Origin of the sequence: Cognatishimia sp. F0-27 (assembly GCF_020667845.1) — a bacterium.
In the GTDB taxonomy this organism is placed as follows: Bacteria; Pseudomonadota; Alphaproteobacteria; order Rhodobacterales; family Rhodobacteraceae; genus JAFMPQ01.
On sequence record NZ_JAFMPQ010000020.1, the window covers coordinates 1 to 56,434 of the forward strand.

Genomic DNA, 56,434 nt, shown 5'->3' on the forward strand with positions numbered 1-56,434 from the left:
TCGCCTCGCCATGCTCACCGCGGCTCTGCGCCCCGTCGGGGCCGCCTCGCCATGCCCGCCGCCGCTCTGCGCCCCTTCCCGGGTCGCCTCGCCATACCCACCGCGGCTCTGCGCCCCTTCCCGGGTCGCCTCGCCATACCCACCGCGGCTCTGCGCCCCGTCCGAGATCGCCTCGCCATGCCCACCGCCGCTCTGCGCCCCTTCCCGGATCGCCTCGCCATGCCCACCGTCGCTCTGCGCCCCGTCCGGGGCCGCGCCCGTCTCGCGCCATTGGGGCGAGATGCAAGCGCCCTGTCGCAGGGTCACAATGCATGCGCATGGCATGTGCATGCATTGTGCATCGACTGTGCATTGCGGAATTCGACTGCTATCGCGGCTTGAAAGAGTCTCCCTGACGCGCGATGTATCGCAGAGCAGAAAGGACACGCCATGGCCCTGCCCGTCCGGGATCAGCTGAAATACTGGGGACTCACCCTCACCGCGATGGTGGTCGTCCTGTGGTTTCTGGGGGACGTCCTTTTGCCCTTTGTCCTCGGATCGGCCATCGCCTATTTTCTCGACCCGGTGGCGGACCGGCTCGAATCCATGGGCCTGTCGCGCGCAGCGGCGACCGGTGTGATCACCATCACCGCCATCGTGCTGTTCATCGTGCTTGCGCTTGCGGTTATCCCCAACTTGATCGAACAGACGCTTCAGCTTTTCGAGGCCTTTCCACAGATCTTCCGGGATCTGTACACAGCACTCACCGAACGCTTCCCGCAGATCATGGACGATTCCGGACCGATCCGTGAAACGCTTGTTTCCATTGGAGAAACCATCCGGGAGCGGGGCGGCGAGCTGCTCAACACCGCGCTGAGCTCGGCGGCCTCACTGCTCAATATCGCGCTGCTTTTCGTGATCGTGCCGGTGGTGGCGGTCTACATGCTTCTCGATTGGGACAACATGGTTGCCAAGATCGACAGCCTGCTGCCGCTCGATCACCGCCCGACAATCCGCAAGCTTGCCTCGGATATCGACGCGGTGCTTGCCGGGTTCGTGCGTGGGATGGGGTCGGTTTGTCTGGTGCTCGGAATCTACTATGCCGGCGCGCTGTGGCTCGTCGGGTTGCAATTTGGCCTTGTTGTCGGGGTCGTGGCCGGGTTTCTGACCTTTATTCCCTATGTCGGCGCCATCGTCGGCGGTGCGCTCGCGATCGGGCTGGCGCTGTTCCAGTTCTGGGGCGAGTGGATCTGGATCATTGCCGTATGGGCCATCTTCCAGTCCGGCCAACTCATCGAAGGCAACTTCCTCACCCCGCGCTGGGTCGGCTCTTCGGTCGGGCTCCACCCGGTATGGCTGCTGCTGGCCCTGTCGGTCTTCGGCTCGCTTTTCGGCTTCGTCGGCATGCTTGTGGCCGTGCCACTGGCGGCGGCGCTCGGCGTCGTCGCGCGCTTTGCCGCCGATCAATACAAGCAAAGCCTGCTCTATCGCGGGCTCACGGGGCGGGAGAGACCCGACACCGACACCGATTCCGGGAACGACGACACCCCATGACCACGCCCGAACAGTTGCCCCTTCCCTTGCCGGTTCGGACCGCGCGAGGGCGCGAGGATTATTTCGTGAGCGACTCCAATGCGCTGGCCGTGTCGCAGATCGATCATTGGCAGACATGGCAACCGCGCAAATTCGTGCTGACCGGGCCCCCGGCGTCGGGAAAAACACATCTTGCCAATGTCTGGGCCACGGCGAGTGGCGCAAGGATCATCGACGCGGACACGCTGATCGAAGCCGACATTCCATCGCTGGCGCACCACAACCTGTGCGTCGAGGCCCCGGATGCACAATGCGGCGATGACGAATTCGAACGCGCGCTGTTCCACCTGCACAACCTGATCCTCGCCAATGGCCACGCCCTGTTGCTGACCGCGCGCATGCCGGTCCGGGATTGGCCCATTGCCCTGCCAGACCTGAAGAGCCGGATGATGGGCACGCTGAGTGCCCGGCTCGAGGATCCCGATGACACGTTATTGAGTGCTCTTTTGCTCAAGCTTTTTGCAGATCGCCAGATCACACCGGCCCCGGATGTGATCCCATACCTCGCGACCCATATGCCGCGCAGCTACGCCGCCGCGCATGAAATCGTGACGCGTTTGGACACGGCCGCGATGGCGCGCGCCAGCGGTGTGACGCGCCCGCTGGCGAAATCGGTGCTTACAAAGCTTGCGGATACGGACGATCCGGCCCATCTTTAGAGCATGCAATCACAAAATCTTTTCAATTCCAGATCCATAAGTGCGCCATGAGCACCGCTGACTTCCTGCAATCCGACCTGCCCGCGGCGACGGAGCTTCCGGAGATCGACATGAGCGGGCCGGGACGGTTTTATAACCGCGAACTGAGCTGGCTCGGCTTCAACTGGCGCGTGCTTGAAGAAGCCGAAAACCCGCGCGTGCCGCTGCTTGAACGCATGCGGTTCCTGTCGATCTCGGCAACCAATCTCGACGAGTTCTATACCGTGCGTGTCGCGGGTCTCCGGGAACTCAAGCGCGAAGGCCACACGACCCCCGCCTCCGACGGGCTGACCCCGGCCGAACAACTCGTGCTGATCGACGAGAACGCGCGCGCCCTTCTGGCCCGGCAACAAGCCGTTCTGGGAGACCTGCGCATGTTGATGGAAGCGGAGGGCATCTCCATCGTCGGGCGCGACCAGCTCGACGCGGGCGACCGCAAGGCGCTTGCGCAGGATTTCCTCGACCAGGTCTTTCCGGTGCTCTCGCCACTGGCCATCGACCCGGCGCACCCGTTTCCCTTTATCCCCAATCTGGGCTACTGCCTTGCGCTGCAATTGGAACGCACCCGCGACAAACGCACCTTGCAGGCGCTGCTTCCGATTCCGGCACAGATCGACCGCTTCATGCGCCTGCCAGCCCCGGAAGGCGCGCATCGCTTTATCATGCTCGAAGATGTGCTGTTGTTGCATATCGAGAGCCTCTTTCCGGGCTACAAGGAAAAGGCGCATTTCGGTTTCCGGGTGCTGCGCGACAGCGACCTTGAAGTCGAGGAAGAGGCCGAAGATCTGGTGCGCGAATTCGAGGTTGCGCTGAAGCGACGGCGGCGCGGAGAGGTCGTCCGCCTGACCATCTCGCCCGGATCGCCCAAGGGCCTGCGTGAGATCGTGATGCGTGAATTGCATGTGCGCGAGGAAGAGGTCATCGAACTCGATGGGCTTCTGGGCATGGCCGACACCAAGGAGCTGGTCATTGACGACCGGCCCGACCTGCTCTGGCCCAGCTTCACGCCACGGGTGCCGGAACGGGTGCAGGATCACGAGGGTGACATGTTCGCGGCCATCGCGCAAAAGGACATGCTGCTCCACCACCCGTATGAGACCTTCGACATGGTGGTGCGGTTCCTGGCGCAAGCCGCGCGCGACCCGGATGTGGTGGCGATCAAGCAGACGCTCTACCGCACCTCGCGCAACTCACCCATCGTCGAAGCGCTGTGCGAAGCGGCGGAGGACGGCAAGACCGTGACCGCGCTTGTGGAACTCAAGGCGCGGTTTGACGAAGCGGCCAACATCCGCCAGTCGCGGCGGCTCGAACGGGCGGGCGCGCATGTGGTGTATGGGTTTCTCGATTGGAAAACCCACGCCAAGATCAGCCAGGTTGTGCGCCGTGAAGGCAACCGGCTGGTGACCTACACCCATTGGGGCACCGGAAACTATCATCCGATCACGGCCAAGATCTACACGGACCTGAGCTTTTTCACCTGCGATGCGGCCCTTGGGCGCGACGCGGCGAAGCTGTTCAATTACCTCTCGGGATATGCCCAACCCGCGTCGCTGGAAAACCTGCTGATCTCGCCGCATACGTTGAAAACCGGCATGATCGACCTGATCGACGCCGAAGCGGAACACGCGCGACAGGGCCGCCCGGCGCGGATCTGGCTCAAGTTGAACTCGTTGATCGAACCCGACATGATCGATGCCCTCTATGAGGCCAGTCGCGCAGGGGTGCGCATCGATTGCGTGGTGCGCGGGATCTGTGGTCTGAGACCGGGTGTGAAAGGCCTGAGCGACAATATCCGCGTGAAATCGGTCGTTGGGCGCTTTCTGGAGCATTCGCGCATTCTGTGCTTTGGCAACGGGTACGGCTTGCCACACAAGAAGGCGCGCGTGTTCATGTCTTCGGCGGACTGGATGGGGCGCAACCTCAACCGACGGGTCGAGACCGGCGTGGAGATCCTCAACGCCACGGTCAAGGCACAGATCGTGAGCCAAATCATGGCCGCGAACCTTGCCGACATGGCGCAAAGCTGGGTCATGGCCCCCGATGGCAGTTTCAAGCGGCAGCCGCTTGAGGAAGGCGCCTTTGCGTTCAATTGCCACCGGTTCTTCATGGAAAACCCCTCCCTCTCGGGGCGCGGGTCCGCCGGTGCGGGCGATGTGCCCAAGCTGACGCATGGCGACTGAGCGGCACCGACGCGACTGATCCTTTCGTAATGGGCCTGTCCTGGGTGCATCCGGGCAAGCGCGGTTTCGACCGGCTGGCGCGGTGTCTTGGCCGACCGTGCGCCCCCGCCGATATCGCAATACAGGATTCACAACTATAAATAGTTAATACTTGGTGACTTATCTCTTTTTGCGTGCAAGATTCTACTTACGAAAAAGCTTTATAAAAGGAACACAACCATGAAGCGTATTATCGCCGCTGCCGTCATTGCATCTGCCGGATGGATAGCCCCCGACCGGGCCGACGCCCAAGAGGCCATGATCGGTCAAATCACCTATTTTGGCTTCAACTGGTGCCCGCGGTCATGGGCGAAGGCCGACGGACAGCTTCTTGCCATTGCCCAGAACCAAGCGCTGTTTTCGCTCATTGGCACAATCTATGGCGGCGATGGACGCACCACCTTCGCACTGCCCGATTTGCGCGGCCGATCGGCCGTCAACTATGGTCAGGGACCGGGTTTGAGCAACCTGCCCATCGGCGGCAAGGCCGGGGCCGAAACAGTGACCCTCAATGCGCAGCAGATGCCTGCCCATAACCACGCCTTCTTTGCCGACGAAGAAGACGCCACGACGGACGATCCAAACGGCGGTGTGCTGGCCATCACTGGTGAGAACGTCTTTGGCACCGCCCTGACCGCTCCGGTCCAGATGAATGGCTCCGTGATTGGCAATGCCGGCAACAATGCAAGCGTGCCGATACGCGACCCCTATCTCGCCGTGACGGCCTGCATTGCGCTTCAGGGGATCTATCCATCGCGATCCTGATCGCGTAGCGCACCCAGCGCGCCAAATCACACCGGCGCAAGCGCGCCGCACAGGGGTTTGTGCGCTGTTCGCGCGGATTTGGCAGGATCCCACAAGACGGGGCGCGCGCGGATGGCATCGACCAGCCCGCGCGCGTCCTCTTCGGCGCCAGCGGGCGCTCTGCGCGCGCGAGAACGGCGGCAGGCGCTTTGCCCGGCTCGGTCCGGCCCCGTGATGGAAGGCCGGTGCAGCGGTGTGGGTCCGTCGGGACATGCGCAACCGACATGAAAGCGCCGCGACCCAGGACGGGCCCCTACAGAGACGCGGGGCACCCGTGCCGATCCAGAGCCCGGGCGCAGGATCCGCCGCTGGACATGCCTTGAGGCCACCGCGCTGCTGCGGTCCCGGATGGCGCTGCACTCCCTGTCGTGGCGCGCCTCTCAAGGCAAAGCCGAGGCCGCTCCGACCCGCGTGACGCGGCAACCGTGGCATCGCGGACCAGCAGCGCGGCTGGCAAGGTTTCGGTAAGGTGCCTTATTTTCGCCTTAACAACACCGCCAACAGACCCGAATTCGTAAAGCCCGCGTTAAGAGATCAACGCCATTCTGGGCTCACTGAAAGCAGTGGCGGGAGGACCTGCCACATATTTCATGAGAGACCGCACCAGAACGGGCACGGCCTCTCGAAGGGCGACAAAAACCGCCATGCATCGCCGGGCTGCACCCCATTGATGCGTTGGCAAGCTGCCCGCAACAGCAAAGGCTCTCGCAGATGTCGAGCATCCTCACCAACAACGGTGCCATGGTGGCGCTGAAAACTCTCAGAACCATTAACAACGATCTGGACTCTGTCCGTTCGGAGATCTCAACGGGCAAGAAAGTCGGCAGCGCATCCGACAACGCCGCCGTGTTCGCCATTTCGAAAGCCATGGAATCCGATGTGCGCGGCTTCAAGGCCGTGTCCGACAGCCTGTCGCTCGGACAGGCCACCGTTTCGGTGGCGCGCCAGGGTGCCGAAACCGTCACGGACCTGCTCACAGAGATCAAGGGCAAGATCGTATCCGCACAAGGCGAAGGCGGGGGCGAACCGGAGAAGATCCAGGCCGATATCGACGCCTTGGTGAGCCAGATCGGTGACATTGTCGATACCGCCTCCTTCAACGGCGCGAACCTGCTCAAGAACACCAGCACGGAAGAAGGCTCCGGCACCACGTCGGTGATGTCCTCCATCGACCGGTCCGACAGCGGGGTCACCACCTCCGAGATCGACATCCGCAAGCGCGATCTGACGACCGGTGCGAGCGCCATCGCGGCGACCGGCGGCACCTTTACCGCTTCGGAGGCCACCGGCACCGTGAACGCGACCGAAGCCGATATCGACCTGTCCGGCGTGGATGTGGAGGCAGGCAAGGCCTTCTCGCTGCAGATTTTCGGCACCGACGCAGACGATTCCGCCTTCACCCAGGCTGATTTGCGCAACACCGCTGCCGCCGCGGGCACCCAAGGCGAGGCTGCCGGGGGAGACATCACCTACGTGGCACGCGACGGCGACACCATGGCCGATGTGGCCAAGGCGCTCAGCAAGGAATTTGCCGCCTACGCGAACGAGAATGGCATCGACAGCGATACCCTGTCCATCAGCGCTGCGGGCGAAAGCCTTGTCGCCACGTCGAATGTGACCGACGGCACCGATACGATCGCGGTCACCGTGATGTCTGTCGGCGCGGATGCGGGCAACACGATCGGTGGCGGCCTTGAAGGGTTGGAGAGCCTCTCTGTCTTGACCGAAGATGATGCGGCTGCGGCTCTGTCCAATATCGAAGGTTTGATCAGTGCCTCGATCGACGCTGCGGCGTCCTTTGGCTCCGATCAGGGTCGGCTCGAGACCCAGAAGGACTTCATCGCCGGTCTGACCGACGCCCTGAAATCCGGCATCGGAACCCTGACCGATGCGGACATGACCGAGGCCTCCGCGCGTCTGCAGGCGCTCGAAGTGCAGCAGCAGCTCGCGACCCAGTCGCTCTCCATCGCGAACCGGGCGCCGCAGTCGCTTCTGTCCCTGTTCCGCTAAGCCGAGGACAGAATTCGATAAACTACTGAAATATATTGACTTTGGGGGCGGCATTCCACCGCCCCCTTTTTCGTGGCCGGCGCTTGACCGCCCCGGCACGCTGCGCCATCTTGCGGCTGCCAGCGGAGGGAGAGCCATGGCCAGCATTGAGACCCCGATCGAAGACTGGGAGCCCTTCGGCGCGCCGCTGTTTCAGGACGCCTCGGTGCGCAAACTGTCAAAGGTGGGGGTCGTGGATATCGGCTCCAACTCCGTGCGACTGGTGGTGTTTGACGGCGCCGCGCGCAGCCCCGCCTATTTCTACAACGAAAAGGTCATGTGCGGTCTTGGCGCCGGGATGCCCGAAACCGGGCGGCTGAACCCTGAAGGCAAGAAGCGGGCTTTCTCCGCCCTTGCGCGGTTCAAGGCGCTTGCCGACGGCATGCAGCTCTTTTCGATGTCGATCTTTGCCACCGCCGCCATGCGCGAGGCCGAGGACGGCCCGGAGTTTTGCGAGACGGTGCAGCGCGAAACCGGGCTCTCCGTGCATGTGATAGACGGCGAGGAAGAGGCGCGGCTCTCTGCACAAGGTGTGTTGCTTGGCTGGCCCGGCAGCTTTGGTCTTGTCTGCGATATCGGAGGCTCGTCGATGGAATTGGCCGAGATCCATGACGGAACCGTCGGTCGCCGGATCACCTCGCCGCTTGGACCCCTGAAATTCAAGGACATGAGCGGCGGAAAGAAAGCGCGCGAGAAGTATATCCGAAAGGAAATGCAGAAGCTTGCCGATCACATGGGTGTGCAGCGTGACCGGCTGTTCCTTGTGGGCGGGTCGTGGCGCGCCATTGCGCGGATCGACATGGAGCGGCGCAACTATCCGCTGCATGTCCTGCACGAATACCGCATGGATTCCGATGCCGTCGAAGCCACGGCGCGCTTTATCGAAGAGGCCGATCTAGAAGAGTTGAGAACGGCCTGCGGAATTTCACCCTCGCGCATGGCGCTGGTGCCCTACGCGACCGAGGTTCTGACGCGCCTGGTGCGCAGTTTCGAGCCGCTGGACATTGCGATTTCGAGTTATGGCATTCGCGAGGGCATGCTCTATGAGCAGATGCCCGACGACCTGCGCGCGCGCGATCCGCTGATCGAGGCCTGCCGGTTTGCCGAGAGCAAGGACGCCCGCCTGCCCGGCTTTGGCAAGCGGCTCTATCGCTTTGTCGAGCCCTTGTTTCCCGACCTTCCCATGGCCCGGCTGCGGCTCGTTCGGGCGGCCTGCCTTCTGCACGATGTCAGCTGGCGCGCACATCCGGATTACCGTGCGGAAGTCTGCTTTGACTATGCCACCCGCGCCAATCTCGGTGGCTTGAAGCATTGGGAGCGGATCTATCTCGGGCTCGCGCTGTTGCACCGGTATCGCAACAAACAAACGGGCAGCCGGTTCGAAGCGCTCTACGATCTGGTCGACGCGCGCAGCACCGCGGAGGCCGAAGTGCTTGGCAAGGCGATGCGGCTTGGCGCGATGCTCTGGACGAAGGATGGCAAGGACGCGCGTCCACGGCTCAGCTGGGACCTGACCGAGCGGGTTCTGACGCTGCACCTGTCGAAGACCGCGCAGGACCTCTATGGTGAGGTCACGGAAGCCCGGTTCAAATCACTCGCGACCGCGCTTGATGCGGCCGAGTATCGTGTCGCCATCGATTGACGCCGCGCTCCCGGCTTTTATTCGGCTCAGAGCTCTATCTCGCTCTCCGGATCAGGCTCAATCGCACGCTCTTCATCGGTTTTCCGGCGCAGGATAATGTCGCCATTGGGCAGGATTTCCGGCGGATGATACGCCGTCCAGTCTTCCACCTGTCGGGCCAGGTCACGCAGATGCGGCCCCATGGTCTGCGCGAAATCGCGCAGCGCGGGCTCCATCTCTTCGGCAAGGCCCTGAAGCTCGTCAAGCGCGGGCTCCATTTCTTCCATCAACCCGCGCAGAAAGAGCTTCGCGCCCTCCTCCATCAGGTTGAACCCGCCATCCGTATCCTGCGCGGCACCCGGCGCTGCAATCGTCGCCGCGGCGACAAGGGGGATCACCATGTTTTTCATCATGGTCGCAATATAGGCGCGCTCCGGGCGCATTTGAAGCCTCAGAGGTCGAGATCGAGCGTCACCGGAAAATGGTCCGACGCCGTGAGCAAAGCATCCCGCAGCGCTTCGTCCTGCCAGCAGACAGGATCGTCGAACGGATGCCAGATGCGCCAGCGCGGGGCCCTTGCCCTGAGATCGGCCGAGATCATCAGGTAATCGAGCAGCGCCTGAAGATAGCGGTTTTCACCCTTGAGGAAGAACCGCGCCGTGGAGGGTTGTGCACCGATCCGCTGCGCAAGCGCCCGCGCGGCATGCGGATCGTAAAGCGCCTCGGCTCCCGCTCCCATGAGGATCTCAACCGAGCTGCGCCCGAACAGCGCCTCGAAACTGTCAAGCCCGGGACCGTCATTGAGGTCACCGGCAAGGATCACTGATTGACCATCGGCCAGCAGGCTGCTGACCCTCTTGCGCAGCCAGATCGCCTGCGCCAATTGCTTGCGGCGATTTGCAATTGCCAGACGCATGATCGCGTCCCGCCCCTTGGCGCCATGCGGGGCCTTGGACTTGAGATGCGCCCCGATCATGTGCAGCGCAACGCCCGAGGCGGTCTCGATGGCAAGCTCCAGCGGCGGTTTGGAAAAGGTCACCGTGTCGAGCGTGGCGTCGATATCGAGATCAATGTGGAACGCGTCATCAAAGCGCGGCGCGTCGGGCGTTCCGCCGGGTGCATGGCGCACGGAGATCACATCGGGATCAAAGAGCAGCGCGATTTCCTGCTGCGTATCATTGACAAACCCGGTCATGACCGACCGGGCCCGCAAACCCGCCGCCTCGGCAAAGCGGCTGAGCGCGCGCGTTGTGGAACGGCGCCGGTTCGTGTCGGGCGCCTCGATGATCATCACCGCATCCGCGTCGATTTCGCGAAACACCCGGATCAGCGCGTCGATCTGCATGGCGCGGGTCACGTTGTGACGTGCCGACCAGCCTCCGTTGTCGAGAAGCGTTCCGTCATTGTCGAAAAGCGCATCGAACCACTCGACGTTATAGGTTGCAAACCGCATCCCGCCGCCGACCCGCGTCACGCCGCCGAGGCGCGGTTGCGGATGTCTTCCCAGGCGCGGTTGATATCCTGCATGCGCCGCTCCGACAGGCGCACGGCCTCTTGCGGCACCCCGCGCGCAATCATCCGGTCGGGATGCGTTTCGCGCACCAGTTGCCGCCACGCCTTGCGGATCTCCTCGATGGGTGTCTCGGGCGTGACACCCAACACCGTGTAGGGATCCGGCAGGGCATCGGGGACAAACCGCGCCCGCATTGTCAAGAACCGGGTCTCGCCAAGTTCGAAGATCTCCGCCACCCGTTCAAGAAACGCATCCTCAGCCGGATGATAGGTGCCATCGGCCAGCGCGATATGGAACAGGCCCTCCATCAGGTCGCAAAGCGTGCTGCGATCCTCACCAAACATCGCCCGGATGCGGCGCGCATAATCTTCGAACCCCGCCACGTCCTGGCGCGCAAGATTGAAGACCCGCGCGGCGGCAGCCTCGTCCGCCTGTCCGATGTGAAACACTTCGCGGAATGCCGTGACCTCGTCACGGGTTACCAGCCCGTCCGCCTTGGCCATCTTTGCAGACAGGGCAATCACCGCGATGGTGAAGCCCACCGTCCGTTCAGGCGGAGCGCGCAGCCGGTCAAAGACCTCGGAGAGGCCCTCGCCACTGGCAAGCGCGGAAAGCGCGTCTGATATGCGCGACCAAATCGACATGCCCGGAGTGTAAGACAGCCGCCCGGCGCTGTCAGGCAGCTTATGGGGGCGATTTGTCGACAATGGCGGCCATGGCCTGCGGCCCAAGGCCGCGCCTCCGGCGGCCAAGGCCCGTTTCGTCTAGCGTAGCGTGACCGTCCGCCCCAACGATTGCAGCGTCGCCTCAAGGCCGGGGGCACCGGTTTCGAACGACACAAGGGGCGCATCCAGATACGGGTCCAGCAGCGCGCGCAGAGCCTCTGCTTCCGGGTGCCGGACCGTCAAGCCGCTCATTGACAGCGCGGGTTTGGCCAACGACAGGCCCGGCGGCGTGTCGGAATGCCATTGAATGAGCGCTGGAAACAGCCCGTCAAACGGCAACATGCCATCGCGCGGCACCGCCATCGACCAGCGCAGGTTTCCCCGTGACAACGCAACGGCCTCACCCGCCATCGGAAGCGCGTGGATCGCGGCGTCGAGATCGTCGGTGCGAAGGATCCACTTGTCGAGCCGGGGCGCGCCGCGAAACGCATCAAGCCCGAACCAGCGGGCATAGGGTGGACGGGGCACGGTCGGATCAATGGCAATCGCTTCGAGGTAGAGCGCAGGCTCCATCCCCAATAGCCGGTTATGGGTGGCAAAATGCGCGTGCTGACCGCCCGGCCCCATCGGTTGACCAAGGCAGTCTTCCACATGCGCCGTGGCCGCTCCGAGTGTCTCGCCCGCAACCGCGATGTGATCCAGTTCCAGCATTCCCGGCCTCCTCCTTTGCCAACGCCGCCACCCTAGAAGGCTCTGCCGAAACACACAAACGGGCAACCGGGCCACGGTTTCAAGCGGCGAATCATGAAATCGTTGACACAAAACATGAACATGAATAGAACAAAAGTTAACACTGACCCCAATCATAGGTCCCGCCACGGACCAGAGATCACATGAACGCCGGAGGCCCACGCATGCTCACGAAGAAACAACTGGACCTGCTGAATTTCATCCACACGCGCATGGCACGGGATGGGGTTCCGCCCAGCTTCGACGAGATGAAAGATGCGCTGGACCTGCGCTCCAAAAGCGGGATCCACCGCCTGATTACCGCGCTGGAAGAGCGCGGCTTCATCCGCCGCCTGCCCCACAAGGCGCGCGCGCTTGAAATCGTGAAACTGCCCGACAGCCTCGCCGGCCGCCAGTCCGGTTTTCATCCGCGCGTGATTGATGGCGACCGACCGGATACGCCGCAGGCCGCCCCCACTCCGATCATGGAGAGCGGCGGGCTTGCGCAACTGCCACTCATGGGCCGGATCGCGGCGGGTATTCCGATCGAGGCGATCAACGACCCGCCGCCCGGCATCGCCGTTCCCGGCCAGATGCTCAAGGGGCGTGGCCGCCATTACGCGCTTGAGGTCAAGGGCGACTCGATGATCGAAGCCGGGATCAATGACGGCGATGTCGTGGTGATCGAAGAGACCGCCTCCGCGCGGGACGGTGAGATCGTCGTGGCGCAGGTCGAAGGCTATGAAGCGACGCTGAAACGCTTCCGCCGCCGCGGCGACACGGTGATCCTTGAAGCAGCCAACCCGGCTTACGAGCCGCGCGTTCTGCCGGCCGGATCGGTCAGTGTGCAGGGCAAGCTGGTCGGATTGATCCGCACCTACTGAGATCGCGCCCCAATACGCGACGCGCGGCGCGAGATGCCGTGCGTCGCATGGTGGTCGGGCTGCTGCGAAGGGCGTCGCCCCAAACATCTCCACTCGGCCGACGTCTTCTCACGGCGCGCGACGCGCGATCAACAAACCCTGTTCCGGAAGTCCGGCGCTGTGTTTGTTCGGGTAGACACCCGCCCAGAGGCGCAAGCCGGTGCGATGCGCCGCCTGCACCATGCGATACCCCCTGTCCTCGGCAAACAGCGCAATCGCGCCGGTGTGCCGGAGGCGCGCAGGGTCCAACAGAACACAGTCCCCTTCCAACGCGGCCTCGCTGCTCGCGACGATGATTTGCCCCGCATCACACTCTGTCCACGCGCGGATGGCGCGTTTGCCTTGCAGATGCACAACCTCCGTTCCTGACAGAGTATAGCGCGCGGTGCGCGCGGCGTCCGGCTCCGGCCAAAGCGCCGCCGCTTCCTCCTGGGACATGCCGTGCCCGTCGTTCTCCAGCCAGATCTCCGCCACAAACCCTGCACCACGCGCTTTCGAGAGCGCCCGCCCATGCTCCGTCAAGACGCCGACCAACCCACCCGTATTGGCAATCAGCAGGGCCGGCCGCTGGGTCTGGGCCCACAAGAGCGTCGCCAGAAGCAACGGCCCGATCCCGACAAGGCGCCCCGCGCCGCGCCAGAGGCAAAGGATCAGCCCGCCCAGGGCAAGCAACGCGAGGACACCCGCCTGTGGCGCCTTGATCGCCCGCGTGGCCCCCTCCCACGCCGCCACCTGATCGGCCACGAAAAGGATCCAGTCCAGCCCGAGCCCCATCACCCAAAGCGGGATCCAGTCCAGCCCGAAGGGCATCGCCAGCGCCGCAACCACCGCCATCGGGACGACCAGAATGCCCATCACCGGGACAGAGACAAGATTTGCGATCAGCCCGTAATGGGCGATCTGGTTGAAATGGGCCATGCCGACCGGTGCGGTTGCAAACCCGGCCACCGCCGACGAGACAAACAGCGAAAATACCGGGATGGCCCATCGTGGCAAGGGGTGCTCCCGTTGCACATGCGTGAGCTGTTCGAACACCGCGACAAGCGCGGTTGTCGCGGCAAAGGACATCTGGAAACCCGGGCCGAGCAGCGCCTCTGGTTGCCAGACGAGCACAATCAACGCCGCCATCGCAACCGCCCGCAGGGAGATGGCCCGGCGATCGAGCATCAACGCGCAGAGCGCGGTTGCGGCCATGATGAAGGCGCGCTCGGTGGCCACGTTCCCGCCAGACAGCAAGAGGTAGCCAAACGCCGCGAGCAAGGCTCCGGCAGCGGCAATCTTCTTGACCGGCCATCGGTGCCGTGTGGCGGGTATGATGAGCAGCGCAAGGCGCAGCGCGGCAAACACAAATCCTGCCAGCAGCCCCATGTGCAGGCCGGAAATCGCGAGAAGATGCGCAAGATTGGTATCGCGCAAGGCCTGCAACGTGTCTTGCCCCATGCCCGACCTGTCGCCGGACATGACAGCCGCCGCAAAGGCCCCGCTGTCACCGGGCAAGGCGGTCTGCACGCGCGCGGACAGCCACATGCGCGCCTTGAACACGGACAAACCGTTGCCGGGCGGTTCAAGCAGAACGACCGGGTTGCGCGTGTATCCAACCGCGCCGAGCCGGAGGAACCAGGCGTGGCGGCGAAAATCGAACCCGCCGGGTTCGACAGCGCCGCCCGGTTGCGACAGGTGACCGGTTGTCAGGATCACCGCGCCGGGGCTGGGCTCGGCAAAGCCTTGCTGCCCGTGCAATGAGATGCGCACGCGCTGAGGTGTGTCGCGCGGGTCCATCCGTTCCAGCACCACGCGGTCGAGTGTCACGCGCACCGCGTCCGAAGCGGACCGGTCCACGCCAACAACCCGTCCCTCTATGCTGCCGTAATAGCGAAAATCGAGCACCGGTCCCGCCACGCTGTGTGCCCGCAATCCGGCCAGACCGATGCCAAGCAGAACCAGCGCCAGCCCCGCGATCAGAACGCCCCAGACCGCCCCTGCAACCCTCGGCCCCGTCACCCCGCCGAGCCCCAGCACGACCAGCCCCCAAAGCGCCCATAGAGGCGGCTCGAACCGCAGCGAGAAATAGAAACCGATGCCGCATGCCAAGGCCACCGGCGCCCACGGGAACAGGTGGCCCCTCTGGCCCAGCAGCATGTGTTCGAGTCTGGTCAGCACCGGCGCCATATCTTGCCCCTTGGCCACACGCCAAGTAGAGAACGCGACAAGCCTAGACCCCTCCCCGTTAGCAAAAGGTTAACCAAGATGACCCTTTCCGAGACCTCCTCCGGTCCCAAGACAGGCGACACGCCGGTTGTGACGCGCTTTGCACCTTCGCCCACGGGCTTCCTGCATATCGGCGGCGCGCGCACCGCGTTGTTCAACTGGCTTTTTGCGCGTGGGCGCGGCGGCCGATTCCTTCTGCGCATCGAGGATACCGACCGCGCCCGGTCGACCCCCGAAGCGACCCAAGCCATTCTCGACGGGATGGCCTGGCTCGGGCTGGATCATGACGGCGAGGTGATCAGCCAGGCCTCGCGCGCCGACCGGCATGCAGAGGTCGCCCACGAATTGTTGTCCAAAGGGGCCGCCTACAAGTGTTTCTCTTCCCAGGACGAGATCGAAGCATTTCGCGAGACCGCACGGGCCGAAGGGCGCTCGACCCTGTTCCAGAGCCCATGGCGCGACGCAGACCCGGCCACGCACCCCGCGGACACCCCCTTCGTGATCCGGCTGCGCACACCGCAGGAGGGCGCAACCGTCATCCGCGACGCGGTGCAGGGCGATGTGACGATCCGCAATGACCAGCTCGACGACATGATTCTGCTGCGGTCCGATGGCACGCCGGTCTATATGCTGGCCGTGGTTGTGGATGACCATGATATGGGCGTGACCCACGTGATCCGGGGCGACGATCATCTCAACAACGCCGCGCGCCAGATGGGGATCTACACCGCGATGGGGTGGGACGTGCCTGTATGGGCGCATATTCCACTGATCCATGGCCCGGACGGCAAGAAACTTTCCAAGCGGCACGGCGCGCTCGGGGTCGAGGAATACCAGAAGCTTGGCTACCCGGCGGCGGGCATGCGCAACTATCTCGCACGGCTCGGCTGGAGCCATGGTGACGCGGAGTTCTTCACCGATGCGCAGGCCAAGGCATGGTTCGATCTGACCGGAATCGGGAAAAGCCCCGCGCGGTTCGACTTCAAGAAACTCGAAAACCTCTCCGGTCAGCATATAGCCGCCTCTGACGATGCTGCACTGCTGCAAGAGATCCATGCGTTTTGCGCAGCGACCGGGGCCGATCCGCTGAGCGAAGCGCAATCGGACGGGCTTCTTCGTGCGATGTATTGCCTCAAGGATAGAGCCAAGACGATCCCGGAACTGCTTGAAAAAGCTCAGTTTGTCTTGGCAAGCCGTCCTTTGGTCCCAGATGAGAAAGCGGCAAAAAACCTTAATCCGGTATCCCGTGGTATACTGGCCGCGTTGACGCCGCAGTTGCAAAATGCTAGCTGGTCCCGTGACGACCTCGAAGCGTGTCTGGGCGAGTTTGCCGAGGCACAAGGGACCAAATTCGGCAAGCTGGCTGGCCCGATGCGGGCTGCGCTCGCGGGCCGGGCCGTCACACCGAGCGTCTTTGACATGTTGCTCGTCCTGGGCCGTGAGGAAAGCCTCGCGCGGCTTCAGGATGCGAGCGCGCCCATGGACGCCTGACAACAGGCGCCCTCCCCGAGGCGCGCGCAAGATCCACGGCAAGGGCGTGTTTGACACGTCCCTGTCTACCGCGCCCCGAACGGCCACCACTCCCGTGGATCCGCCGGGGTACAGGCGCCCCTGGCGGGGCTCGACTTCGCGCCCCACGCTCGGGCGCCAGACTACACAGGGGACGACGCCATGGCTGAAAGCAAGAAATCCGCCACACTCACTATTGACGGGCAATCCTACGAATTGCCGATCTACTCACCGACCGCAGGCCCGGATGTGCTCGACATCCGCAAGCTCTATGCGCAATCGGGTGTGTTTACCTATGATCCGGGCTTCACATCCACAGCGGCCTGCGACAGCACGATCACCTTTATCGACGGCGGCAAAGGCGAGCTTTTGCACCGCGGCTATCCCATCGACCAGCTGGCCAGCAAGTCGCATTATCTTGAGGTGTGCTACCTGCTGCTTTATGGTGAGCTGCCCTCCGCGACCGAGTTGGAGATCTTCGAAGCGACCATCACCCGCCACACGATGATCCACGAGCAGATGCACAACTTCTTCCGTGGGTTCCGGCGCGATGCGCACCCGATGGCGATCATGGTCGGCGCGGTTGGCGCAATGGCCGCGTTCTACCACGACAGCACCGACATCAACGATCCGCACCAGCGCGAGATTGCCTCGCACAGGCTCATCGCCAAGGTGCCGACCATCGCGGCGATGGCCTACAAGTATTCCATCGGTCAACCCTTCGTCTACCCGCGCAACGATCTCGACTACGCGGCCAACTTCCTGCACATGTGCTTTGCCGTGCCTGCTGAGGAATACGTGGTGGACCCGATCCTTGCCCGCGCCATGGACAGGATCTTCACTCTGCATGCGGATCACGAGCAGAACGCCTCGACCTCGACCGTGCGTCTGGCCTCCTCTTCCGGTGCCAACCCGTTTGCCTGCATCGCGGCCGGTATCGCCTGCCTCTGGGGTCCGGCCCATGGCGGCGCCAACCAGGCCTGCCTCGAGATGCTCAAGGAAATCGGCACCCCGGACCGGATCCCCGAGTTCATCGCCCGTGCAAAGGACAAGGATGATCCCTTCCGCCTGATGGGCTTCGGTCACCGGGTCTACAAGAATTTCGACCCGCGCGCGACGGTGATGAAGCAATCCGCCGATGAGGTTCTCGACCTGCTGGGTGTGGAGAACAACCCGATCCTTCAAGTGGCCAAGGAACTTGAGCAGGCGGCGTTGAACGACCCGTATTTCGCGGACAAGAAGCTGTTCCCGAATGTGGACTTCTACTCGGGCATCATCCTCGAAGCGATGGGCTTCCCCACTTCCATGTTTACACCGGTCTTTGCCCTGTCGCGGACCGTTGGCTGGATCAGCCAGTGGAAAGAACAGCTTGCGGACCCGCAAATGAAGATCGGTCGCCCGCGTCAGCTGTATCTCGGCACGGCGATGCGCGATTACGTGGATATCGAAAACCGCTGATCCGCGCGCTTTGCGCAGGATCACAACCGATTGGCTCAAGGCCCGGCATTCTCTCGATGGCGGGCCTTTGTTGTGCCCGCGCGCCTAAGCGCCACGCCCTCTGTCATGGCCATTGAGACAGCTCCGCTGCCCTGCCATGCGGTGAGTCGCATCATCCGAAAACAGGTTTCGGACAATTTTCACTCTTTTCGAAAGAGCATCGGTGTTTGCGAAGTGCTGCGATTGTTTCGAGTTGGGAAACTGGACCAATCCAAACCGGGCGAGACCGTGGCGGAAACCGATTGTTTCTACGGATAATGGCGAGAATTCGACCAGTTGATGGCAAGTCTTGTGTCAGTTTTGACCACGCGCCCTCGCTTTGCCGTCCGCGCCTTGCATGATCCGGAGTTCATTATGCCCGCCACCCCCGCTGCCGAGATTCTCCTAGGATGTTTCGATCAGGTCCGCCTTGTGGTGATCGAGGATGAAGGCAATCTCATCCTTCAAGTGTTCGCCACCGATCCCGCGGCCACCGATGTGGACGCCCTGTTTTTCAACCTCACCAACGACGCCGACGCGCCAGCGCTCACCGTGTTTCCCGCCTTTGACGAAAGCATCGGCTCGAACGGCGAAAACCTGACCGGCTTTGATGTCGCCACCGGCGCGCTCAATCAGCTGAACAACGGCGCACAGATCGCCGAAAGCTACGATGTGCGCGTCGAGTTCGGCGAGATCCCCTACAGCTCCGGCGGGGATGTCGATCAGGCCGCCTTCACGCTCTATGTCGATGGCAACGGGTCTACCCTCACCGCTGACAGCATCGACTTATCGAACCTGACGGTGGTGATCAACTCGGACAATGGCGGCGGGCTGGCCCTGACCAATGGCTCCGGCCCCGACAGCGGCGCGGAATACCAGACCGTGACTCTTTCCGAAGACCTCACCGGCGTGACCAGCGCCACGGGCTCCGATCTGATCGCGGACAGCGCCGGGTGGGCGTTCGAAAGCGGCGGGTTTCTGAGCACCAATGGTTCGAACGACGGCGCGCTGCTGTTGCAGACCGTCGAGACAGACGGACCGGTCAGCCTGAGTTTTGATGCCCGCGCGATCAATCTCGACCGGTTCGAGGCCAGTGGTCAATACGCTGACAGCCTGCGCGTCGAAGTGGCCATTGACGGCGGTGCCTTCATCCTGCTCGACGAGTTTCGTGTCGACGAGACCGGCACAGCCCTTGTCGGCTCCGAGACCGGCGCACTGATCACGTCGCTGAGCACCGCGCCCACCTATTCCGGTGGCGTGCTCGACAGTGCCACGCAGAGCGTGCAGTTCCGCATCACGTCGGATATCAGCGCCAATGACGAACAGATCCTGATCGACAACCTGGTGGTCACCACCACTCAGGATGTGTCCGCGCCAACAACCGTCGAAGCCGTCGGCCTGTCAGAGGATTTCGACACGGTCGCCGACCCCGATGACAGCGCTGCCGTCGAGGTCGATGGCGGGTGGGATGTGCGCTACGGCTCTGCCCGTACCGACGGGCGCAACGAGGGCGAGATGCGCTTCACCGAGGTCGCCACGGACGGGCCGGCGAGCATCTCCCTGGACATGCGCGCCTGCGAGACCTCCTATTTCGAAAACAGCGGCCAATACGCCGACAGTTTGCGCGTGGAGGTGCAGGTCGACGGCGGCGACTGGGTGCTGCTTGACGAGTTCCGCGTCAACGATGCCGGCACCGAGATGGTGGGATCGGTGACCGGGCAGAGCTTTGGCGAAACCTTCGAGACGCTCACCTACGAGGGCGGTGTGCTCGACGCGGCCACCAGCGGCGTGCAGATGCGCGTGGTGTCGGACATCTCCGCAGGGAACGAGGTGCTCTTTGTCGACAATGTCGAAATCACCGTGACCGAAGAGGTGGCCGAAGGCGAGGTCTGCGAAGACTTCAACGCGGGTCAGTCCGGCGACGTTGTCGCCGATCAATTCGATGGCTTCAGCGTGGTTGGGCAACGCGCTGGGGATGCCGCCGACAGTGAGAACGACGCCATGCTCTTTGATACGGCGAACCCCACCGGGGGCGATACCGACCTGGCCTACGCATCGCAGGGCAACGCGATCATCATCTCCGAGGACAACGACAGCAGCGATGCTGACGACAATGCCGGCGGGGGCACGTTACATTTCACCTTCGATGCGGTCTCCGATGTGCAATCCGTCACCCTGCTCGACATCGAGGAGCCCGGTGGCACGATCGACCTGTTCGACGCGGACGGCACGTTGATCTCGACCGTGGCGATCCCGGCGGAGGGCGACAATTCGGCCACCGAGGTGGCAATCGATGCAACCGGCGTGGCGACCATGGAAGTCACGCTTGTTGGATCGGGCGCCGTGGATGACCTGTGTTTTGCACCGTCCGGTGTGCACGAGGAATGCGTGGATTACGCCGTCACCTATGACGAGATGATGGTGCAGCAAACCGAGGAGCAAGTCCCGGATGAAGCGCTTGAGCAGACCGATGACCTTGCCGACATGATGGTCTGAGCCCGACGGGCTTGCTCATACAAGAAAGGCGCCGGATCCCGGCGCCTTTTGCTGTTTCGCTGAATGCCTGCGTCTGGTCCGGGGCGGCCATGCGCAGGGCCGGTCGCGGTCTACGCACCCCGAGCCTTGGCGGCGCGCCGCTTAACGCCCTTCGTATTGCGCCGGACGTTTCTCGAGGAACGCCACAACGCCTTCCTTGAAATCACGGGTCTTGCCGCATTCACCCTGCAATCGGGCTTCAAGCGCGAGTTGCGCGTCGAGATCGTTCTCAAAAGCACCGCGCATGACACGTTTGACCCGCTCATAAGCCGCAGTCGGCCCCGTGGCGAGATGCGCCGCCCGACCCCGCCAGTGGCTGTCAAATTCGGCATCCGGCACCGCTTCCCAGATCATGCCCCAGGCATCCGCCTGACGCGCGGTGATCTTGTCTGCAAAGAGCGCCGCCCCCATGGCCTTGGCCAAGCCCATCTGGCGCGGCAGCGCCCATGTGCCGCCAGCATCGGGGATCAGACCGATGCGGGTAAAGGCCTGGATGAAGGACGCGCTTTCGGCTGCAATGACAACGTCGGCCAGAAGGGCCAGGTTTGCCCCTGCCCCGGCTGCTGTTCCGTTGACCGCCGAGATGGTTGGGACCGGGCAATCGACCACTGCCCGCAGCATGGGCACGTATTCATCGCGCAGCGTGCGCTCGAGATCGAGATTGGCCGCATTCGCGCGGTCCCCGAGATCTTGCCCGGAACAGAACGCGCGCCCCGTTCCCGTGATGACCACCACCCGCGCCTCGCGGCCGCCGCGTTGCACGGCGTCGGTGATCTCGGCCCGCATCTGGGTGTTCAGCGCATTCATGACGTCAGGACGGTTCATTTCCACAACGGCAATGTCGTCTGTGATGTCAAAACGGATCGTGTCGTATTGCATGGGCCACGGCCTCCCTTTGGGATTTTGGCGCATCAAACACCGGCGCGCGGGGTTTGGCAAACCGCAACGCAACGTCAGAGACAAATGGCCGATCCGCAGCGGAACCGGTAGCCGCTGGATCAACTCCCGTTTGGCCGTCGCGGAGAGGACGGGCCGCGGCCCTGAGACGCGCAGGCGCTTCGGAGAACGATCACCCCTTTAGGATTTCTTCCAGGCGCTTGCGCTCTTCCTCGCTCAGGCCCGCTTCCGTCGTGGCGGGCGCGCTGGCCCGTCCGCGAATGTAGAGCACGCCCATGCCCAAAGCGGCGAAGAACAGGATGGGTCCGGACGCCCAGAGCAACCAGTTCCACCCACCCGTCGTGGGTCGCAGGAGAACGAATTCTCCATAGCGATCCACGATGTAATCAACCACCTCGGTATCGCTGTCGCCTTCCACGAGGCGTTCCCGCACAAGCAGGCGCAGATCACGCGCAAGGGCGGCATCGGACTCGTCAATGCTCTCGTTCTGGCACACCAGACACCGCAGCCCTTCGGAGATGTCGCGGGCACGCTCTTCGAGCACGGGATCCTCCAGCACCTCGTCCGGTTGAACCGCAAAGGCGGGCGCAAAGGGCGCCACGCCGATTGCGAGGGCGACGACAAGCGCGCAACGCATCCGTTTGAACACCGCCATCATTCCGCCGGCACCCCGGCCCGCGCGGCGTCAGCCTTGCGCGCACCTGCGGCTACGCGGAAGCGCCGATCCGTGAGGCTCAGCAGTCCGCCAAGCGCCATGAGGATACAGCCGGCCCAGAGCCAGTTGGCAAGCGGCTTGATGTAGGTCCGGACAACCCAGCCGCCATCCTGCTGCGGGTCGCCGATCACGACATAGACGTCGCGCATGAAGCGATAATCGATCGCCGCTTCCGTCGTCGGCATCTGCGCCACGGGGTAGTTGCGCTTCTCGGGGAAGAGATGCGCGACCTCCTCGCCGTTCTTGCGCACGCTGATCTCACCCATGGTCGAGATGTAGTTTGGCCCCTCGACACGCTCGACACCCTGGAGTTCCAGTTCGAACGCGCCGACCGTATAGGGCTCGCCAATCTGCGCCACGCGGATGTCTTCCTCCGTCCAGGCCATGAGGCCGGCCACGCCGAGCATGGTGATCCCAAGGCCCGTATGCGCCACCGCCTTGCCCCAGTCCGCGCGCGGCAGACGCAACAAGCGGCTGAGGTCCCGCGACTGGCCGGTGCGGTTGAGAAGGTCAATGACAGCGCCCGAGATGATCCACACGGCAAAGAACACGCCCGCCGGTCCAAGCAGGCTGCGGCCGGTCTGCATCGCCCAGAAAAGCCCCATCAGCGAAACGGCGAGGATGAACGCCGGTGCCAGCTGGCGCAGGGTGCGGCCCACCTTCGCGCGTTTCCAGCTCAGCATCGAGCCCACCGGAAGGATCAGCCCCAGGATCACCATGAACGGGGTGAATGCCATATTGAAGAACGGCGGCCCGACAGAGAGCACGCGGTCAAAGAACATCTCCGCAAACATCGGCCACATCGTGCCGACGAACACCACGAAAGACGACACGGCGAGGAGGATGTTATTTGCAACCAGCGCGGATTCCCGACTGACCACGCCGAACACGCCTTTCGCTTCCATGATATTGGCCCTCAGTGCGAAGAGCATCAGCGCGCCACCCGTGAAGAACACGAGGATCATCAGGATGAACATCCCGCGCTCCGGGTCGTTCGCAAAGGCATGCACCGATGTGAGCAGGCCGGACCGCACGATAAACGTGCCGATCAGGCTGAACCCGAACGCCAGAATCGCCAGCAGGATGGTCCAGCTTTTCAGCGCCTCGCGCTTTTCCACGACAATTGCGGAATGCAGAAGCGCCGCCGCAAACAGCCATGGCATGAAAGACGCGTTTTCCACCGGATCCCAGAACCAGAAACCGCCCCAGCCAAGCTCGTAATAGGCCCACCATGAGCCCAGAGCAATCCCGATGGTCAGGAACACCCAAGCTGCAAGCGTCCACGGGCGCACCCAACGGCCCCAGGCGGCATCGACGCGCCCCTCGATCAGAGCGGCCACCGCGAAAGAGAAGCAGATCGAGAGACCGACATAGCCGAGATAAAGGAAGGGCGGGTGAAACGCGAGGCCGGGGTCCTGAAGAAGCGGGTTCAGATCCTGCCCGTCAAACGGCGCCACTTCGAGGCGCAAGAACGGATTGGAGGTGAACAGGATGAACATGTAGAATGCGACAGAGACCGATGCCTGCACCGCCAGCACGCGCGCGCGCAAGGTCGGCGGCAAGCCTGCGCCAAACCACGCAGCCATCGCGCCAAACAGCGCCAGAATCAGCACCCAAAGCAGCATCGAGCCCTCGTGGTTGCCCCAGACGCCGGAGATCTTGTAGAGCATCGGCTTGGCCGAATGGCTGTTGAGGTAGACCAGCCTGAGCGAGAAGTCCGAAACGACAAAGGCATAGGTCAGGGCCGCAAAAGATGCGCCAACCAGCAGGAATTGCGCGGTGGCGGCCGGCTCTGCCAAGGCCATCCATCCAGACCAGCGTTTATGGGCGCCGACCAATGGGACCACCGTCTGAACGATGGCGACAAGGAAGGCGAGGATGAGGGCGAAATGTCCGAGCTCTGTAATCATGAGGCGGAGTATAGAGCCGGGTCTGGACAGGGCCAATGACATTTGGCCCCGTCCGGTGTTCACATTGTCGCGGCCCCGCTCCACACGAGATCCGGGATCACGTCAGGGGGCCGGCGCTCAGCCCGCATCCCGCCACGCCTGAAGCGCGGGGTTGGACGACGCCACGACCGGCACAGGCTCCGGTCTGCGGTCCGCCGGCGCCGGGCCCACTTCTTCCCGCGGCGCAGCCGCGTCGAGCGCCTCGACTTCCCGCACCGTGCTCACCACCTGCGGCACCGCCGCCATGGTCGCGGCTATCTCGCGTTGGAAATCCTGCCCCTTGGCCTGATGACGGGCACCGAAGTAGAAGCTGACAATCGCCGCAAGCAACCACCACAGAGGTTCGGGGACCAGCGCGATCCCGGCCATGCGCGCGGCAAACCAGATCGGATCGACCATCGCCGCCACAAAAAGCCCAAGCGTTCCCAGCGCCATGGCAGGGCGCGGGATCCGGTTGAGCGCATCCATCACCCGATCAAAGGCAGAGCGTTCCTGAAGCCTGAATTCCGCGCCGAATTGCTTGAGCGCCGCGCCTTGGAGCGTAGCGCTTCGACCGGCTTCGGCCTCGGCATTGACGCGGAAGACTTCCGCGGTTTCGGCAACTATGTTGCGGCCACCGCCGAACACGAGCCCCAGCAGTTTTTCGATCATCCCCATGGTGCCACCCGTGCCGCAAATTCGGCCTGCGTCATGTGATACCGGTCCGAGATGAACTCTTCGGCGCGCTTGATCCACCCGCCCTTGCCGCCACGCCGGGTACGGGCATATTTGCGAGACGCCGGGCGTTGGTCGGCGATCCGGAAATAGTAATTGCGCCGCTCGATTCCGCAAGCGTCAACCATATGGGACGGTGCACGCGCCATCGCCCGGGCCGTCGCCGCGAGTGTTTGTGGCCCGATCACCCCGTCTACTGCCACATCCTCTCCCATCTGCCGTAGCAACCGCTGCAGGATCTTCACGGCGTTTGCCCCGGCGTTGACATACATGTCGAATACCGTGGCATGGAGCGGTTCGGGCAACTCCGCGATGCGGGGCTTCTGGAAATAGTGCCGCAGAAAGATCTCGACGGCCTGATCGCGGCTCAAGAACCGCACATCGCGTGCATCGACATCTCCGTCACCGTCGAGGTCCAGTCCGAGGCGGCGCATGGTGTGAATCGTCACACCAAAATTCGTTGCACCACCGGGATCATCCGGATCATTGACATAGCCGCCCTCACGAACGACGATTTCTTCGGCCAATTGCCGAACGCGCGCTGTCTGCATCTGATGGGCCTCCTGCTCGATGCGCCTCAAACGAGCGCGGAGGTTCGGCAATTTCCGTTAATGAAAATATCCAGAGGCGCACGCCCCCCCATGACCCCTGCAACAGCTTCCCTGACGGTCGCCGAGATCATCGACCGGCTCGATCTCTCCCCGCACCCGGAGGGCGGGCATTATCGCCAGACCTGGATCGCGCCGGCCGAAGCGGGCGCCCGCCCGGTCGGCACGGCGATCTTTTTCCTGCTGGCCGAGGGTGAGCAAAGCCGCTGGCACCGGGTCGATGCCACGGAAATCTGGCACTACCACGCTGGCGCACCGCTGATCCTGTCGATGTCCGAAACCCTCTCGGGACCAGCCATGGACAGAGTTCTCGGTCCAGATCTCGCAGCGGGTGCCTTGCCGCAGTGGATCGTTCCCGAAGGACATTGGCAAGCCGCCCGCAGCACCGGTGCCTGGACCCTCGTAGGGTGCACCGTGTCGCCCGGGTTTCGCTTTGAAGGTTTCGAGCTTGCAGAGCCCGGGTTCGATATCCCACGGGATGCTTGATAATGCCTACCGGCTTGGCTAGCTGCACCGACATGCCCGTGCCTTATCACCTTCCCCTCGACGCGGACCACCAGCGCCGGTTCGGCATTCAGGAGCCGCAACCCTTCGCGCTGGCCGACAAGGTCCGTTTCAGCGAGCTCGACATGCTCGGCCATGTGAACAACGTGGAGTATCTGCGATGGTTTGAAACCGCGCGGGTCAAGAGTTTCATTGCGATGGGATTGACCGCTTACGGCGCGCCCGAACGCGAGCCGCGGATTGTCATCCGGCACGCGGAAACCGACTGGCTCGCCGAGATGCATCAAGATGAGCCCTATATCGTCACCGCGCGCGTGGCGAGCTTCCGCGCGTCGAGCTTTGTCGAATGGCAAGAGGTGTGGGTCCGGCGCGAAACCGCCACGATCAAGGCCGCGACCATGAACGCGGTGTTGGTGACGCTGGCCCCGGATGGAAGCGGACGCTTCCCCCTGCCGTCCGCGGTGCGCGCCGTCATGCAAGACGTGCACGGCGCGCAGGATGCGCGCTGACCCGCGACAAAGACTCAGTCGGATCGGGGCGATGATCGCTTCCCCCCAGACCCAAAACCGACTTCCTTGGCGCGGACACTTGCCACCGGCTTGACGCATGCCTCGTCACATTGTGGCGCCGCGCAGGCCCGGCGCATAATCATGACACCCGGTTCGGTTTCGACTGCGACCTCACAGCCGCCCGGCCCGGCGCGCGATCTTCATGGCTTGCAAGGCACGCCGGGTGCGTTTGCGTGCATCCCGCGCGGCATGCCGCTCTGCCTTGCTGTTCCGGTCCAACGGCATCGGAGGATCATCCTGCGGAAGCCTGCGCTCGACGCCTTGATCGCGGCTCTTGGCCACGAGACGGTTCACGATGCGCCGGGCCACCATGGTCATCAGACGGTTCGCGTTCATTGGCCTCTCCCTGTTCGGTCAGGCCACGGGATACTGCGACGGGGTTAAGGCAAGGTTAGTCGCCGATCCTGCGCTGTCGGATCAATCCTCGAACAATTCGCTCTGCCCTTCGGGCGTTGCTTCCTCGGCATCCGCATCGCCCTCGCCGACCTGAGGCGCACCATCCGGACGGATCCGGCTTTCGAGCAACCCCGCCGCGCGCAGTTCCGCAAGCCCCGGAAGGTCGCGTGCGGATTCCAGCCCGAAATGATCGAGGAACTCTTCGGTCACGACAAAAGTCACCGGCCGGCCGGGAGTCATCCGGCGACGCCCGAAACGGATCCACTCCATCTCGATCAGTTGATCAATCGTGCCGCGCGACACGGAAACGCCCCGGATTTCTTCAATCTCGGCACGCGTCACCGGTTGGTGATAGGCGATGATCGCCAGCGTCTCGACCGCCGCGCGGGACAATTTGCGCGTCTCGACCACATCGCGGCTCATCAAAAAGCCAAGATCGGGCGCCGTTCGGATCGCGTAGGCATCGCCGACCTTGACGACCCGCACGCCGCGGCCCTCATACCGCTTGCGCAGATGCGCCACCGCTTCGGCCGCATCACAGCCATGCGGCATGCGCGCAGCCATATCGCGTATGCTCAAAGGCTCGGCGGAGGCAAAGAGCATGGCCTCGACCATGCGCTCCTGTTCCGCCATCACGGGCGCGTCGAACAGGCTGTCCTCGATGCCCAAGGCGTCGGCATCCGCCGCGCGCTGCGCGTCAGGGTCCTCAGGGGTGTCGGCGTCACTCTGCTCCATCACTCTCGCTTTTCAAACCCGGTCATCTCAATCCTCGCGCCCGTCCCGTCGACGCAGCAGTATAGGCGCGAATACCTCAGACTGTTTCAACTCGGCCTTGCCCTCTTTGACCAGTTCGAGCGAGGCGGCGAAGGTCGCAGCCGTTGCAGAACGCCATTTGACGGGATCGTCAGACCACCCCTGCGGCAGGTAGGATTGAATATCCGTCCACTGACCGGCAAAGCCAATCATGCTGCGCATGCGGTCCAACGCTTCTTCCATGGTCCACACCTTGTCACGGTCCATGACAAAGGGGCGAAACTCGTCCTTTGTCCGAATGCGCGCATAGCCTTGCATCAGATCGAGCAGTGTCGCTGTCCACCGAACCTTTCGCGTGCGCTCAACCTGTTCCGGCAACCCGCGCGCAAAAAAATCGCGCCCCAGCCGGTCGCGCGCCATGAGTTGCGCCGAAACCGCGCGCATCGCTTCGAGCCGCTCGAGCTGAAAGGCCAAATGTGCAGCAAGGTCTTCTCCCGACGGCCCCTCCTCGGCCGGATCCGGCGGCAGCAACAAACGCGATTTCAGAAAGGCCAGCCAAGCCGCCATCACCAGATAATCGGCGGCAAGCTCGATTCTGAGGCTGCGCGCCTTCTCGACAAACACAAGGTATTGCTCGGCCAGTTGCAGGATGGAGATCCTGCGAAGATCGACCTTCTGGGTGCGTGCCATGCCAAGCAATAGGTCCAGCGGGCCTTCATACCCGTCCACATCGACGACAAGCGCCTCCTCCGCACGCCGCTGCGCGACGCTTTGAGCGTCCGTCGCAGCCGCCTGCGCGGAGCCTGGTTCGGGATGTGTCGGGTCGGTCATGTCAGGCGCTGTCCGAAGATCAAAGCGCCTCAAACTCCGCACGCATGGCCGCAATGTCAACCGTCTCGGGGCAAATGCGCTGCCCGTAGGCGGACATGACCCGCGCATGATCGCCTGCGTCAAGCCGACCGATCCGGTCCATCAGGCTCTGCATCTCGCACATGTCGCCGTTGCAATGCAGCACGAGATCACAGCCCGCGGCGCGCGCCGCCGCTCCGCGGTCGGCCACCGTGCCGCTTAGAGCCTCCATCGAGATATCGTCGGTCATCAGCACGCCGCCGAACCCGATCCGGTCGCGGATCACGGAGATCATGGTGCCCGAAACGGTGGCGGGCTCTTCTCCGTCGAATGCTTCGAACACGAGATGGGCGGACATGCCCAGCGGCACATCCGAAAGCGCCTTGAACGGCGCAAAATCAATCGCGTCCAGAACCTCGGCGCTGGCTGCGCTGCGTGGCAAATGAAGATGGCTGTCGGCGGTCCCGAGACCGTGACCCGGCATGTGCTTGATCACCGGAAGAACACCCTGTTCCAACTGCGCGTCGACAATCACGCGACCGAGCCGGGACACCACCTCGGGATCGTCGGACAGCAGCCTGTTGCGCAGGAAAGGATGCGTTTCATCTCGCGCCACATCAAGCGCCGGAGAGCAGTTTCCATCGATCCCAAGGCGATGCAGCTCCGCCGCGATGATCCCGTAACGCAGTGCCATGCCGCGGGCCGCCTTGCTCCCGAGCCGCGCAACATCGTCCAATGGGGGCAGGAAGTCGGTGACAAGCGGCGCCCACATGCGCTGCACCCGCCCGCCTTCCTGATCAATGAAGATCGGTGCGCCCCAGCCCACCGCATCGCGCAGGTCGGCGCACAGCGCCCGGATCTGCTCTGCCGTGTCCAGATTGCGCTGAAAGAGGATAAAGCCCGCGGGCCAGCATTGGGCAAAGAACCGCTTCTCCGCCGGTGTCAGCCGAAGGCCGGCACAACCAAGAATGGCAGCACCGAAAGACCGTGTCACCGCGTCACCACAGGGATGCAATCGACATTTGCCGCAACGAACTCGGCACAAAAGCGCCGCGCATCGCTGAGATCTGCAAAGCCTTCGGCCCGGAGCCGGTAAAACACCCGGCCGCCGGAACTTGCCCGCTGGATCACGCGGCTCTTGCCTTCGAGGAACGCGGAAAACCGTGTTTCAAGCCTGCGCCATTCCGCCCGTGCGGCGTCAGCATCCTTGAACGTGCCGATCTGAACCAGCCTCGTGCCTTCCGGCAAGCTCGCTGGATCGATCTCGCGCGTGCCGCCCTGCTGCGCAGCGGCAACCGCCGCGGCGATCTCGGGGGTTACCGCGGTCAGCGACGCGGTGCGCAATCCGGAGGGTCGGAGCTGCGGACGCAAAGAGCGTGACAGGCCAAGCGCCATCTCGGGCGGCACGATCTCGGTATCAGCCAAGGCGGTCACCGGTGGCGGTGTCTCACCCGGCGCCAGCTCTGAAAGTGGCGTGGCACCGGCGGCCATGCGCTCGACGAAAGCGGTGAGCGCGGCATCGTCCGTCAGATCGGGGATCACGTCGTCATCCAACGCGGCAGCGCTTTCCGCATCTTCGATCTCCGCCGTGACGCGCAGCGATGCTTCGATCGGTGATTGCCGGGAGGCTTCCGCCTGCACCAGAGGCGCGAGCACGCCCAGAGCCACGTCCTCTTCCGACAGCCCTGCCGGTCGCGGCGCAAGCACCAGCCGATCCGCGGGGGCGGCGGCAACGCCTTCCCCTGCAACCGCGTTGACCGCCAGCCCCTGATGATCCGCCAGCTGCCCGCCGGGATTTTCGGGTGCAACGCGCATGGGCCCTTCCAGCGCCATGACCACCGGCACGCCCGACACATCGCGTGAAACAAGCTTGTAGCCCCAGACGCCGACACCGGCGATGAGCGCCAGCGATACCGCGGCACCGGCCCAGTTTGTCACATTTGCGACCGAAGGCCTGGCGCGCATTTCGGCACCGGCCCCGCGCCCGGGCATCGCATGCGATGCCCTGCCATAGGAATGATCCGTCATCTCTGCCTCGTCTTCCCTGCCGGTCGTTGCCAGCAGGTCGGTTGCTCGAACGTTTGGGCGCACCTTCGTGCACCGCTGCCTGTGTCGACGCAGGACGAACCATCCGCTCCATGCCTCCCGTCTTGTGTGCGCGGGAGTCCTTGCCGGAGCGGACGGTGAAGAGAGGATGGGGCGTCTGGCGCGCCGCCTAGCGCATCTCCTCGACCGGCGTCACCCCTAGGATACCAAGACCGGCGGAAATAACAATGGCCGTGGCGCGCGCCAGCGCCAGTTTTGCCTGGGTGGTGGCCGCATCGTCTTGCACGAAGCGCAAGCCCGGCTCATCGTTTCCCCTGTTCCACAGACCATGAAGCGCCGCCGCGAGCTCCGAAAGATATGTCGCGATCCGGTGCGGCTCGTTGGTGCGCGCGGCAATTTCCACACAGCGCGGCCATTCGGCAAGCTTGCCCGCCAAGGCCTGTTCCGCCTCATGGGTCAGACCGGACAGGTCCGCTCCCGCCAGAGACGCATCGTCGGTCGCCACACCCGCATCCGCCGCCTTGCGCAGAACCGAGCATACCCGCGCATGCGCATATTGCACGTAGAACACCGGGTTCTCGCGGCTTTGCTCCACCACCTTGTCGAAATCGAAATCAAGCGCGGCGTCGTTGCGACGCGTCAGCATGGTAAAACGCGCCGCGTCTGGTCCGACCATATCGACCACGTCCCGCAAGGTCACGAAGGTGCCCGCGCGCTTCGACATCTTGAAAGGCTCACCGTTCTTGTAGAGCTTCACAAGTTGCAGCAGCTTGATATCAAGCGGGACCTTGCCATCCGACAGCGCCGAAACCGCCGCCTTCATGCGTTTGACATAGCCGCCATGATCCGCGCCGAAAATATCGATCAGCAGGTCGTAACCGCGGGTGATCTTGTCGTAATGATACGCGATGTCCGGCGCGAAATAGGTCCACGACCCGTCTGACTTCATGATCGGCCGGTCAACGTCATCGCCATGGGCCGTGGAACGGAACAAGGTCTGCTCCCGCGGCTCCCAGTCTTCGGGCTTCTTCCCTTTCGGCGGCTCCAGAGTGCCGCGATAGATCAGGTCCTTGCCACGCAGGTCCTCGATCGCCGCCTCGATCTGGCCCGTGCCATAGAGTGACTTCTCGGAGTAGAAGCGGTCCATCACGACGCCCAGCGCCTTGAGGTCTTCCCGGATCAGATCCATCATTGCCTCAGTGGCGAAATCGCGGATCTCTTCCAGCCAGAATTGCTCCCCCTTGTCGAGAAACGCATCGCCCACCTTGTCCTTCAGCGCATGGCCAACCGGCACGAGGTAGTCGCCGGGATAGGTGCCTTCGACAAACTCCACGTCCCGCCCGAATGCCTCGCAATAACGCAGGTATACGGACCGCGCGAGCACATCGACCTGCGCGCCGCCATCGTTGATGTAGTACTCGCGCGTCACCTCGTGGCCGGCATAATCCAGCAGGGCCGCGATGGCATCGCCGACAATCGCGCCACGCATATGGCCCACATGCATCGGACCGGTCGGGTTGGCGGAGACGAATTCCACATTCACCTTGCGCCCCTGCCCCATGGTCGAGCGCCCGTATGCGCGGCCAGCCTTGAGGATCATCGTGGGAAGCGCCTGCCATACGCCGGCATCAAGCCGCAGGTTGATAAAGCCCGGCCCGGCCACATCCACGCTGGCAATGCGCGGATCATCGGTCAGCTTCGCCGCGAGCGCGGAGGCGATGTCGCGCGGCTTTTGCTTGGCCGGTTTGGCCAGAACCATCGCCGCGTTGGTCGCCATATCGCCATGCGCCGGATCGCGCGGCGGCTCGACGGCAACATTTTCAAGCGCAAGACCGGCTGGCAGCGTCCCCTCGTCCTGCAAGGTTTCGATGGCGTTCAAAACGCTGGTCCGAATTTGCTCGAACAGGTTCATTTCGGTGGGCGTCGGATCAGATGACATTGAAAGACCGCTTTCGCATGGCAGAAAACACAAGCGCTTCCTCTATCACGCCAATCGGCCCAGTCAAACGCATCCCGCCGCGGACCGGTGCCCGCGCCCAGACCCGCGCGCAAGCGTGACCGGGCAGAGACCGCCGCCGGCGCGCCCGGTGGCGGGCCTTGGAGTTTTCCCGAACCGCGCCTCAGCGCTGTGGCGGCCCAGTCGGTCAGCTCCGGTCGCGCATCTGGGCGCCGCGCTGGCGCCACGTGACCGCGTCAGTAGCCCTTTTCGAGCACATCCACCCCGGTCAGCCGGGCATGTTCCTGAAGGGCGAACCGGTCGGTCATCCCGGCGATGTAATCGGCCACGAGCCGTGCAAGCGCGGCCTCGGGGGTGTCCGACATGCGGGCAGCGTGGATCTCGTCATGCCAGCGTGCCGGCAGCAAATCCGGATCCTCCATGTAGAGCGGAAACAGGGCCATCAACGCCTGTGTCACACGTGCCCTTTGCGCCATGACACGCGGCGCGCGATACATGTTCTCGAACAGAAAGCTGCGGATCTTGTTCAAGGCCTCCACCATGTCGGGCGAGAACGCCACAACCGGCGCGCCCGCATGGCGCACCGCCTCCACGCTGGCCAGTTCCGGGGCCGCAAGACGCGCGGCGGAGGTGTCGATCACATCGCTGACCATGTAGCCAAAAACCCGCCGCAACGCTTCGTGCCGCCGCCGGTAGGCATCGAGTGACGGATGGATCCGGTCAACCTCTGCATAGGCTTCGCGCACCAATGGAAGATCGGCAATCGCCTCTTCGTTGAAAAGTCCTGCGCGCAACCCGTCATGCAGGTCGTGATTGTTGTAGGCCACGTCATCCGAAAGCGCCGCCACCTGCGCTTCCGCGCTGGCATGGGTGGTCAATTCCAGATCGTGGCGCGCATTGTATTCGGACAACGCATAGGGCACCGCGCCGGTGACCGGCCCGTTGTGCTTTGCGATGCCTTCCAGCGTGTCCCATGTCAGGTTGAGACCGTCAAACCCTGCATAGTGCCGTTCCAGCTTGGTCACGATCCGGATCGTCTGGGCGTTATGGTCAAACCCGCCATACGGCTGCATCAAAGCATCAAGCGCGTCCTCGCCGGTATGTCCGAACGGCGTATGCCCAAGGTCATGCGCGAGTGCGACGGCCTCTGTCAGGTCCGTGTTCAATCCAAGCGCGTTGGCAATGGTGCGTGCCACCTGCGCCACCTCGATGGAGTGGGTCAGGCGGGTTCGATAGAAATCCCCCTCGTGCTCGACAAACACCTGTGTCTTGTGCTTGAGGCGCCGGAACGCGGACGCATGAATGATCCTGTCGCGGTCGCGCTGAAAACAGGAGCGAAACGCGCTTTCTTCTTCGGAGAAAAGCCGGCCGCGCGTCTTGCGCGGATCGCAGGCCGGCCCTGTGGTCCCTGTCGCCGTCATAACGCCCTTTCGCCGGTGCCATGCCGGTCTCTTGTGAGCTGTCCCGCCCTTGCCTATATTAAACGACGCAAGGCTTGGAAACCGTGTCACGGCTTCCCGGCACAGAATCCGTCACCAGCCTCAACCGCAACCACAGTAGAGCGTTACAGCGATGAACCTGCCCCCCAAAGTCACCGAACGCGCCTTCGACCGTCTTGCCGAGATCGGCGCAGGAGAAGAAGGCAAAGCCCTGCGCGTCGCGGTCGAAGGTGGCGGCTGCTCGGGCTTCCAATACGAGATCAAGCTCGATGAACCGTCCGAGGAGGACATCGTCCTCGAAGGCGCGGGCCAACGCGTCGTCGTTGATCCTGTATCCCTGCCCTTTCTGGCCGGCGCGGTAATCGACTTCTCCGAAGAACTGATCGGAGCCCGGTTCGTGATCGACAATCCGAACGCGACCAGTTCCTGCGGCTGTGGCACATCCTTTTCCATGTGATCGCTCCGGCCTGTCCCGCAGTGTTGGACGCGGGCGCGGAATGCCCGACGCTTCGCGCTTGCGGCCGCGGGTTTCACGGCACCATGGCTCTGCCCGCGGGATCGGGTCTTGGTCCCGGGGCGCAACACTGACGGGTGCCTGTAACCGATAGGCTTCGGTGCCGGGCGCAAGGCCCTAGCGTGCCGCGTGGCGGGGCTGCCGATCCGGGACACGGCTGACTCCATTTGACCTTTTTTCGATGACCCGCACGGAAACGAGCCCTGTTCCGCTGTCAGAAATCAACCTGCCGCCCTGCAATGGCCGGAGGTCAGCAGCCAGCGGTCGTCGGTCAAGCTGCGGTCACGGTCTTGTCGCCCTCTGGGCACATCACCCTTACGGAGCCGGCAGACAGGACAAGGCTGCGGATGGTCCCCCGACCCCGCAGCCTTGCTTTCGGATGGCGCGCCGCGGGGTCCCCACCGCCGAGTCACGCCTCCTTCCGAATGTCCTTCGACCTCAAGCCGCCTTTCGGCCCGCGCGCATGGCTTCGTCGAATATCAGCCAGGCGCCGGATGCGATCACAAGCGTGACGCCGAGCACGGTCCCGGCACTGGGCACCTCGCCGAAAGCAAAGAACCCGATCGCCACCATCCAGACAAACTGCAGGTTCATCAGCGGCGTGGCGACAAACGCGGGCAGCAAGCGCAAGGCTTCGGCGACGACGTATCGCGCCCCGAAGAGGAACCCGGCATAAGCCGCGATCCACCCCAGATCCCCCAGCCCCATGGGCATCCACACGAAAGGCAGCGCCGCGCCCATCACCAGCATCAGCGCCGCATTGGGCCAGAATACCTGCGCCAGCGGCACACGCTCCTGCTTGGCAATCACACGGGCCGCGAGCATCGACCCTGTTCCCGTGAGCGCGGCAAGCAATGCCCAGAGATGGCCCGCCTGCAAGGCCCCGACGCCGCCCGGCATCAGGAACAAGGCCCCGCACGCCCCCACGATGAGCGCGCCCCATGCAAGCGGCTGCGGCCGCTCGCCAAGCACCGGGCCTGACAGCACGGCGGCAATCAACGGGATCATCGCGATGAACAGGAACACATCGGCAAAGGGCAGATGGCGGAACGCCATGAAGAAGGCCAGTGACGCCACAACGGTCAGAACCGCCCGTATTGCCATGACACCCCTCGCCCGCACCCGGATCGCCGCGGTCAAATCCCCCGAAGCGCGGGCCGACAAGAGCGTCAACCCCATGACCAGCAATCCCGAGAGCGCAAAGAGTTGTGGCGCCGCGTAGCCACCCGCGATCAGCTTGGTGATCCCGTCGGCCCCGGCAATCATACCAGTGTAGAGCACCACGAGAGCGCCGCCGATGACGGCTCCCGAGGCAAGGCGTGGGCGAATGTTTTCATACAGGCTCATGCGCGACCTGCCCGGGCAAAGCCCTCGAAAAAGGCATCGAACTGGTCCGAGCTCTGCGCCGCCGCAAAGAGGACATCCTGCGCCTGTTCGGACAACAGGCTTGCCATGCGCGATTGCATCACGCCCCAGTCGCCGGAGCGCGCCTCTCCCTGCGCCAGAATGGCCTGGCTGATCTCGCCCAGGGCCGCGGGTCGGGCGCCACGATCAAACCGCGTGCGCGTAGCGCTGAGCGGGGCGCGGAACGGCTCCTGCGCGCAGGTTGCGGCGTGCCAGTTGCACACAAAGAATTCGTGATAGGCGTCACCGAGCCCCACCATTGGTCCGCTTTCAACGGCGAACGCGGCCGTCTCACGCGCGATCCACGCGGTCCAGACCTCCGGCGGTGTCTGGCCTGCATAGCGCAGCGCGATACAGATCTCTGCCAGAAGATCGGCATTCTGATCGAGAAACGCGGTCAGCCCCGCAAAATGCAGCGATTGCAGAGCAGCTTCCGGCAGATCCGGATCGCGACGCCCGTATTCCGAGAGGTAATAGGCGATATGGGTAAGCTCGTAGGCCGCCTTCTTGTTCGGCAGCGCGAAAGTGGCCGTTCGGCTTGCAAAAGCCCGCAGACGGTCATTGAGCCCCGGATCACGGATCGGATCCACGCCTCGTCGCGCCATTAACCGGCGCGCCTCGGCCCGCTGCAGATCGGAGAGCTCTGCCTCCGCAAGCCCCTGTTCGGCGGCAAAGGCGACCATGCGCTCCGCCTCCCGGCCCGGCATGCCGAGCGCTTCGAGATCCAGCGCCATGGACAGCAAGAACCGGTAATACTGCGGAAAGAAGCCGAGCCGCTCGCGCATCTTGGCATAAAAGCTGGCATGCACGGCCAAAGCCTGCGGCTCAAGAGGCAGGCCGGTGCATTCAAGGATGTTCAGGATTTCGGCGTTTTCCTTGAGCCAGAACACATCGTCGCCGGAGCGGCGGTGCTCTGCGAAAAGGGCAACCAGCTCGGAAAGCCGCTCGGGGAGCGGCGCGATCCGGTTGGAAAATTTGAGAGAAATGACATTGCTCATGGGGGGACCTCGCTTGTCATGTGGCGGAGGGCGGCGGCTGGCGCCGCCCTGCCGATGGGACTGTGTGGGTCGGTTCAGGCTTTGACCGGACCGCTCCAGGAGGTGAAGGCTTCGGTAGCGTCGCCCGCGTCGATCTTGTCACCCGCCGGGCCGGACCAGGAGGTGAACGCCTCGACATTGTCGCCCGCGTCGATCTTGTCACCCGCCGGACCGGACCAGGAGGTGAACGCCTCGACATTGTCGCCCGCGTCGATCTTGTCGCCCGCCGGACCGGACCAGGAGGTGAACGCCTCGACATTGTCGCCCGCGTCGATCTTGTCACCCGCGGGACCGGACCAGGACGTGAACGCCTCGACATTGTCGCCAGCGTCGATCTTGTCACCCGCGGGACCGGACCAGGACGTGAACGCCTCGACATTGTCGCCAGCGTCGATCTTGTCGCCCGCAGGACCGGACCAGGACGTGAACGCTTCCACCGCGTCCCCTGCGTCGATGCGATCCCCTGCCGGACCCGACCAAGATGTGTAAGCTTCGACTCCATCTCCTGCGTCGATGCGATCACCCGCCGGACCAGACCAGGATGTGAAAGCCTCGACCCCATGGCCCGTCATCATCTCACCGGCTTCGGGGCCCGACCAGGACGTCATCATCTCGACGCCTTCGCCGACAAGCGCGGAAGCGCCGATCGAGCTGCTGGCGGTCGTGGAAAGAATTTCTTTACGGGCTGTGTGCTTAGCTTGGACAGTCATCGGGGTAACTCCTCGTTTGAAGGTTTGAAAATCTCCCCTCAACGCTGCCCGCAAAACGTGTTTGCAAAAAAGTTAATTCTTGTTAAGGTTGTCTTAACCGAGAATTATCCACAGATTCGCCGGACCTGTCAGGGCCGCGATATCGGCTGTTGGCCGACCTATCCACAGATTTCAATTTCTTGTGGATAACTTTGGGATTTGCAACGCAACACCCAGTTTGCAAAGTCTTGACCTCGCCGAATCGGGGTAGGCGCTCTTGTGGAGGCGGCAAGCGAGTCGCATAACGTCGCCCGAAGACCGCGCAGAAACAGGGGCCCGGATATGAGAATCGCCACGTTCAACATCAACGGCGTGAAGGCCCGTATCGGCGCGCTGACCGCATGGCTCGACGACACGAAACCGGATATCGCCCTGCTGCAGGAGATCAAGTCGATCGACGAGGCCTTCCCGAGAGAGGTTTTCGAGGAGCGCGGTTATACCGTCGAGACCCACGGGCAGAAGGGCTTCAACGGGGTGGCCATCCTGTCCAGGCACCCGCTGGAAGATGTCACCAGAGGATTGCCCGGCGATGACAGCGACGAACAGGCCCGCTGGATCGAGGCGACCGTTGTCGGAGATACCCACGCTTGCCGGATCTGCGGTCTCTACCTTCCCAACGGGAACCCGGCGCCGGGGCCGAAATACGATTACAAGCTGGCATGGATGGAGCGGCTGGAGGCGCGGGCCCGTGCCCTGCTCGCCGATGAAATGCCGGCGCTGATGGCCGGTGACTACAATGTGATCCCGCAGGCCGAAGACGCCGCGCACCCGGAAAACTGGCGCGAAGATGCGCTCTTCCGCCCCGAGACCCGCGCCGCCTTCCGGCGTATCCTCAATCTGGGTTTCACAGAAGCGTTCCGCGCGCGGCAGGCCGGCCCCGGCCACTACAGCTTCTGGGATTATCAGGCCAACAGCTGGGAGCGCGACAACGGTATCCGGATCGACCATGTGCTGCTCAATCCTCAGGCCGCCGACCTGCTCAGCGACTGCTCGATCGAAAAACAGGTGCGCGGCGGCGAGAAACCGTCCGATCACGTGCCGGTTTGGGTCACTCTGGCGCTCTAATCCCATCGCGCCGCCCCGATCAGCAGAGGGGTATCACGGCGCGTGCCAAACCACGCGCGCTTTAAGATAGATTTCACAGGCACCTTTGCTCCGCAACGCCTTGCGTCCCTGCAGTGGCACCATTACCTTTAGTGAAAACGGGGTATTTTTGGAGAGTCCGCGCCCATGCCAATGCACGCACAGCAGATCGAAGAGCTTCTGCGCGAGAGTTTCCCGGAAGCCGAGATTCGGGTCGAGGGGGACGACGGGGTCCACATGTCGGCCATGGTTGTCGACGAGAGCTTCCGCGGCAAGAACAGGGTCCAGCAACAGCGCGCCGTCTACGCCGCGCTCAAGGGCAAGATGGACGGGCCGGCCGGAGAGTTGCACGCGCTTGCCCTGACCACACGAGCCCCTTCGTGAGCCAGTGCAGCAACCATAGCGCAGCGCATCCGCCCGGTCGCGGAAAACACAGCATGAGAGCGACCCGATGATCGGGCCCGGGATCGGATCTGCGGCGCTGATCGGGGTGCTTTGTGCCCTCATTGTCTGTGTGGCGGTATTCCGCGCCTGGGTCGCAATCCGAAATGACAAACACCAAGGGCGCGGTAGCCTTCCGGGCAAGGGATACCACACGATAGACGCCTCGTACCACTCGGGCGGCTCGGGCGGCGGGCATTCCGCCGAATTCCGTGTTCCGAAGGACCCGCAGGTTTATGCCCGTCTATTCATACCGAAGGACAAGACGAAATGAGCGACGCCACCAGCAAGATCGACGAAACCATCAAGACCAACGACGTTGTGCTTTTCATGAAAGGCACAAAGGCGATGCCGCAATGCGGGTTCTCCAGCCGCGTGGCGGGCGTGTTGAATTACATGGGTGTGGATTACACCGACGTGAATGTTCTGGCAGATGATGCCGTGCGTCAGGGGATCAAGGATTACTCCGACTGGCCCACGATCCCGCAGCTTTACGTGAAGGGCGAGTTTGTCGGCGGCTGTGACATCATCACCGAGATGACGCTTTCCGGCGAGCTCGACACGCTTCTGGAGCAAAGTGGCGTGAACTATGACAAGGAAGCTGCGGAAAAGATCCGCGAAGCCAACGCCTGACCGCACAACGCGCCTTGTGCGACGCGAGACCAAGCAACCCCGGGAGCCAGCAGGCGACCGGGGTTTTCATTTGGTCGATTTCAGTCTGCCGAGGTGAGCTTTTGCAGGCAGCCGCGTGACGGACCTCGAACCGTGTGTCAGCCGGGGTCGGGGCATGGACACGGAGCGCGCCCGCCCTCTCCGGCTGGAGAGATGCGGTCAAGACGTTTCGTCGGTGGGTGACCTTGGATATGCCATGATCAGGCTGACCGGCACGTCAGATGCAAAAGTGATCAGCGGTCTGCCATGGTCTTTTCTTCAACCGAGTCGGCCACGGATTCGGCGCGCGCGGCCAGTTCGGCCAGCGTATCGATCACGTTGGCCGGGATGACCGGCACCTCGACGCGTTCGGGCTCTGGCGGCGGCGTTTCCTCGATCGCGGTCAGCTCCGATTGCAGCGCGTCCACCTTGTCCTGCGCTTCGCGCAAGCGCTCCTCAAGCCCAGCGGTCTTGTCGGCAAGCATGAGCCCCGCCATCAGCAGCATGCGCCCTTCGGGCATGCGACCGATCTGGTCCACGAGCACCTGCGCCTCGCTGTCCAGCAGTGCCGCAGCGGAATGCAGGAATTGCTCCTCGCCTTCCTGACACGCCACTTCAAAACTGCGCCCACCGATGGAGATGGTGACTTCGGTCTGGGCCATCACGGCGCCTCCTGTGTTGCGGCCAGCGCATCGGGTGCCGGTGCGCCCGCCTCCGCCAGGATCGGCGCGAGCGTGGCGTAAAGCTGCGCCACTTCAGCCGCGTCTGCCGCGCGCAAGGCGCGCAGGGACTCAAGCTCGGCCTGCATCGCCCGATTGATGAGATCCGGCTCACCCACCCCTTGCGCATTGGCATGGCGCAACGATTCCGAGGTTTGAAGGAGCGTCTCGTTGGCCTCGCGCAGGCGCGCCATCTCTCCTTCAAGCACAGCGGAGGCGTCCCGTGCTGCGGCCACCTGCTCCTTGAGCGCGGCCGTGTCGTCCTTGGCAACTCTCTCTTTCAGCAGGCGAATGCGCTCTTCAAGCTGCGCGTTGGCGAGTTTTTCATCCTCAAGCGCTTCGCGCAAAGCGGCGACTTCCGCAGGATCGATCGCCGGCTCTGCCGGTTCCGGCGGACCGGCATCCCAGGTCTCGACGCCACGCGCGATCCGATCGAGCGCCGCTGCCATACGAATGTGCAATTCCTCGATATCGGCCATGCGGTCTGCCCCTCGTCCGTCCTGCCTGTTCGCCCACGCCACACAAACCCTGTCATTGCAGGCAATGCAGCGCACTGCGCGCGAATCGGATGCGCGCGGTGATGGCCAGAGTTTAACAATCCGTTCGGGGAATTGCGCCCCTTCAATTGCAAGGCCTTACGCGGCGCCGTTCAAGTCACGCGGACAAGAAGCGCGGGCCACCGCTTGAATCTCCCCCAAGGGCTGGTATTGAGCCTCAAACTGCCTGTTTTCATGCAGGCCAGCCACCCAACAGGAAGGAAGCCTGACCCGTGGATATTGACGCGCTTCGCAAGGATCACCCTGACCACTGGATGCGTGCAACGGCCATCAGAGCGCTTGCGCTCGATGCCGTGGCCGAAGCCAACTCGGGCCATTCCGGCATGCCCATCGGCATGGCCGATGTCGCCACCGTGCTCTACTCGAAGCACCTCAAGTTCGACGCCGCCAATCCGACATGGCCGGACCGTGACCGTTTCATCTTGTCCGCGGGGCACGGGTCCATGCTGCTTTACGCAGCGCTCTATCTGGCGGGCGACCCCGAGATCACCCTCGATCAGGTCAAGGCGTTCCGCCAGTGGGGGGCCAAGACTGCCGGCCATCCGGAGAATTTCCACGCCGACGCCATTGAGACCACAACCGGCCCGCTTGGACAGGGGATTGCCAATTCCGTCGGTTTTGCCATGGCCGAAGAGATCCTGCGCGCGCGGTTTGGTCCCAAGCTGGTCAACCACCGCACCTATGTGATCGCCGGCGACGGCTGTCTCATGGAAGGGGTGAGCCAGGAAGCCATCGGGCTCGCGGGGCGCTACGGGCTCGGCCATCTGATCGTGTTCTGGGACAACAATGACATCACGATCGACGGCAAGGTCTCGCTGTCGGATCGCACCGATCAGGTGGCGCGCTTCCGCGCCTCCGGGTGGCACGTGCAGGAAATCGACGGCCACGACCCCGAAGCCATCGACGCCGCAATCACCGCTGCCAAGGCGGTCAAGGATCAACCCTCGATGATTGCGTGCAAGACGCATATCGCGCTCGGTCACGCGGCACAGGACACTTCCAAGGGTCACGGTGCATTGACCAACGCGGAGCAGAACGCCGAAGCCAAGAAGATCTGGGGCTGGACCACCGGCCCGTTCGACGTGCCCGCAGAGATCAAGTCCTGGTGGGAAGAGGTTGGAGCCCGCGGCGCGAGCGAGCGCGAAGCGTGGGAGGGCCGCCTGTCCGCAGCCTCCGGCGCCAAGCAGCGCGAATTCGCCCGGATCATGGCCGGTGAGGCCCCCAAGAAGCTCTCCGCCACGATCAAGGCGCTCAAGAAGCAGATTTCCGAAACCGCGCCCAAGGTTGCGACCCGCAAAAGCTCCGAAATGGTGCTCGAAGTGGTCAATCCGATCATGCCCGAAACCGTTGGCGGCTCCGCCGATCTCACCGGTTCGAACAACACGCTGACCGGCGATCTGGGCGTTTTCGACATCGACAACCGCGCGGGCCGTTATGTTTATTGGGGTATCCGCGAGCATGGCATGGCCTCGGCCATGAATGGCATGGCGCTCCATGGCGGCGTGCGCCCGTATGGCGGCACGTTCATGGCCTTCACCGACTACGCACGCCCCGCAATGCGGCTTGCGGCATTGATGAAGGTGCCAACGGTTTTTGTCATGACCCATGACAGCATCGGCCTTGGCGAGGATGGTCCCACGCACCAGCCGATCGAACATCTCGCAATCAGCCGCGCGACGCCGAACACGCTGGTGTTCCGCCCCGCCGACACGGTGGAAACGGCGGAAGCCTGGGAAATCGCGCTGCGCCAGACGGCAACCCCCTCTGTGCTGTCGCTCACCCGGCAGGGCCTGCCCACCGTGCGCACGGAGCACAAGACCGCCAATCTCGTCGAGAAAGGCGCCTATGTGCTCGCCGATGCAGAAGGCAAGCGTCAGGTCATCTTGATGGCGACAGGGTCCGAAGTCGCCATTGCAATGGCCGCGCGGGATCAGCTTCAGGCCGCGGGCATTGGCACCCGTGTGGTTTCCATGCCCTGCTGGGAACTCTTTGAGATGCAGGACGAGAAATACCGTCGTCGCGTTCTGCCCGCGGGCCCGGTGCGCGTCGGCATCGAAGCCGCGATCCGCTTCGGATGGGATCGCTGGCTCTTTGGCGAGCGTGGCAAGCGGGAGAAGTCGGGCTTCGTCGGTATGCATGGTTTCGGAGCCTCGGCACCGGCCGATGTGCTTTACGAGCAGTTCGGCATCACCGCCGACGCGGTCGTTTCGAAGGCCAAAGCCCTTGTGGATGGAAAGTGGTCTCCCGATACCACGATCTGAGCCTGTTCGCCCGGACGACATCGAAACGCCCCGGTTTCACCGCCGGGGCGTTTTCACATGCGGCGCGGCACCATCCGCCTAGACCAGACCAGACCAGACCAGACCAGACCAGACCAGACCAGACCAGAGAACCGGCCCTCGGGGATGAACACAAGCCACGTCGGGCGTCACCGACGCGCCCGTGCCCTGCCCTCCTGCCTTGTCTGAGGCTCCGGGCACTGCCTGTGACGGGCGCCCTCGCTCCCTGCCCCTTTCAGGCGCAGTCAGGTTTCGCCCGCAGCGAACGGGCGCGGCATGGGCTTGAACCCAAAAGACAAACGGACCTGTCATGTGGACTCGCGCGTGGCTCTACTCGCGCTGCTGGTGCTGACCTTCGGCCAGGCAGCCGGCGCCGTGGTCATGTCAAACGATGGACGGATAAAATGGCGCGCACCCGCTTCATTCCGAGTGCGTCACGCTTTCAATCGACAAACAGCTTGGGCAACACCGCCGCTCGCCAGAGCCAACGCCTCTAGTGCGACGCTGCATCCCCGGACTTGCCCGAGAAACGGGCCGCCACGGGCGTGATCACCTTTGTCACAAGCGGGATAATCGCGAGACCCAGCAGGAAGCCCAGAACCCCGTCAATCACCGCTTTTGTCAGCCAGACCAAAAACCCGTTGTCGCCTCCCACCGATGCGCCGATGCCCTTGATAACATCCTCGGGCCAATGCAGCCCCATCTCGTGCAACGAATGGACAATGATTGACCCACCGACCCACAACATGGCCGCGGTCCCCACCACTGTCAGCGCCTTGAGCAACCATGGCATGAACCGCACAATGCCCCGTCCCAGAGCGCGGGTTGCGCCAAGGCGACCGACCTGCGTGAGCCAAAGGCCGAAATCATCCGCCTTCACGATCAGAGCAACCGCGCCGTAGACACCGCCGGTGACGACCAGCGCTACGACAAACAGAGTGGCGCCCTGCATCCAGATGGACGGGCTGTCGATGGTGGACAGCGCAAGGGTCATGATTTCGGCGGAGAGGATGAAATCGGTCTTGATGGCGCCTTTGACCCGTTCCTCTTCAAGGCGCGCGGGGTCCTTGATGTCGTGAGAGCCGTCTGGACCGGGCGAATGATCGTCATGCTTGGTCAGTGCGTGCACGATTTTCTCTGCGCCTTCGAAGCACAGATACGCGCCGCCAAGGATGAGAAGCGGCGGGATCAACCACGGTGCGAACTGCGACAGCAAGAGGGCCGCGGGCAGCAGGAAGACAAGCTTGTTGATGATGGAGCCACGCGCGATCCGCGCAATCATCGGCAGTTCGCGTGCCGGGGCGAACCCGGTGACATATTTCGGGGTCACGGCCGCATCGTCGATCAGCACACCCGCCGCCTTCGAACTCGCCTTTGCGGTATGGGCCGCAATATCGTCTACAGAGGCCGCCGCGATCTTTGCGATGCCCGCAACATCGTCCAGAAGTGCCAGAAGTCCGCTCATGCGCTCATTTCCTACCTTATCGCTCCGTCAGGCCCGTGCGCCTCACCGCCCATCCTTGCCGGCCCCTCTGGATAGGACGCCTTGCCGCGAAATCCAAGAGCGGACCGAGATGCCGCCCCGGTATCATCGCACTGAACCTACACAACGCAGCCGGATGCGGCCCGGTTCCGCTCCGGGCACCGCCGCTGTCGTCCTTGTGGAGGACGACCAGACGCCTGCCAACCAACGGCCCCTGGCCCCGAACGGTTCAACGCGGTGCCTGATCGCAAAAAGAGGCTGTGGATGATTCCCTTTCCACAGTCAGCACGGCGCGCACACGCCGCCTCGCAAGCCACCTGCCCGCTGCCGCCGCATCGCCGCCCGCGACATGTTTGCGCAAACCCGAAAAGCGTTAGCGCTCGCTTGTCGCCAATTCTGGCATTTATCGCTAACATACTGTCACATATTACCTTTTTTTCTTCCTAGAAGCGGCATGCCCCCGTATACGAAGCGCGAAAAAGAGAGTTCGCATGTGTAGGAGTACGGAGATGACCGTTACTGTCGGGATCAATGGATTTGGCCGGATCGGCCGTTGCACTTTGGCACATATCGCCGAATCCGCACGCAACGATGTTCAGGTGGTGCGCCTCAATGCGCCCGGTCCGATCGAGACACATGCCCATCTTCTCCGCTATGACAGCGTCCACGGCCGTTTTCCCGGCGATGTAAAGGTCAGCGGCAACGCGATCGACCTCGGGCGCGGGCCGATCGACGTGATGTCGAGCTACAACCCCGAAGAGCTTGACTGGTCTGGCTGTGACGTGGTTCTGGAATGCACCGGCCAGTTCAATGATGGTGAAAAGGCCAAGATCCACAAGGCGCGCGGCGCCAAGTCGGTTCTGATTTCTGCCCCGGCCAAGAATGTCGAGAAGACCATTGTCTATGGCGTCAATCACCGGGATCTCGCCACCGGCGATACGATGATCTCGAACGGCTCCTGCACCACCAACTGCCTCGCGCCGCTGGCAAAGGTGCTTGATGAGGGCATCGGGATCGAAAGCGGGATCATGACCACGATCCACTCCTACACGGGTGACCAACCAACAATGGACCGCCGCCACAAGGATCTTTACCGAGCGCGGGCTGCCGCGATGGCAATGATCCCGACCTCAACCGGCGCCGCAAAGGCACTTGGCGAGGTTCTGCCCAATCTCAAGGGCAAGCTCGACGGGTCCGCTGTGCGCGTCCCGACCCCGAATGTCTCCGCTGTGGATCTGACATTCTACGCCAAGAAATCGGTCACTGTGGACGACGTGAACGCCATCGTGCAGGAAGCCGCAAATGGCCGCATGGGCATGGTTCTGTCCTATGATCCCGAGCCCAAGGTCTCCGTCGATTTCAACCACACCACCGCAAGCTCCATCTTCGCCCCCGACCAGACCAAGGTTGTTGGCGGCCGCATGGTGCGGGTGCTGGCGTGGTATGACAACGAATGGGGCTTCTCGGCACGGATGGCCGACGTCGCCGGCGCAATGGGTCGCTTGCTGCACTGAGTCGAGGTGACAGGCCCGAAACCGGGGAATTCCGCCGATTTCTGGCCGAAACAGCGCGAAAGCATCGACACCGGGTCCAAATCCGTGCTGAATTGCAACGCATAAGGCGGCAAAACGCTCATTCAAACCCTCCCAGCGGAAATATTCGCTGGAACTTTGTCTTCCCGAGGCCTATTACCGAAGGTGGACGCAACGCAACGTTACAGGTGAGATTAACCATGAAGAAAGCACTCTTCGCATCGGTGGCTATCGCTGCCATGGCAACTTCCGCTCTCGCAGGCGGCAAAGGCGACGTTTACGTCGAGCCGGAGCCCGAGGATCCGTTCATCGCAGCGGTTCCCGTGAACTCCTCCGCTTCCCCGCTCCTGATCCCCCTGCTCGTCGCAGGTGGTGCAGTGGCAGTGGTCGCGGCAGCATCCTCCTCGGATGATGGCAGCGACGGCGGCGCTGGTGGCACCGGCGGGACTTCCGGCACCAACTAAGGGTCGGAAGCGACCCTGGTCGCAAGACATTGAGAAACGGCGGTCCTAACGGGCCGCCGTTTTTCGTTGCGGCGTCGTTCTGTTCTACTGCGTCACTGGACCGGTCCCGGCTTGGATGCAACGCCGAGACATGTCCTCTGGGCAATGCAACCCAGCTTCGACACCATATCGAACAGCACCGGGACATTCCCGCTCGACAGGATGGGCATGCGTGCGGCGGTGACCCACGTGCCCGCCCCCTTTTGATCGTCACGCGACACGCTCCTCAGCCCAAAAACAAAAGAACCGGGCGCGGGGCCCGGTTCCGGTTGCTGACACATGCCGTGGCGCGCGCGGTTACAAGTAATCGGAGCGCTGCAGCCCGTATTTGGCCATTTTCTCATTCAAGGTCCGGCGCGGCAGGCAAAGCTCTTCCATCACGTTGGCAATCGAGCCCTTGTGGCGCCGCATCGTGTTGTCGATCAGCATACGCTCGAACGCTTCGACATATTCCTTGAGCGGCTTGCCTTCGGTGGTCATCACCGGCTGCATCTGGTCGTGGTCGCTCATCAGAAGCGAAGCGATGGTCCCCTGCCCGCGTCGTGATTGCAGAACCGCGCGTTCCGCGAGATTGATCAGCTGGCGGATATTTCCGGGCCACGGTGCCTGCAGCAATTGCGCCGCTTCCTGCGCCGAGACCTTGGGCGCGTCACATCCATATTCATCGGCAAACTGCTCGGACAGACGCATAAACAGCGTCAGGATATCCTCCCCCCGCGCCCGCAGCGGCGGCACGGTGATCTTGAGCGCCGCCAGCCTGTAATAGAGATCGGACCGCAGGGCCTGTTCGCAGGTGCGCCCCTCTTCCTGGAGGTTCGAGATTGCAACGATCCGCGTCTCCGGCGGGTTGCCCTGATCGTTGATGGCCGACAACAGCCGCGCTTGCGCGGTGTCCGAGAGCGCCTCGATATCTTCAAGCACCAAGGTGCCGCCTCGGGCCTCCTCGACGGCCGGCAAACGGGTGTCCTCCGGCTGCATCGGGCCAAAGAGCCGCTTCATCAACGCGTCCTCGTCATAGGCCGCGCAAGAGATCAGCACGAATTTCTTGCCGGCCCGCGTTCCGACCGCGTGCAACGCGTGCGCCACAAGCGTCTTGCCGGTGCCGGTTTCACCCTCGATCAGCACATGCCCGTCTGCCTGACCAAGATCGAGAATATCCTCCCGCAAGCGCTCCATGGCCGGGCTGGCCCCGATGAGTTTCTTCATGATCTGGCCGCCTTCGGCCAGTTCACGACGCAGCGCACGGGTATCGAGCGTCAGACGGCGGGCATTGGTCGCCTTTTTTGCCAGTTCGGACATGCGATCCGGGTTGAACGGTTTTTCCAGAAAGTCGAACGCGCCCACCCGCATCGCCTCGACAGCGATGGGCACATCTCCGTGCCCAGTGATCATGATGACCGGAAGCGCACTGTCCGACCCCATCAGCTTCTTGAGAAACTGGATGCCATCCATGCCCGGCATCTTGATGTCGGAAATTACGATGCCGGGATAATCCGCCCCAAGCGCGTTGAGCGCTTCCTCTGCGGAGGCATAGGTTTCAGTGTCATAGCCCGACAGTGCGAGCCATTGGCTGATCGACTGCCGCATGTCCTTTTCGTCATCGACGATGGCGATCTTCATTGCATTGGCCAAAGGATTCACTCCGCTGCCTTGGTCGTCTCATTCAATACAGGCAACTGCATCTCGAACACAGCGCCCCCGTTTTCCCCGTTTCGCGCCGTCAGGCGGCCTCCGAGGTCGTTTACAATCCCCGAGGAAATCGCCAGCCCGAGGCCCACGCCGTCGCCGGGTTGCTTGGTCGTGTAGAACGGCTCGAACAGCGAATCGAGGTCCTCGATCCCGTGACCGTTGTCGCGCACCGACAACGTCGCCGTCTCACCCGCCGCGAGGATGATTTCCACCTGCGGGTCACTCACAGACTTGGTGGCGTCCAACGCGTTGCGCAAGAGGTTCACCAGAACCTGCTCGATCCGCATCCGGTCACCAAGGACGCGGACCGGGTCATCCGGCAGCAGCCGCGTGATCTTGACCCGGCGGGATTTGAGCTGCGGTTCCATCATCGACAAGGCAGACGCCAGCGCATCGGCCATGTCCACATCGCTGAGCTGATCCTGTCCCTTCCGGGCATAGCTTTTGAGCTGCTGGGTGATTGCGCCCATCCGCTCGATCAGATCGTCGATCCGGTGAAAGGCAGATGTTGCCTCTTCCGGACGATTGCGCCGGATCAGGAGTCGTGCGCCCGCAAGATAGGTCTTCATCGCCGCCAATGGTTGGTTCAACTCATGGCTCACCGCCGCCGACATTTCGCCCAACGCCGCCAGTTTGGAGCTCTGGGCTAGCGATTGCTCAGCCACGGCGAGGTTTTTCTGCACCCGCTCGCGCTCCGAAATCTCGCGGCGCAACCTGTCATTCAGCGCGCGCAGATCCGCCGACTCACGCGCAAAAAGGGCCATCCGCAACGCAGTGCGCCGCGACAGGGCATAAAACGCCAGCGCCGCAAGCAAGGCGAACCCCATGATCTCGAGCGCCAGCGCCGCGTTCACCTTTTCGCGCACAGACGCGTAGGTGGTGAATGTCGTGAGCGTCCAGCCCCGGAACGGGATACGCCCATCGATCCGCATGACCGCCTCGCCGCGCAGATAGGCGTCCGGCTCCTGCACCGTCCAATCCGCCGTGGCTTGGATCGCCCGCTCGATCGCGGTGTCGGCCGGTTGCTGGTTCAATGCATCTTCCGGCGTCAGACCGCGCCAGCGCGGCTCGGTGGCAAGAATGATGCGGCCGGTGCTGTCCGTCACCATCACCGCGTCGGATATGCCAGCCCAGGCGCGCTCAAACTTGGCCAGATCGACCTCGACCACAATCACGCCGACGGTTTGGTTCTGGCTTTCAACGCGGCGGGAATAGGAAAAGCTGAAGCCCCCCGCCTCCCGCTCGATGGTGGTAAAAACGGTGGTGTTGGTGCGCACGGCATCCACGAAATAGGCCGCTTGCCGGTGCGCTTCGCCAAGACGATTGCGATCCGTGGCCGCCACCGTGCGCCCGTCGCGGTCAAGCAACATCAAGGAGGCTGCACCGATCTCATCCACGTAGGAAATCAGGCGCTGTGAGCTTTGCGAATATTCTGCCGAATTCAGCGCGCCGATCAGGGATGGATCGCGCGCCAGCAATTGCGGCACAATGGCGTTGCGGCGCAGCTCGGACACCAGATTGCCGGAATAGAGCGCGAGGCGCAGTTCGGCCCTGTTGCGGGTCGTCTCTGTGAACCGGTCCGTCAGAAGCGCATTGGTGATCAGAACCGTGATGACCGCCACGATCAGAAGAACGCCCATGGCGACCCGCATCCGCCAGGACAGCGGCGCAAAGCGACCCGTGCGGCGGGCGATGGGATCTATTGCAGACATGCGCTCCAGAATAGGCGCGCCCGTCTGTTTTTCCAAGTCACGCCCGAAGGACGGCCTCGGTGAGGTGAGCGAAAAGGCGCGCACCGTCTTCGTTGCCATGGGCGGATTCCGCCGCGCGCTCGGGATGCGGCATCATGCCGAGGACGCGGGCGTTCTCCGACAGGATACCGGCAATGTCACGGGCCGATCCGTTTGGGTTGTCGGTGTACCGCATCGCCACACGGCCCTCGCCTTCCAGCCGGTCGAGCGTCGCCTCATCGGCAAAGTAATTGCCATCGTGATGCGCAATCGGCAGCGCAATACGCGCGTCCTGCTCATAGGCACTGGTGAAGACGCTGTTTGTCGTGCTTATCGAAAGTCCGACGGTGCGACAGATGTATTTCAAACCCGCGTTCCGTAGCAACGCGCCCGGCAGCAGACCTGCCTCGGTGAGCACCTGGAACCCGTTGCAGACGCCCAGCACGTAGCCGCCACGCTCTGCATGGGCCCGCAGCGGCGCAAGGATCGGCGCGTTGGCGGCAATCGCGCCGCAGCGCAGGTAATCTCCGAACGAGAAGCCGCCGGGCACTGCCACGAGATCCGTGCCTTCGGGCAACGCGGTATCCTTGTGCCAGACCATCGTCACCGAGCAGCCCGCGCGTTCCAGCGCCACCTTCATGTCGCGATCGCAGTTCGATCCGGGGAAAACAGTGACAACAGCTTTCATGGCAATGCTCTCCCGGGGCTCAGAGCCGCTCGATGCGGTAGCTTTCGATCACGGTATTGGCGAGCAGCGTCTCGCACATCCGCGCGATCTCGTCGTCGCTGGTGCCATCGGAAAGATCAAGCTCGATCACCTTGCCCTGCCGGACGCCATCGACCCCCGAAAACCCCAAGGCGCCAAGCGCGTGACGGATCGCCTCACCCTGTGGGTCGAGCACTCCATCCTTCAGCATCACATGAACCCGAGCCTTCATCATGCCATCCTTTTCGAGTTGATCCCGCGTGCCGGAGGGTGGACCCGATCAGGCCGCGAATTGCAAGCCCTATCCCGCATCGAATCGTCGGGTTTGGCGTGTCAGCTGATTGAATACCGGTGCTTGGCCCCCTTGGAAGACCGCGGCAACCGTTCGGGCGAAACCCGCTGCCCCATCGCACCGGCCTTCACAAGACGGCGGGCAACAGGGCCAAGGAGGCCAGGCCCGCCGTGCATCCCATGCTCAAGCCCGCGCCTCAGCGGTTGCCGGACCGGGTAAACGCGCCGGCATCGTCGTCAATGTCGAAATCGCCGGCAGCATTGGCCGAGAGGTCGTTGTTTTCATACACTCCGCGGCCGCCCTCATAGACGCGGAATGCATGCCAGACATTGCTCACGAAGCGGTTGTTGCGCACCGTCGGGTTGCCATCGGTTTTGACTTCCAGCCCGTAATAGGCGTTGCCTTCGATCACGTTGTCTTCGAACACCCCGAGCCCGCCTTCATAGATAAAGACGCCGGACTGCTTGCCGTTTCGGATGGTATTGCCGACCACCATCGGGTTGGACCCGCCCTTGACCGCCACACCGGCAAAGCCGCTTGTTTCGATCACGTTGCTCTCGATCCTTCCCTTGCCACCGTCATACACATAGACGCCGCTTTCCTTGCCGGCACGCATGGTGTTGTTGCGCACCACCGGATCGCCGCCGCTTGTGATCGACACCGCCGAAAGCGCATTGGCGTTGAAAGTGTTGTTTTCCACAAGGCCAAGCCCGTTGTCCTGAACATAGACGCCCGACGCTTTGCCATGATGGATGTCATTGCCGATGACGACCGGGTCCGACCGGCCCGAGATTTCCACCGCGGCAAGCGTGTTGCGGGTGATCTCGTTATTCTCGATCCGCCCTCGCCCCTCGGTGTGGACATAGACGCCGCTCGACTGGCCGTCGCGGATCAGGTTGTTGCGCACCACCGGGTCGGAGCCGGACTTGATCTCGATCCCGGCAAAGGTGTTCTCGTAGACCTCGTTGTTCTCGATCAGCGCGTCCGCCCCGTCATAGATGAACACACCGCCCTGTGCCGCATGGTGGATCCGATTGCGCCGCAGGATCGGGTTGCTGTCCTGCCGGATTCCCACCGCCGCGAGCCCCGTGGACGTCACGTCCGTGTCCTCCATGGTCGCAGTGCCGCTGTCAAAAAAGATCCCGAAATAGGAGCCGCCGTCCTGCACGACGGAGAGGTTCGAAATGCGCCCTGAATTGGCTGTCCAGTGGATCACGTGATCCTCTGCCACGCGCAGGACGATGTCGGATGCGTTGCCCACGCCAACCAGTTCCATCGGCTTGGAAATATCGAGCCCTTCCACGTAGGTGCCGGGGAAAATACGGATCTGGCTGCCCGCCGGAGACTGTGTCACCGCATCGGTGATGGAGCGGTAATCCCCACCACCATCGGTACGCACCGAAAAGACCGGGCCGTCATGCTCGGGCAGATCGGGCTTGGCATCGGTGATTACGGGTGGGCGATCGGGCACGGTGCATTCGCGCTTGATCAGCGCCTCGGCCATACCGGAAAAGGTGTGATTGCCGCATTCGGCCACGTAAGCCTCATACCCGCCGCAACCAAGCGCCTTGGCTTCCGTCCAAAGCGCATCGCAGGCGGAAACCTGCTGCGGCGCGCGCGGAGCCCCGACCGACGAGTTGCCGCCGCCAGCCGCCGCCTTCAAGACCTTGGACTGCGCCAGAATGCGGGTCATCGGGATCGCCATGTTGAACCCCGAGATGCTGTCCCCGGCATGGTGCAGGCCGATCACCCGTTTGTCCGAAATCCGGATCACCGGCGATCCGGAATTGCCGCCAAGCGTGTCGCAGGTATGCACAAGCTTGCCCTCGTCGGAGATCGACGGGCTCGCCGCGGCACATCCTTCCCGGCTGATATGCTGCGACTGGCCCTGTGGATGACCGATGATCCAGAGAAACTCCGCGTCCTCAGGATCGGCGGCCGCCAGTTCCAGAAAGCCGTATTTGCCAGACGGATTCCCGAAAACGCGCAAGACGGTGTAATCGAGCTCGCGGTTGGTCTCCACGATCTGTGGCGAGATGGTGTAGCGGTCCACACCGGCCGATCGACCCGGCTTGATGTAGCCGGCCACAAACTGCGCCGCCTGAATGCCGCTGTCCTTGCCGGACGGGTCGCCATCCATGCCGGGAATGCAGTGGTGGTTTGTGATGATATGGCTCTCATCGACGATGAACGCGGTGCAGAACCCGGTCTTGCCATTGTCAAAGAGCATGTCCAGCCGCCCGATGGGCCGGCCCAGTCGAACGGCAGGGCTGTTCTCGCCATATTGCACGATCGGTTCGTTCTGGTAATCGCCGATTGCCTGTTCAAACGTCAGACCGTTTGTCGATTGTCTCGGTTGCACGACAATCTTGCCGAAATCCGCCGGATCGAACTCTGCCGGGGCTTGCGCGGCGACCGATGTTGCCAGCGTCGCACCGATGAGTGCCGCGCATGTAGACGTCAGAATGTTACGCATGGTGTCTGTCCCCCGAAACAATGATTTTCGGTTAGGATAGACCCGTGGGCCGCTTTCCGCCAAGTAAAGGATTCCCGACCGCGCCGGATCCGGGACGCCCCGCAGGTGGCTTGAGGAAAGCCCGCAGCGGTCCCGGGCAGCCCGGTGGCGGCGCTACACAGAAGAACCCGTCTCGAAACCGTCCGCGCACGGGCGCATTTCACAAGCAGCCGGTGGGACGAGGCCGATTGCATCGCAAACAGCCTCTTGGTCTAGAATCAGTTGATCAGGGTCGGCTTTTGCATGTGCGTTGCCTGTTTCGGCATCACGCCAAACCGCCGCGCGACCTCTGTATAGGCATCGGAGAGCGATCCGAGGTCTTGCCGGAACACGTCCTTGTCGAGCTTTTGTCCGCTCTCGAGGTCCCACAGACGGCAGCTGTCGGGGCTGATCTCATCCGCCACGATCAGGCGCTGAAAATCACCCTCGTAGACGCGTCCGACCTCGATCTTGAAATCCACCAGACGGATGCCGACGCCATACATCAGGCCAGACATGTAGTCATTGACCCGCAAGGCCAGCGCCACGATGTCATCCATGTCGTGCTGGCTGGCCCATCCGAAGGCGGCGATATGCTCTTCCGAGACCAGCGGGTCGCCAAGCTTGTCGTCCTTGAGGCAATACTCGACGATCGGACGCGGCAGCGCCGTGCCTTCGGCGATCCCGAGGCGTTTGGACAAAGACCCGGCCGCGACATTGCGCACGATGATCTCAAGCGGCACGATTTCACAGGCGCGCACAAGTTGCTCGCGCATGTTCAGCCGCTTGATGAAGTGGTTCGGCACGCCGATAGTGTTCAAACCGGTCATGAAATACTCGGACAGACGGTTGTTGAGCACGCCCTTGCCTTCAATGACGTCTCTCTTCTCCGCATTGAAGGCGGTGGCGTCATCCTTGAAATACTGCACGAGGGTCCCGGGCTCGGGGCCTTCATACAGGATCTTTGCCTTGCCTTCGTAGATCTTCTTGCGACGGGCCATGTAAGGTTGTCTCCTTTGCGCGCGGTCGTCCCGCACATTTGCGGTCACACAACACGCCAACTGGCCGCGGGCTACGCAGCCTTTCTCGCGTGCCTCTTACTTGAAGGGGGGTGCCGTCGCAAGCGCCACGACGTTAAGGGTCGCTTCAAATCGCCTCAACGGCTGTCTGCCCTTGCAGTGCGCGCCCGCGCGCGTCATATCCAAGATAGACCACGAGTGATCCAAGGGGACAGCGCAATGAGCACGTTCGACGACCGCGAAAACGCCTTCGAAAACAAATTTGCCCATGATGAAGAAATGAAGTTCAAGGCGCAGGCGCGCTGCAACAAACTTCTGGGCTTGTGGGCGGCGGAAAAGCTCGGAAAGAGCGGGGATGACGCCGACGCCTACGCGCGTGAGGTGATCAAGGCCGATTTCGAGGAAGCCGGCCATGAAGACGTCGTGCGCAAGGTCGCGGCCGATCTCGGAGACCAGTCGAACCCGGATGAAATCCGCGCCAAAATGGCGGAACTCCTTGTGGAAGCCAAACATCAGGTGATGAACGAGGCCTGAGCCTCATCGCGACAGACGGACCGCAACAGGGGGCGCTGAGCGCGCCGTCTGCACCAATGTCCTTTTACGACACGTAGCGCCGGCTGCGCCTTGCCGTGGCCAGTGCCCATGGCGCGGAAAGCCAAAAGCCACACGAAACCCCGTCAAGCGGTGCCTGCTGCGCGGCCTGCGCCGTCTTCCCTGTCGGGCCGCGCCGTCTTGGCAAAACCGACCGCACGCCGCGACGCGGAGGGGGTCACGCGTCACCAACCGCAGGAAGGGCCCGGCCCCATGTCCGACACGATCAGAGCCTGCCTTTGGATGATCGGGGCCATCGTTTCCTTTACCGCGATGGCAATCGCCGGGCGCGCCGTCAGCGTCGATCTCGATACATTCGAAATCATGCTATACCGGTCACTGATCGGCGTAGTGATCGTTCTGACACTATCGAGCCTGTTCAAGACGCGCAGCCAGATCACGACCCGTTCCATGGGCGTGCATGGCATCCGCAATGTCTTTCACTTTGCCGGACAAAACCTGTGGTTCTACTCGATCACCGTGATTCCGCTGGCTCAGGTTTTCGCGTTGGAATTCACCTCGCCGCTCTGGGTGATGCTGATGTCGCCCTTCATTCTTGGAGAACGTCTGACAAAGACACGGGCGCTTGCGGCACTTGGGGGATTTATCGGCATCCTTATCGTTGCCCGGCCGACTGCCTCTACCCTAGAGTTCGGGATGCTGACCGCCCTGCTTGCCGCCATCGGATTTGCGGGGTCTGCGGTCTTTACCCGCAAGCTCACGCGGACCGAAACGATCACCTGTATCCTGTTCTGGCTTACGGTCATGCAGGCCGTTTTCGGGCTGATTTGCGCCGGGCTTGATGGCGATATCGCGTTGCCGGCAGCAGAATCCTGGCCCTGGGTTGGCCTGATCGCCTGTGCGGGGTTGGTTGCGCATTTCTGCCTGACCACGGCGCTGTCGCTGGCGCCGGCGCCGGTCGTCATGCCGATCGATTTCGCACGTCTTCCGGTCATCGCGCTTGTGGGCGTCTTGCTCTATGCGGAACCGCTCGACCCGCTGGTCCTGCTGGGGGCGCTGATCATTTTCGGCGCGAACTACGCC

Annotated in this window: 51 protein-coding genes and 1 pseudogene (1 of these 52 cut by a window edge); 22 read left to right on the forward strand and 30 right to left on the reverse strand. The window is 63.1% G+C overall.

Annotated elements, in window-relative coordinates; genetic code table 11:
* Window positions 1–306 (reverse strand): annotated as a pseudogene (locus J1C49_RS11825) (hypothetical protein); the annotation flags it as partial.
* 123 nt (window positions 307–429) lie between these two features.
* On the opposite strand from J1C49_RS11825, the gene J1C49_RS11830 reads away from it, so the two are divergent.
* From J1C49_RS11830 to J1C49_RS11855, 6 genes are all read left to right on the forward strand, one after another.
* Window positions 430–1,533 carry an AI-2E family transporter gene (locus J1C49_RS11830; protein WP_227446035.1) on the forward strand — a complete coding sequence of 368 codons (1,104 nt, stop codon included), beginning with the start codon at window positions 430–432 and terminating at the stop codon, window positions 1,531–1,533.
* On the forward strand, window positions 1,530–2,231 hold the full coding sequence (locus J1C49_RS11835) for a chromosomal replication initiator DnaA (protein WP_227446036.1): 702 nt from the start codon (window positions 1,530–1,532) through the stop codon (window positions 2,229–2,231). The genes J1C49_RS11830 and J1C49_RS11835 overlap by 4 nt, the downstream gene beginning before the upstream one ends.
* A gap of 47 nt (window positions 2,232–2,278) precedes the next feature.
* Window positions 2,279–4,450, forward strand: a complete 2,172-nt coding sequence (locus tag J1C49_RS11840) for an RNA degradosome polyphosphate kinase (protein ID WP_227446037.1) — start codon at window positions 2,279–2,281, stop codon at window positions 4,448–4,450.
* A 219-nt stretch (window positions 4,451–4,669) separates the two neighbouring features.
* On the forward strand, window positions 4,670–5,254 hold the full coding sequence (locus J1C49_RS11845) for a phage tail protein (protein WP_227446038.1): 585 nt from the start codon (window positions 4,670–4,672) through the stop codon (window positions 5,252–5,254).
* A gap of 750 nt (window positions 5,255–6,004) precedes the next feature.
* Window positions 6,005–7,303 carry a flagellin gene (locus tag J1C49_RS11850; protein WP_227446039.1) on the forward strand — a complete coding sequence of 433 codons (1,299 nt, stop codon included), beginning with the start codon at window positions 6,005–6,007 and terminating at the stop codon, window positions 7,301–7,303.
* Between the two features lie 136 nt (window positions 7,304–7,439).
* Window positions 7,440–8,984, forward strand: coding sequence for a Ppx/GppA family phosphatase (locus tag J1C49_RS11855; RefSeq protein WP_227446040.1), 1,545 nt, complete (start codon window positions 7,440–7,442; stop codon window positions 8,982–8,984).
* Between the two features lie 26 nt (window positions 8,985–9,010).
* On the opposite strand, the gene J1C49_RS11860 is transcribed toward J1C49_RS11855, so the two are convergent.
* The 4 genes from J1C49_RS11860 to J1C49_RS11875 form a co-directional block, all read right to left on the reverse strand.
* Window positions 9,011–9,364: a hypothetical protein gene (locus J1C49_RS11860; RefSeq protein ID WP_370639409.1), complete on the reverse strand. Its 354-nt coding sequence runs from the start codon at window positions 9,362–9,364 to the stop codon at window positions 9,011–9,013.
* A 50-nt stretch (window positions 9,365–9,414) separates the two neighbouring features.
* The gene (locus tag J1C49_RS11865) at window positions 9,415–10,416 is read right to left on the reverse strand and encodes an endonuclease/exonuclease/phosphatase family protein (protein ID WP_227446041.1); all 1,002 of its coding nucleotides are present in this window, start codon (window positions 10,414–10,416) and stop codon (window positions 9,415–9,417) included.
* Between the two features lie 17 nt (window positions 10,417–10,433).
* The gene (locus J1C49_RS11870) at window positions 10,434–11,120 is read right to left on the reverse strand and encodes a DnaJ family molecular chaperone (RefSeq protein WP_227446042.1); all 687 of its coding nucleotides are present in this window, start codon (window positions 11,118–11,120) and stop codon (window positions 10,434–10,436) included.
* Window positions 11,121–11,240: 120 nt separating this feature from the next.
* Window positions 11,241–11,852, reverse strand: coding sequence for a VOC family protein (locus tag J1C49_RS11875; RefSeq protein ID WP_227446043.1), 612 nt, complete (start codon window positions 11,850–11,852; stop codon window positions 11,241–11,243).
* A gap of 203 nt (window positions 11,853–12,055) precedes the next feature.
* On the opposite strand from J1C49_RS11875, the gene lexA reads away from it, so the two are divergent.
* Window positions 12,056–12,754, forward strand: a complete 699-nt coding sequence (gene lexA, locus J1C49_RS11880) for a transcriptional repressor LexA (RefSeq protein WP_227446044.1) — start codon at window positions 12,056–12,058, stop codon at window positions 12,752–12,754.
* A gap of 108 nt (window positions 12,755–12,862) precedes the next feature.
* Here lexA and J1C49_RS11885 read toward each other — a convergent pair whose 3' ends face one another.
* Window positions 12,863–14,962, reverse strand: coding sequence for a ComEC/Rec2 family competence protein (locus tag J1C49_RS11885; RefSeq protein ID WP_227446045.1), 2,100 nt, complete (start codon window positions 14,960–14,962; stop codon window positions 12,863–12,865).
* A 78-nt stretch (window positions 14,963–15,040) separates the two neighbouring features.
* On the opposite strand from J1C49_RS11885, the gene gltX reads away from it, so the two are divergent.
* The 3 genes from gltX (at window position 15,041) to J1C49_RS11900 (ending at window position 20,482) form a co-directional block, all read left to right on the forward strand.
* Window positions 15,041–16,492, forward strand: coding sequence for a glutamate--tRNA ligase (gene gltX, locus J1C49_RS11890; RefSeq protein WP_227446046.1), 1,452 nt, complete (start codon window positions 15,041–15,043; stop codon window positions 16,490–16,492).
* Window positions 16,493–16,672: 180 nt separating this feature from the next.
* Window positions 16,673–17,968 carry a citrate synthase gene (gene gltA, locus J1C49_RS11895; RefSeq protein WP_227446047.1) on the forward strand — a complete coding sequence of 432 codons (1,296 nt, stop codon included), beginning with the start codon at window positions 16,673–16,675 and terminating at the stop codon, window positions 17,966–17,968.
* Between the two features lie 393 nt (window positions 17,969–18,361).
* Entirely contained in the window at window positions 18,362–20,482 is a 2,121-nt protein-coding gene (locus J1C49_RS11900; protein ID WP_227446048.1) for a hypothetical protein, read from the forward strand.
* 141 nt (window positions 20,483–20,623) lie between these two features.
* On the opposite strand, the gene J1C49_RS11905 is transcribed toward J1C49_RS11900, so the two are convergent.
* The 5 genes from J1C49_RS11905 to J1C49_RS11925 form a co-directional block, all read right to left on the reverse strand.
* On the reverse strand, window positions 20,624–21,400 hold the full coding sequence (locus tag J1C49_RS11905; RefSeq protein ID WP_227446049.1) for an enoyl-CoA hydratase-related protein: 777 nt from the start codon (window positions 21,398–21,400) through the stop codon (window positions 20,624–20,626).
* 190 nt (window positions 21,401–21,590) lie between these two features.
* Complete coding sequence (locus tag J1C49_RS11910) at window positions 21,591–22,076, reverse strand: cytochrome c-type biogenesis protein CcmH (protein ID WP_370639410.1); 486 nt, start codon at window positions 22,074–22,076, stop codon at window positions 21,591–21,593.
* Window positions 22,073–24,043 carry a heme lyase CcmF/NrfE family subunit gene (locus J1C49_RS11915; RefSeq protein ID WP_227446117.1) on the reverse strand — a complete coding sequence of 657 codons (1,971 nt, stop codon included), beginning with the start codon at window positions 24,041–24,043 and terminating at the stop codon, window positions 22,073–22,075. The genes J1C49_RS11910 and J1C49_RS11915 overlap by 4 nt, the downstream gene beginning before the upstream one ends.
* A 117-nt stretch (window positions 24,044–24,160) precedes the next feature.
* Window positions 24,161–24,739 (reverse strand): holin family protein, encoded by a 579-nt coding sequence (locus J1C49_RS11920; RefSeq protein ID WP_227446050.1) that lies wholly within the window; start codon window positions 24,737–24,739, stop codon window positions 24,161–24,163.
* The gene (locus J1C49_RS11925; RefSeq protein WP_227446051.1) at window positions 24,730–25,347 is read right to left on the reverse strand and encodes a holin-associated N-acetylmuramidase; all 618 of its coding nucleotides are present in this window, start codon (window positions 25,345–25,347) and stop codon (window positions 24,730–24,732) included. Before J1C49_RS11925 ends, J1C49_RS11920 begins: the two co-directional genes overlap by 10 nt.
* A 90-nt stretch (window positions 25,348–25,437) precedes the next feature.
* Here J1C49_RS11925 and J1C49_RS11930 point away from each other — a divergent pair, with 90 nt between their 5' ends.
* The gene (locus J1C49_RS11930) at window positions 25,438–25,890 is read left to right on the forward strand and encodes a cupin domain-containing protein (RefSeq protein WP_227446052.1); all 453 of its coding nucleotides are present in this window, start codon (window positions 25,438–25,440) and stop codon (window positions 25,888–25,890) included.
* A gap of 2 nt (window positions 25,891–25,892) precedes the next feature.
* Entirely contained in the window at window positions 25,893–26,417 is a 525-nt protein-coding gene (locus J1C49_RS11935) for a thioesterase family protein (RefSeq protein WP_227446053.1), read from the forward strand.
* Window positions 26,418–26,588: 171 nt separating this feature from the next.
* Here J1C49_RS11935 and J1C49_RS11940 read toward each other — a convergent pair whose 3' ends face one another.
* The 7 genes from J1C49_RS11940 to J1C49_RS11970 all read right to left on the reverse strand — a co-directional run bounded on the left by J1C49_RS11940 (window position 26,589) and on the right by J1C49_RS11970 (window position 33,899).
* Window positions 26,589–26,813 (reverse strand): hypothetical protein, encoded by a 225-nt coding sequence (locus J1C49_RS11940; protein WP_227446054.1) that lies wholly within the window; start codon window positions 26,811–26,813, stop codon window positions 26,589–26,591.
* Between the two features lie 81 nt (window positions 26,814–26,894).
* Window positions 26,895–27,506 (reverse strand): SMC-Scp complex subunit ScpB, encoded by a 612-nt coding sequence (gene scpB / locus J1C49_RS11945; protein ID WP_227446118.1) that lies wholly within the window; start codon window positions 27,504–27,506, stop codon window positions 26,895–26,897.
* Window positions 27,507–27,635: 129 nt separating this feature from the next.
* The gene (locus tag J1C49_RS11950) at window positions 27,636–28,457 is read right to left on the reverse strand and encodes a ScpA family protein (protein ID WP_227446055.1); all 822 of its coding nucleotides are present in this window, start codon (window positions 28,455–28,457) and stop codon (window positions 27,636–27,638) included.
* 19 nt (window positions 28,458–28,476) lie between these two features.
* Entirely contained in the window at window positions 28,477–29,469 is a 993-nt protein-coding gene (locus J1C49_RS11955; protein ID WP_227446056.1) for a glycoside hydrolase family 3 N-terminal domain-containing protein, read from the reverse strand.
* On the reverse strand, window positions 29,466–30,503 hold the full coding sequence (locus J1C49_RS11960; RefSeq protein WP_227446057.1) for an SPOR domain-containing protein: 1,038 nt from the start codon (window positions 30,501–30,503) through the stop codon (window positions 29,466–29,468). Before J1C49_RS11960 ends, J1C49_RS11955 begins: the two co-directional genes overlap by 4 nt.
* A gap of 187 nt (window positions 30,504–30,690) precedes the next feature.
* Window positions 30,691–32,433, reverse strand: coding sequence for an arginine--tRNA ligase (gene argS, locus J1C49_RS11965; protein WP_227446119.1), 1,743 nt, complete (start codon window positions 32,431–32,433; stop codon window positions 30,691–30,693).
* Between the two features lie 281 nt (window positions 32,434–32,714).
* Window positions 32,715–33,899 carry a deoxyguanosinetriphosphate triphosphohydrolase gene (locus J1C49_RS11970; RefSeq protein WP_227446058.1) on the reverse strand — a complete coding sequence of 395 codons (1,185 nt, stop codon included), beginning with the start codon at window positions 33,897–33,899 and terminating at the stop codon, window positions 32,715–32,717.
* A 151-nt stretch (window positions 33,900–34,050) separates the two neighbouring features.
* Here J1C49_RS11970 and J1C49_RS11975 point away from each other — a divergent pair, with 151 nt between their 5' ends.
* A complete protein-coding gene (locus J1C49_RS11975; RefSeq protein WP_227446059.1) occupies window positions 34,051–34,374 on the forward strand; it encodes an iron-sulfur cluster assembly accessory protein in 324 nt (107 codons plus the stop codon).
* 495 nt (window positions 34,375–34,869) lie between these two features.
* Here the strand turns inward: J1C49_RS11975 and J1C49_RS11980 are convergent, their stop codons facing one another.
* The 3 genes from J1C49_RS11980 to J1C49_RS11990 form a co-directional block, all read right to left on the reverse strand.
* Window positions 34,870–35,778: a DMT family transporter gene (locus J1C49_RS11980; RefSeq protein WP_227446060.1), complete on the reverse strand. Its 909-nt coding sequence runs from the start codon at window positions 35,776–35,778 to the stop codon at window positions 34,870–34,872.
* Window positions 35,775–36,833, reverse strand: coding sequence for a hypothetical protein (locus tag J1C49_RS11985; RefSeq protein WP_227446061.1), 1,059 nt, complete (start codon window positions 36,831–36,833; stop codon window positions 35,775–35,777). The genes J1C49_RS11980 and J1C49_RS11985 overlap by 4 nt, the downstream gene beginning before the upstream one ends.
* 74 nt (window positions 36,834–36,907) lie before the next feature.
* Window positions 36,908–37,582 (reverse strand): DUF6749 family protein, encoded by a 675-nt coding sequence (locus J1C49_RS11990; RefSeq protein WP_227446062.1) that lies wholly within the window; start codon window positions 37,580–37,582, stop codon window positions 36,908–36,910.
* A 321-nt stretch (window positions 37,583–37,903) separates the two neighbouring features.
* On the opposite strand from J1C49_RS11990, the gene xth reads away from it, so the two are divergent.
* The 4 genes from xth to grxD all read left to right on the forward strand — a co-directional run bounded on the left by xth (window position 37,904) and on the right by grxD (window position 39,778).
* Window positions 37,904–38,686, forward strand: a complete 783-nt coding sequence (gene xth / locus J1C49_RS11995; RefSeq protein ID WP_227446063.1) for an exodeoxyribonuclease III — start codon at window positions 37,904–37,906, stop codon at window positions 38,684–38,686.
* A 165-nt stretch (window positions 38,687–38,851) separates the two neighbouring features.
* Entirely contained in the window at window positions 38,852–39,088 is a 237-nt protein-coding gene (locus J1C49_RS12000; protein WP_227446064.1) for a BolA/IbaG family iron-sulfur metabolism protein, read from the forward strand.
* 67 nt (window positions 39,089–39,155) lie between these two features.
* The gene (locus J1C49_RS12005) at window positions 39,156–39,419 is read left to right on the forward strand and encodes a hypothetical protein (RefSeq protein ID WP_227446065.1); all 264 of its coding nucleotides are present in this window, start codon (window positions 39,156–39,158) and stop codon (window positions 39,417–39,419) included.
* A complete protein-coding gene (gene grxD, locus J1C49_RS12010; RefSeq protein ID WP_227446066.1) occupies window positions 39,416–39,778 on the forward strand; it encodes a Grx4 family monothiol glutaredoxin in 363 nt (120 codons plus the stop codon). Before J1C49_RS12005 ends, grxD begins: the two co-directional genes overlap by 4 nt.
* Before the next feature lie 272 nt (window positions 39,779–40,050).
* On the opposite strand, the gene J1C49_RS12015 is transcribed toward grxD, so the two are convergent.
* Complete coding sequence (locus tag J1C49_RS12015) at window positions 40,051–40,458, reverse strand: cell division protein ZapA (protein ID WP_227446067.1); 408 nt, start codon at window positions 40,456–40,458, stop codon at window positions 40,051–40,053.
* Entirely contained in the window at window positions 40,458–40,994 is a 537-nt protein-coding gene (locus J1C49_RS12020; RefSeq protein WP_227446068.1) for a hypothetical protein, read from the reverse strand. Before J1C49_RS12020 ends, J1C49_RS12015 begins: the two co-directional genes overlap by 1 nt.
* Before the next feature lie 290 nt (window positions 40,995–41,284).
* Here J1C49_RS12020 and tkt point away from each other — a divergent pair, with 290 nt between their 5' ends.
* Window positions 41,285–43,333: a transketolase gene (gene tkt, locus J1C49_RS12025; protein ID WP_227446069.1), complete on the forward strand. Its 2,049-nt coding sequence runs from the start codon at window positions 41,285–41,287 to the stop codon at window positions 43,331–43,333.
* 511 nt (window positions 43,334–43,844) lie between these two features.
* On the opposite strand, the gene J1C49_RS12030 is transcribed toward tkt, so the two are convergent.
* Window positions 43,845–44,816, reverse strand: a complete 972-nt coding sequence (locus J1C49_RS12030) for a DUF808 domain-containing protein (protein ID WP_227446070.1) — start codon at window positions 44,814–44,816, stop codon at window positions 43,845–43,847.
* A gap of 527 nt (window positions 44,817–45,343) precedes the next feature.
* Between J1C49_RS12030 and gap the strand changes: the two genes are divergently transcribed.
* The gene (gene gap, locus J1C49_RS12035; RefSeq protein WP_227446071.1) at window positions 45,344–46,348 is read left to right on the forward strand and encodes a type I glyceraldehyde-3-phosphate dehydrogenase; all 1,005 of its coding nucleotides are present in this window, start codon (window positions 45,344–45,346) and stop codon (window positions 46,346–46,348) included.
* 218 nt (window positions 46,349–46,566) lie between these two features.
* Complete coding sequence (locus J1C49_RS12040; RefSeq protein WP_227446072.1) at window positions 46,567–46,830, forward strand: hypothetical protein; 264 nt, start codon at window positions 46,567–46,569, stop codon at window positions 46,828–46,830.
* Between the two features lie 336 nt (window positions 46,831–47,166).
* Here J1C49_RS12040 and J1C49_RS12045 read toward each other — a convergent pair whose 3' ends face one another.
* The 6 genes from J1C49_RS12045 to purC form a co-directional block, all read right to left on the reverse strand.
* Entirely contained in the window at window positions 47,167–48,489 is a 1,323-nt protein-coding gene (locus tag J1C49_RS12045; RefSeq protein ID WP_227446120.1) for a sigma-54 dependent transcriptional regulator, read from the reverse strand.
* Window positions 48,490–48,506: 17 nt separating this feature from the next.
* Complete coding sequence (locus J1C49_RS12050; RefSeq protein ID WP_227446073.1) at window positions 48,507–50,270, reverse strand: ATP-binding protein; 1,764 nt, start codon at window positions 50,268–50,270, stop codon at window positions 48,507–48,509.
* Window positions 50,271–50,307: 37 nt separating this feature from the next.
* Entirely contained in the window at window positions 50,308–50,976 is a 669-nt protein-coding gene (gene purQ, locus J1C49_RS12055) for a phosphoribosylformylglycinamidine synthase subunit PurQ (RefSeq protein WP_227446074.1), read from the reverse strand.
* 19 nt (window positions 50,977–50,995) lie between these two features.
* Window positions 50,996–51,226: a phosphoribosylformylglycinamidine synthase subunit PurS gene (gene purS, locus J1C49_RS12060; protein WP_227446075.1), complete on the reverse strand. Its 231-nt coding sequence runs from the start codon at window positions 51,224–51,226 to the stop codon at window positions 50,996–50,998.
* A gap of 256 nt (window positions 51,227–51,482) precedes the next feature.
* On the reverse strand, window positions 51,483–53,762 hold the full coding sequence (locus tag J1C49_RS12065; RefSeq protein ID WP_227446076.1) for a right-handed parallel beta-helix repeat-containing protein: 2,280 nt from the start codon (window positions 53,760–53,762) through the stop codon (window positions 51,483–51,485).
* Window positions 53,763–54,019: 257 nt separating this feature from the next.
* A complete protein-coding gene (gene purC, locus J1C49_RS12070; protein WP_227446077.1) occupies window positions 54,020–54,781 on the reverse strand; it encodes a phosphoribosylaminoimidazolesuccinocarboxamide synthase in 762 nt (253 codons plus the stop codon).
* 237 nt (window positions 54,782–55,018) lie between these two features.
* On the opposite strand from purC, the gene J1C49_RS12075 reads away from it, so the two are divergent.
* Window positions 55,019–55,333 (forward strand): DUF1476 domain-containing protein, encoded by a 315-nt coding sequence (locus J1C49_RS12075; RefSeq protein ID WP_227446078.1) that lies wholly within the window; start codon window positions 55,019–55,021, stop codon window positions 55,331–55,333.
* 270 nt (window positions 55,334–55,603) lie between these two features.
* On the forward strand, window positions 55,604–56,434 hold the 5' portion of the coding sequence (locus J1C49_RS12080) for a DMT family transporter (RefSeq protein WP_227446079.1). Its footprint extends 39 nt past the window's final position; 831 of the gene's 870 nt are visible here — the first part of the coding sequence; its start codon is at window positions 55,604–55,606; the stop codon falls past the right edge of the window.

Excerpts from the sequence above, each read along its gene's own strand:
- J1C49_RS11830 (WP_227446035.1), top strand. The coding sequence starts at position 430 with ATGGCCCTGCCCGTCCGGGATCAGCTGAAATACTGGGGACTCACCCTC.
- J1C49_RS11835 (WP_227446036.1), top strand. The coding sequence starts at position 1,530 with ATGACCACGCCCGAACAGTTGCCCCTTCCCTTGCCGGTTCGGACCGCG.
- J1C49_RS11840 (WP_227446037.1), top strand. The coding sequence starts at position 2,279 with ATGAGCACCGCTGACTTCCTGCAATCCGACCTGCCCGCGGCGACGGAG.
- J1C49_RS11845 (WP_227446038.1), top strand. The coding sequence starts at position 4,670 with ATGAAGCGTATTATCGCCGCTGCCGTCATTGCATCTGCCGGATGGATA.
- J1C49_RS11850 (WP_227446039.1), top strand. The coding sequence starts at position 6,005 with ATGTCGAGCATCCTCACCAACAACGGTGCCATGGTGGCGCTGAAAACT.
- J1C49_RS11855 (WP_227446040.1), top strand. The coding sequence starts at position 7,440 with ATGGCCAGCATTGAGACCCCGATCGAAGACTGGGAGCCCTTCGGCGCG.
- J1C49_RS11860 (WP_370639409.1), bottom strand. The coding sequence starts at position 9,364 with ATGGTGATCCCCCTTGTCGCCGCGGCGACGATTGCAGCGCCGGGTGCC.
- J1C49_RS11865 (WP_227446041.1), bottom strand. The coding sequence starts at position 10,416 with ATGCGGTTTGCAACCTATAACGTCGAGTGGTTCGATGCGCTTTTCGAC.
- J1C49_RS11870 (WP_227446042.1), bottom strand. The coding sequence starts at position 11,120 with ATGTCGATTTGGTCGCGCATATCAGACGCGCTTTCCGCGCTTGCCAGT.
- J1C49_RS11875 (WP_227446043.1), bottom strand. The coding sequence starts at position 11,852 with ATGCTGGAACTGGATCACATCGCGGTTGCGGGCGAGACACTCGGAGCG.
- lexA (WP_227446044.1), top strand. The coding sequence starts at position 12,056 with ATGCTCACGAAGAAACAACTGGACCTGCTGAATTTCATCCACACGCGC.
- J1C49_RS11885 (WP_227446045.1), bottom strand. The coding sequence starts at position 14,962 with ATGGCGCCGGTGCTGACCAGACTCGAACACATGCTGCTGGGCCAGAGG.
- gltX (WP_227446046.1), top strand. The coding sequence starts at position 15,041 with ATGACCCTTTCCGAGACCTCCTCCGGTCCCAAGACAGGCGACACGCCG.
- gltA (WP_227446047.1), top strand. The coding sequence starts at position 16,673 with ATGGCTGAAAGCAAGAAATCCGCCACACTCACTATTGACGGGCAATCC.
- J1C49_RS11900 (WP_227446048.1), top strand. The coding sequence starts at position 18,362 with ATGCCCGCCACCCCCGCTGCCGAGATTCTCCTAGGATGTTTCGATCAG.
- J1C49_RS11905 (WP_227446049.1), bottom strand. The coding sequence starts at position 21,400 with ATGCAATACGACACGATCCGTTTTGACATCACAGACGACATTGCCGTT.
- J1C49_RS11910 (WP_370639410.1), bottom strand. The coding sequence starts at position 22,076 with ATGATGGCGGTGTTCAAACGGATGCGTTGCGCGCTTGTCGTCGCCCTC.
- J1C49_RS11915 (WP_227446117.1), bottom strand. The coding sequence starts at position 24,043 with ATGATTACAGAGCTCGGACATTTCGCCCTCATCCTCGCCTTCCTTGTC.
- J1C49_RS11920 (WP_227446050.1), bottom strand. The coding sequence starts at position 24,739 with ATGGGGATGATCGAAAAACTGCTGGGGCTCGTGTTCGGCGGTGGCCGC.
- J1C49_RS11925 (WP_227446051.1), bottom strand. The coding sequence starts at position 25,347 with ATGCAGACAGCGCGCGTTCGGCAATTGGCCGAAGAAATCGTCGTTCGT.
- J1C49_RS11930 (WP_227446052.1), top strand. The coding sequence starts at position 25,438 with ATGACCCCTGCAACAGCTTCCCTGACGGTCGCCGAGATCATCGACCGG.
- J1C49_RS11935 (WP_227446053.1), top strand. The coding sequence starts at position 25,893 with ATGCCTACCGGCTTGGCTAGCTGCACCGACATGCCCGTGCCTTATCAC.
- J1C49_RS11940 (WP_227446054.1), bottom strand. The coding sequence starts at position 26,813 with ATGAACGCGAACCGTCTGATGACCATGGTGGCCCGGCGCATCGTGAAC.
- scpB (WP_227446118.1), bottom strand. The coding sequence starts at position 27,506 with ATGGCGGAACAGGAGCGCATGGTCGAGGCCATGCTCTTTGCCTCCGCC.
- J1C49_RS11950 (WP_227446055.1), bottom strand. The coding sequence starts at position 28,457 with ATGACCGACCCGACACATCCCGAACCAGGCTCCGCGCAGGCGGCTGCG.
- J1C49_RS11960 (WP_227446057.1), bottom strand. The coding sequence starts at position 30,503 with ATGACGGATCATTCCTATGGCAGGGCATCGCATGCGATGCCCGGGCGC.
- argS (WP_227446119.1), bottom strand. The coding sequence starts at position 32,433 with ATGAACCTGTTCGAGCAAATTCGGACCAGCGTTTTGAACGCCATCGAA.
- J1C49_RS11970 (WP_227446058.1), bottom strand. The coding sequence starts at position 33,899 with ATGACGGCGACAGGGACCACAGGGCCGGCCTGCGATCCGCGCAAGACG.
- J1C49_RS11975 (WP_227446059.1), top strand. The coding sequence starts at position 34,051 with ATGAACCTGCCCCCCAAAGTCACCGAACGCGCCTTCGACCGTCTTGCC.
- J1C49_RS11980 (WP_227446060.1), bottom strand. The coding sequence starts at position 35,778 with ATGAGCCTGTATGAAAACATTCGCCCACGCCTTGCCTCGGGAGCCGTC.
- J1C49_RS11985 (WP_227446061.1), bottom strand. The coding sequence starts at position 36,833 with ATGAGCAATGTCATTTCTCTCAAATTTTCCAACCGGATCGCGCCGCTC.
- J1C49_RS11990 (WP_227446062.1), bottom strand. The coding sequence starts at position 37,582 with ATGACTGTCCAAGCTAAGCACACAGCCCGTAAAGAAATTCTTTCCACG.
- xth (WP_227446063.1), top strand. The coding sequence starts at position 37,904 with ATGAGAATCGCCACGTTCAACATCAACGGCGTGAAGGCCCGTATCGGC.
- J1C49_RS12000 (WP_227446064.1), top strand. The coding sequence starts at position 38,852 with ATGCCAATGCACGCACAGCAGATCGAAGAGCTTCTGCGCGAGAGTTTC.
- J1C49_RS12005 (WP_227446065.1), top strand. The coding sequence starts at position 39,156 with ATGATCGGGCCCGGGATCGGATCTGCGGCGCTGATCGGGGTGCTTTGT.
- grxD (WP_227446066.1), top strand. The coding sequence starts at position 39,416 with ATGAGCGACGCCACCAGCAAGATCGACGAAACCATCAAGACCAACGAC.
- J1C49_RS12015 (WP_227446067.1), bottom strand. The coding sequence starts at position 40,458 with ATGGCCCAGACCGAAGTCACCATCTCCATCGGTGGGCGCAGTTTTGAA.
- J1C49_RS12020 (WP_227446068.1), bottom strand. The coding sequence starts at position 40,994 with ATGGCCGATATCGAGGAATTGCACATTCGTATGGCAGCGGCGCTCGAT.
- J1C49_RS12030 (WP_227446070.1), bottom strand. The coding sequence starts at position 44,816 with ATGAGCGGACTTCTGGCACTTCTGGACGATGTTGCGGGCATCGCAAAG.
- gap (WP_227446071.1), top strand. The coding sequence starts at position 45,344 with ATGACCGTTACTGTCGGGATCAATGGATTTGGCCGGATCGGCCGTTGC.
- J1C49_RS12040 (WP_227446072.1), top strand. The coding sequence starts at position 46,567 with ATGAAGAAAGCACTCTTCGCATCGGTGGCTATCGCTGCCATGGCAACT.
- J1C49_RS12045 (WP_227446120.1), bottom strand. The coding sequence starts at position 48,489 with ATGAAGATCGCCATCGTCGATGACGAAAAGGACATGCGGCAGTCGATC.
- J1C49_RS12050 (WP_227446073.1), bottom strand. The coding sequence starts at position 50,270 with ATGTCTGCAATAGATCCCATCGCCCGCCGCACGGGTCGCTTTGCGCCG.
- purQ (WP_227446074.1), bottom strand. The coding sequence starts at position 50,976 with ATGAAAGCTGTTGTCACTGTTTTCCCCGGATCGAACTGCGATCGCGAC.
- purS (WP_227446075.1), bottom strand. The coding sequence starts at position 51,226 with ATGAAGGCTCGGGTTCATGTGATGCTGAAGGATGGAGTGCTCGACCCA.
- J1C49_RS12065 (WP_227446076.1), bottom strand. The coding sequence starts at position 53,762 with ATGCGTAACATTCTGACGTCTACATGCGCGGCACTCATCGGTGCGACG.
- purC (WP_227446077.1), bottom strand. The coding sequence starts at position 54,781 with ATGGCCCGTCGCAAGAAGATCTACGAAGGCAAGGCAAAGATCCTGTAT.
- J1C49_RS12075 (WP_227446078.1), top strand. The coding sequence starts at position 55,019 with ATGAGCACGTTCGACGACCGCGAAAACGCCTTCGAAAACAAATTTGCC.